The 57,671-nt window shown below is 74.2% G+C and carries 27 protein-coding genes and 2 pseudogenes (2 of these 29 cut by a window edge); 20 read left to right on the forward strand and 9 right to left on the reverse strand.

Annotated elements, in window-relative coordinates; translation table 11 throughout:
- The 8 genes from ACFYMM_RS21805 to ACFYMM_RS21840 form a co-directional block, all read left to right on the forward strand.
- A protein-coding gene (locus ACFYMM_RS21805) for a non-ribosomal peptide synthase/polyketide synthase (RefSeq protein ID WP_388388978.1) crosses the window boundary here: on the forward strand, nt 1-9,534 show its 3' portion. It extends 9,192 nt beyond the left edge of the window; 9,534 of the gene's 18,726 nt are visible here — the last part of the coding sequence; its start codon lies off the left edge, out of view; its stop codon occupies nt 9,532-9,534.
- 13 nt (nt 9,535-9,547) lie between these two features.
- A complete protein-coding gene (locus ACFYMM_RS21810) occupies nt 9,548-29,485 on the forward strand; it encodes a non-ribosomal peptide synthase/polyketide synthase (protein WP_388388980.1) in 19,938 nt (6,645 codons plus the stop codon).
- A gap of 158 nt (nt 29,486-29,643) precedes the next feature.
- A complete protein-coding gene (locus ACFYMM_RS21815; RefSeq protein ID WP_388388982.1) occupies nt 29,644-29,847 on the forward strand; it encodes an MbtH family protein in 204 nt (67 codons plus the stop codon).
- A gap of 177 nt (nt 29,848-30,024) precedes the next feature.
- Nucleotides 30,025-30,537 carry a GNAT family N-acetyltransferase gene (locus tag ACFYMM_RS21820; RefSeq protein ID WP_388388984.1) on the forward strand — a complete coding sequence of 171 codons (513 nt, stop codon included), beginning with the start codon at nt 30,025-30,027 and terminating at the stop codon, nt 30,535-30,537.
- Nucleotides 30,534-31,817, forward strand: coding sequence for an MFS transporter (locus ACFYMM_RS21825; RefSeq protein WP_388388986.1), 1,284 nt, complete (start codon nt 30,534-30,536; stop codon nt 31,815-31,817). The genes ACFYMM_RS21820 and ACFYMM_RS21825 overlap by 4 nt, the downstream gene beginning before the upstream one ends.
- Nucleotides 31,818-31,924: 107 nt before the next feature.
- On the forward strand, nt 31,925-34,396 hold the full coding sequence (locus tag ACFYMM_RS21830) for a SpoIIE family protein phosphatase (protein WP_388388988.1): 2,472 nt from the start codon (nt 31,925-31,927) through the stop codon (nt 34,394-34,396).
- A gap of 106 nt (nt 34,397-34,502) precedes the next feature.
- On the forward strand, nt 34,503-34,778 hold the full coding sequence (locus ACFYMM_RS21835) for a hypothetical protein (RefSeq protein WP_388388990.1): 276 nt from the start codon (nt 34,503-34,505) through the stop codon (nt 34,776-34,778).
- Nucleotides 34,775-36,223 carry a cytochrome bc complex cytochrome b subunit gene (locus ACFYMM_RS21840; protein WP_388388992.1) on the forward strand — a complete coding sequence of 483 codons (1,449 nt, stop codon included), beginning with the start codon at nt 34,775-34,777 and terminating at the stop codon, nt 36,221-36,223. The genes ACFYMM_RS21835 and ACFYMM_RS21840 overlap by 4 nt, the downstream gene beginning before the upstream one ends.
- Before the next feature lie 57 nt (nt 36,224-36,280).
- Here ACFYMM_RS21840 and ACFYMM_RS21845 read toward each other — a convergent pair whose 3' ends face one another.
- Entirely contained in the window at nt 36,281-36,664 is a 384-nt protein-coding gene (locus tag ACFYMM_RS21845; RefSeq protein ID WP_388388994.1) for a cytochrome c oxidase subunit 4, read from the reverse strand.
- Complete coding sequence (ctaD, locus tag ACFYMM_RS21850) at nt 36,661-38,340, reverse strand: cytochrome c oxidase subunit I (RefSeq protein WP_388388996.1); 1,680 nt, start codon at nt 38,338-38,340, stop codon at nt 36,661-36,663. Before ctaD ends, ACFYMM_RS21845 begins: the two co-directional genes overlap by 4 nt.
- Before the next feature lie 115 nt (nt 38,341-38,455).
- Between ctaD and ACFYMM_RS21855 the strand changes: the two genes are divergently transcribed.
- Complete coding sequence (locus ACFYMM_RS21855) at nt 38,456-38,824, forward strand: DUF6479 family protein (RefSeq protein ID WP_388388998.1); 369 nt, start codon at nt 38,456-38,458, stop codon at nt 38,822-38,824.
- Nucleotides 38,825-38,891: 67 nt separating this feature from the next.
- Nucleotides 38,892-39,068, forward strand: coding sequence for a hypothetical protein (locus ACFYMM_RS21860; protein ID WP_388389000.1), 177 nt, complete (start codon nt 38,892-38,894; stop codon nt 39,066-39,068).
- A gap of 677 nt (nt 39,069-39,745) precedes the next feature.
- Here ACFYMM_RS21860 and ACFYMM_RS21865 read toward each other — a convergent pair.
- The 3 genes and pseudogenes from ACFYMM_RS21865 to ACFYMM_RS21875 all read right to left on the reverse strand — a co-directional run.
- Nucleotides 39,746-39,898 (reverse strand): annotated as a pseudogene (locus ACFYMM_RS21865) (glycosyltransferase); the annotation flags it as partial.
- 80 nt (nt 39,899-39,978) lie between these two features.
- Nucleotides 39,979-40,563 (reverse strand): hydrolase, encoded by a 585-nt coding sequence (locus ACFYMM_RS21870; protein ID WP_388389002.1) that lies wholly within the window; start codon nt 40,561-40,563, stop codon nt 39,979-39,981.
- Between the two features lie 191 nt (nt 40,564-40,754).
- Nucleotides 40,755-41,207, reverse strand: coding sequence for a MarR family winged helix-turn-helix transcriptional regulator (locus tag ACFYMM_RS21875; RefSeq protein ID WP_388389004.1), 453 nt, complete (start codon nt 41,205-41,207; stop codon nt 40,755-40,757).
- 182 nt (nt 41,208-41,389) lie between these two features.
- Here ACFYMM_RS21875 and ACFYMM_RS21880 point away from each other — a divergent pair, with 182 nt between their 5' ends.
- From ACFYMM_RS21880 to ACFYMM_RS21905, 6 genes are all read left to right on the forward strand, one after another.
- Nucleotides 41,390-44,440 (forward strand): FAD-binding and (Fe-S)-binding domain-containing protein, encoded by a 3,051-nt coding sequence (locus ACFYMM_RS21880; protein WP_388389006.1) that lies wholly within the window; start codon nt 41,390-41,392, stop codon nt 44,438-44,440.
- Between the two features lie 67 nt (nt 44,441-44,507).
- Entirely contained in the window at nt 44,508-45,518 is a 1,011-nt protein-coding gene (locus ACFYMM_RS21885) for an SDR family oxidoreductase (protein WP_388389008.1), read from the forward strand.
- Between the two features lie 31 nt (nt 45,519-45,549).
- Nucleotides 45,550-46,050, forward strand: coding sequence for a metallophosphoesterase family protein (locus ACFYMM_RS21890; protein WP_388389010.1), 501 nt, complete (start codon nt 45,550-45,552; stop codon nt 46,048-46,050).
- A gap of 75 nt (nt 46,051-46,125) precedes the next feature.
- A complete protein-coding gene (locus ACFYMM_RS21895; RefSeq protein ID WP_388389012.1) occupies nt 46,126-47,049 on the forward strand; it encodes an aminoglycoside phosphotransferase family protein in 924 nt (307 codons plus the stop codon).
- Between the two features lie 168 nt (nt 47,050-47,217).
- On the forward strand, nt 47,218-49,230 hold the full coding sequence (locus ACFYMM_RS21900; protein WP_388389014.1) for a GTP-binding protein: 2,013 nt from the start codon (nt 47,218-47,220) through the stop codon (nt 49,228-49,230).
- A gap of 82 nt (nt 49,231-49,312) precedes the next feature.
- The gene (locus tag ACFYMM_RS21905) at nt 49,313-51,178 is read left to right on the forward strand and encodes a cellulase family glycosylhydrolase (RefSeq protein WP_388389017.1); all 1,866 of its coding nucleotides are present in this window, start codon (nt 49,313-49,315) and stop codon (nt 51,176-51,178) included.
- A gap of 47 nt (nt 51,179-51,225) precedes the next feature.
- Here the strand turns inward: ACFYMM_RS21905 and ACFYMM_RS21910 are convergent, their stop codons facing one another.
- Complete coding sequence (locus ACFYMM_RS21910) at nt 51,226-52,479, reverse strand: YncE family protein (RefSeq protein ID WP_388389019.1); 1,254 nt, start codon at nt 52,477-52,479, stop codon at nt 51,226-51,228.
- Nucleotides 52,480-52,659: 180 nt separating this feature from the next.
- On the opposite strand from ACFYMM_RS21910, the gene ACFYMM_RS21915 reads away from it, so the two are divergent.
- Nucleotides 52,660-53,319, forward strand: coding sequence for a TetR/AcrR family transcriptional regulator (locus ACFYMM_RS21915; RefSeq protein ID WP_388389021.1), 660 nt, complete (start codon nt 52,660-52,662; stop codon nt 53,317-53,319).
- Nucleotides 53,320-53,353: 34 nt separating this feature from the next.
- Here the strand turns inward: ACFYMM_RS21915 and ACFYMM_RS21920 are convergent.
- Both ACFYMM_RS21920 and ACFYMM_RS21925 read right to left on the reverse strand, forming a co-directional pair.
- Nucleotides 53,354-53,966, reverse strand: a pseudogene (locus tag ACFYMM_RS21920) (glycosyltransferase); the annotation flags it as partial.
- 141 nt (nt 53,967-54,107) lie between these two features.
- Nucleotides 54,108-54,470 (reverse strand): nuclear transport factor 2 family protein, encoded by a 363-nt coding sequence (locus tag ACFYMM_RS21925; protein ID WP_388389023.1) that lies wholly within the window; start codon nt 54,468-54,470, stop codon nt 54,108-54,110.
- 214 nt (nt 54,471-54,684) lie between these two features.
- Between ACFYMM_RS21925 and ACFYMM_RS21930 the strand changes: the two genes are divergently transcribed.
- Nucleotides 54,685-55,770, forward strand: coding sequence for an S-(hydroxymethyl)mycothiol dehydrogenase (locus ACFYMM_RS21930; protein WP_388389025.1), 1,086 nt, complete (start codon nt 54,685-54,687; stop codon nt 55,768-55,770).
- A complete protein-coding gene (locus tag ACFYMM_RS21935) occupies nt 55,770-56,399 on the forward strand; it encodes an MBL fold metallo-hydrolase (protein WP_388389027.1) in 630 nt (209 codons plus the stop codon). Before ACFYMM_RS21930 ends, ACFYMM_RS21935 begins: the two co-directional genes overlap by 1 nt.
- A gap of 44 nt (nt 56,400-56,443) precedes the next feature.
- Here the strand turns inward: ACFYMM_RS21935 and ACFYMM_RS21940 are convergent, their stop codons facing one another.
- The gene (locus ACFYMM_RS21940) at nt 56,444-56,971 is read right to left on the reverse strand and encodes a hypothetical protein (RefSeq protein WP_388389029.1); all 528 of its coding nucleotides are present in this window, start codon (nt 56,969-56,971) and stop codon (nt 56,444-56,446) included.
- Nucleotides 56,972-57,121: 150 nt separating this feature from the next.
- On the opposite strand from ACFYMM_RS21940, the gene ACFYMM_RS21945 reads away from it, so the two are divergent.
- Nucleotides 57,122-57,671: the 5' portion of a L,D-transpeptidase gene (locus ACFYMM_RS21945; RefSeq protein ID WP_388389032.1), read on the forward strand. Its footprint extends 146 nt past the window's final position; only the first 550 of its 696 coding nucleotides appear in the window; its start codon is at nt 57,122-57,124; its stop codon lies beyond the right edge, outside the window.

The raw sequence follows: 57,671 nt of genomic DNA on the forward strand, positions 1-57,671 counted from the left end.
TCCGCCGCCGAACTGCGCGAGCACCTCGCGGCCCGGCTGCCCGACTACATGCTGCCCGCCGCGTTCGTCACCGTGCCCGAACTGCCGCTGACGGCCAACGGAAAGGTGGACCGGCGACGGCTGCCGGCCCCCGACTGGTCGGGGGCCGCCACCGGCGCCCACCGCGCCCCGCGCACCGACACCGAACGCGTCCTCGCCGGCATCTGGGCGGATCTGCTCGGCGTGGAACGGGTCGGCGTCGACGACAACTTCTTCATGCTGGGCGGCGACTCGATCCTCAGCATCCAGGTGGTCTCCCGCGCCCGGACCGCCGGGCTCGCGCTGACCCCCCGCGACCTGTTCCGGCACCCCACGGTCGCCGCGCTGGCCGCGGCCACCGGCACCGCTGTCACCGTCGCCGGCACCGGGCCGGTCAGCGGGGACGTCGTCCTCGCCCCCATCCAGCACTGGTTCCTCGAACCCCGGCCGCCGCGCCCGGAGTTCTTCAACCAGTCCGTCGTCGTCCGGGCGCCGGGCGAGGTCGACCCGGACGCCCTGCGCCGCGCCCTGGCGGCGCTGTGGGCGCACCACGACGCCCTGCGGTCCCGGTTCACCGTCGGGGACGACGGCACCTGGCACCAGCACTGCGCCGCCGAAAGCGCCGCCGTACCCGACCTGCTGGAGGTCTGCGACCTCGGCGGCCTGGACGCGGCGGCCGCCGAGGAGGCCGAGGCCCGGCTCACCGAGGCGGCACACGCCGGGTTCCGGCTGGACACCGGGCCGCTGCTGACCGCCCGCCTGTTCACGGCCGGCCGCACCCGGCCCGACCGGCTCCTCCTGGCCGTCCACCACCTGGTGGTCGACGGTGTCTCCTGGCGCGTCCTGCTGGAGGACCTGGAGACCGCCTACCGGCAGGCGGCGGCCGGACAGCCGGTACGGCTGCCGGCCCGCACCACCTCCGTCCAGGAGTGGACCCGCCGGCTGCGCGACCACACCCTCAGCGGCGGCTTCGCGGAGCAGATCACCCACTGGGAGTCGGCCGCCCGGCACTGCGCCGAGCCGCTCCCGGTGGACGCCCACGGCGGCAACACCGCGGCCGACGCCCGTGTGGTGACCGTCCGGCTGGACCGGGAGCGCACCGACGCCCTGCTGCGCGAGGTGCCCGGCGTCTACCGCACCCGTATCGACGACGTGCTGCTCACCGCCCTCGGCCGGGTGCTCGCCGGGTGGACCGGACGGCGTACCGTCGCCGTCGGCCTGGAGGGGCACGGCCGCGAGGACCAGCTGTTCGAGGACGTCGACCTGTCCCGCACGGTCGGCTGGTTCACCTCCCTGTTCCCCCTCGCCCTTCGGGTTCCGGAGGGGGACTGGGGCACCGCGCTGAAGTCCGTGAAGGAGCAACTGCGCGCCGTACCGGACCGGGGCCTCGGCTACGGCGCCCTGCGCCACCTCGCACGGGACCCGCGGCTCGCCGACGCGCGGATGCCCGGCGTCAGCTTCAACTACCTGGGCAGGTTCGACTGGTCGGGCGACCCGGGCGACCCGGGCGACCCGGGCGACCCGGGCGCCCTGGTCGGCGCGGTGCCCGGCGGCCTCGACGGCGCGGAGGCGCCCGGCACCGAGCGCCCGCACCTGCTGGACGTGGTGGCCCGCGTGGAGGACGGCCGCCTGGAGATCAGCTGGCACTACAGCGGCGGACGGCACCGCGAACAGACCGTCGCCGGCCTCGCCGAGGGCATGCTCGGCGCGCTGCGGGACATCGTCGCCCACTGCGCCGAGCCGGACGCCGGCGGCCGCACCCCGTCGGACTTCCCGCTGGCCCGGCTGGACCAGCCCGCCGTGGACCGGGTCGTCGGGGACGGCCGCGCCGTCGAGGACGTCTGCCCGCTGACCCCGATGCAGGCGGGCATGCTCTTCCACAGTCTGCTGGACCCGGACGGCCGCACCTACGTCAACCAGGTGCAGCTGGTGCTGTCCGGCGTCACCGACCCGCAGGCCCTGGCCGAGGCATGGCAGCACACCGCCGACGCCAACCCCGTCCTGCGCACCCGGCTGGTGTGGCGGGAGACCGCCGAACCCCTCCAGGTCGTGCAGCGGCGAGCCGTCGTGCCCGTGGCCCGGCACGACTGGTCGGGGCGGCCCGCCGAGTGGTGCGCGCGCGAACTGGACCGGCTGCTCGCCGAGGACCGGGACGCCGGCGTCGACCTGGACGCGGCGCCGCTGATGCGGCTGATGCTGATCCGGCTGTCACCGACGCGGGTGCGGATGGTGTGGACCTTCCACCACGTCCTGCTCGACGGATGGAGCGCCGCCCAGGTCTTCGACGAGGTGTGCGAGCGCTACGCGGCCCTCGTCGCCGGGCGCCGCCCGGACGTGCCCGAACGCAGCCCCTTCGCCGACTACCTGCGCTGGCTGGCGGCACAGGACACCGGTTCCGCCGAGCGGTACTGGCGTGCGGCGCTGGCCGGGTTCCCGGCGCCCACCGAGCTGCCCCGCGACCGGCGGCCCGTCGAGGCCCACCGCGCCTCCTCGTCCGGGACGGTACGGGTCGACCTCGGCACCGGGCTCACCGCCGGGCTGCGGGAGACTGCCCAGCGGGCGGGCCTGACCCTCAACACCGTCCTGCAGGGCGCCTGGGCGCTGCTGCTGTCCCGCTACGGCGGCGGTGACGACGTGGTGTTCGGTACGACCGTCTCCGGGCGGCCCGCCGCACTGCCGGGCGTGACCTCGATGGTGGGGCTGTTCATCAACACCCTGCCCACCCGGGCGCGGATCGACGGACGGCGCCCCCTGCTGGAGTGGCTGCGTGAGCTGCAGGCCGCCCAGTCGGAGGCCCGCCGCCACGAATTCGTCTCGCTCGCCCAGCTGCAGTCCTGGAGCGAGGTGCCCGGCGGCACCGGCCTGTTCGACAGCATCCTCGTCTTCGAGAACTACCCCTTCGACGAGGGAGCGGTGGCCCGGCACGGCCTGGGCATCGAGCAGGAACGCGACCTGGAACCGACCAACTACCCCCTCAGCGTGGTGGTCGCCCCCGGGGACGCCCTGTCGGTCAACCTTGACTACGACCCGGCCGCCTTCGACGCCGCCACGGTCGAGGGGCTCGGGGAGAGCCTTCGCACGCTGCTGGCGCAGATGGCCACGGATCCGGGGCGCCGCCTGGCCGACCTGTCGCCGACGGACCCGGCCCGGGGCCGCGAACTGCTCGACCGGTTCGGCGGAACGGTGACCGAGGCGCCGTACGGCACCCTGGCCGAGGCGTTCCACCGGCAGGCGTCGGCCACCCCCGACGCCCCGGCGGTCCGGTCCGGAACCGAGCGCCTCACCTACCGGGAACTCGACGAGCGCGCCAACCGGCTGGCCCGGCTGCTCATCGCCGCCGGCGCCGGGCCCGAACGGTTCGTCGCCCTCGCGCTGCCCCGCACCGCCGGCCTGGTCGTGGCGCTCCTGGCGGTCCTCAAGAGCGGTGCGGCCTACCTGCCGGTGGACCCCGGACACCCGGCCGAGCGCATCGCGTTCCTCTTCGACGACGTACGTCCCGACGCCGTCGTCACCGCCACCGAGACCGCCGGCCGGCTCCCGGACGGCCCGTTCACCCGGATCGTGCTGGACGACCCGGGGTGCGCCGAGCGGCTGGCCGCCGTCTCCGGCGCCCCCGTCGGCGACGACGAGCGGCACCGCCCCCTGCTGCCGCAGCACCCCGCCTACGTCATCCACACCTCCGGCTCGACCGGCCGCCCGAAAGGCGTCGTGGTCGCCCACGCGTCGGTGCTGGCCCTGACCGACTGGGCCGCCGCCGAGTTCACCGGCCGGGGGCTGGCGCACGTCGTCGCCTCCACCTCGCTCAACTTCGACGTGTCGGTGTTCGAGATCTTCTCGCCGCTGCTGTCCGGCGGCTGTGTGGAGGTCGTCCGCGACCTGCTGGCCCTGGCCGAGCGCACCGGACCGTGGAGTGCCTCACTGCTCAGCGCGGTGCCCTCCGCCCTGGGCAGGTTGCTGGCGGAGGACGCCGTGCGCGTCGGCGCCGACACGGTCGTCCTGGCCGGCGAGGGCCTGCCGGCCCGGACCGTCCGCCAGGTGCGCACGGCGGTGCCCGGCTGCCGGGTGCTGAACATATACGGCCCCACCGAGGCCACCGTCTACGCCACCGCCTTCACCTGTGATCCCGCGGACCCGGACCGTGACCCGCCGATCGGCCGGCCGGTGGGCGGCGCCCGCGCCTATGTGCTGGACGACCGGATGCGCCCGGTGCCCGTCGGCGCGCCCGGGGAGCTGTTCCTCGCCGGAACCGGTGTGGCCCGCGGCTATCTGCGCCGGCCCGGCCTGACCGCCGCCCGCTTCCTGGCCGACCCCTACGGGCCGCCCGGCGGCCGCATGTACCGCACCGGCGACCTGGTGCGCTGGACGGCCGACGGCGATCTCGTCTACCTCGGCCGCACGGACGACCAGGTGAAGGTGCGCGGCTTCCGTATCGAACTCGGCGAGGTGGAGGCCGCGCTGGCCCGCCATCCGCAGGTGTCGGCGGCAGCGGCCCGGGTGGTGGAACACGACCACCACAAGCGGCTGGTGGGCTACGCGGTGCCCCGCGAGGGCGGGCTGCCCGAACCGGCCGAGCTGCGCGCCTTCCTCGCGCGCACGCTCCCCGACCACCTGGTCCCGGCCTTGGTGGTACCGCTGGAGCGGCTGCCGCTCGGCGCCACCGGCAAACTCGACCGGCGGGCGCTGCCGGAGCCGGTGTGGGCCGCCCCGGCCGCCGGCGGCGGCCACCGTCCGCCCGGCAGCGACGCCGAGAAGACCCTCGCGGCGATCTGGTCCGAGGTGCTCGGCGTGCCCTCGGTCGGCGCGGACGACAACTACTTCGCGCTCGGCGGCGACTCGATCCTGGGCATCCAGATCGTGTCGGCGGCCCGCCGGGCCGGTCTCGCCCTGACGCCCCGGCACCTGTTCACCCACCAGACGCTGTCCGAACTCGCCCTGGCCGCAGAGAAGTTGCCCTCCTCGACGGTCATCGCCGAGCAGGGGCCGGTCATCGGGGACGTACCGCTCACCCCCGTGCAGCACTGGCTTCTCGACACCCTCGACGGTGATCCGGCCCACTTCACCCAGTCCGTCTCCTTCCGGCTCGCGGCGGACACCGACGAGACGCTGCTGCGCGCCGCCCTGGCCGCCGTACTGGAACACCACGACGCGCTGCGGATGCGGTACGAACCCGCCGGGGACGGGGGGTGGCGCCAGTACGGCACCGCGCCCGACGGCGCCCCGCGGCTTCGGGTGCGCGAGCTGCCCGCCGGCGCGTCGCACGACGTCGACGCGGCGCCGGACGAGGCGGTCACCGGCTTCGACCTGGCCGGCGGGCCGCTGCTGCGGGCCGTACTGTGCCGTACCGGCGACGACCCGGGCCCGGTCCTGCTGCTGGCCGCGCACCACCTGGTCGTCGACGCCGTGTCCTGGCGCCTGATCCTGGAGGACCTGGAGCGCGCCTACCGGGCGCTGCGCGACGGGCAGCGGCCCGACCTCGGCACCAAGACCACCTCCTTCCGGGCCTGGGCGCGGCGGCTCGCCGAGCACACCGCGGCCGGCGGCTTCGACGACGAACTCGACCACTGGCGCGGCCTCGGCGACGACACCGCCCTGCCCGTCGACGGCACCGGAGCCAACACCGGCGCCGCCGAGGAGACGCTGACGGTCGGCCTGGACGCCGAGCAGACGCGCCGGCTGCTGCAGGACGTCCCGGAGGCCTACCGCACCCGCGTCAACGACGTCCTGCTGTGCGCGCTCGGCCGGGTGCTGGCCCGCTGGACCGGACGGGACCGGGTGACGGTGGCCCTGGAGGGCCACGGCCGCGAGGAACTGTTCGACGACATCGACCTGGCCCGGACCGTCGGCTGGTTCACCACCATGTACCCCGTCGCCCTGGACGTGCCCCCGGACGCCGGTCTGGGCACCGCGCTGAAGACGGTGAAGGAGAACCTGCGCGCCGTACCGAGGGGCGGACTGGGATACGGGGCCCTGCGCTTCCTGCACCCCACGGCCGGACCCCGGCTGCCGGACCTGCCGGACATCAGTTTCAACTACCTGGGGCGGCAGGACCACGCCGGCCCGCGGGGCGCTCTGCTGCGCGCGCCGTACGGCACGCTCACCGGCGGCATGGACCGTGCGGCGCGCCGGCCCCACCTCCTCGACGTCCTCGGGCAGGTCAGCGACGGGCGGCTGGAGTTCACGTGGTCGTACTCGCGCGAGGTGCACCGGCGCGAGACCGTCGCCCGGCTGGCGGCCGAACTGGCGGCCGAACTGAGGGCGATCGTCCGGCACTGCGCCGAGCCCGGCGCCGGCGGCCGCACCCCGTCCGACTTCCCGCTGGCACCCCTGGACCAGGCGGCCGTCGACCGGCTGGCCGGCACCGGCGAGGACGTGACGGACGTCTACCCGCTCACCCCCACCCAGACCGGCATGGTCGTGCACGGCATGGACGACGCCGCCCACGGCCTGTACGTCGAGCAGATCACGTTCGTGGTGGACGGGGCGCACGACCTCGCGACCCTCGCCGCCGCCTGGCAGCACGTCGTCGACCGCACCCCGGTCCTGCGCACCGCCGTGGCACTGCGCGGCGTGCCCGTACCGCTGCAGGTCGTGCGACGGCACGCGACCCTCCCGGTCACCGAACACGACTGGAGCGCCCTGGCGGCGGAGGCGCGCGACGCGGAACTGGAGCGGCTGCTCGCCGACGAGCGCTCCCGGGGCATCGCCCTGGACCGCGCCCCGCTGCTGCGGCTCGCCCTGGTGCGGCTCGGCCCGGACTCGGCGCGCGTCGTGTGGACCTTCCACCACGTCCTGCTGGACGGATGGAGCGTCTTCCACGTCCTGTCCGACGTGCTGGCCGCCCACGCCGCGCTCGCCCGGGGCGAGGAGCCGCGGCTGCCCGAGCGCCGGCCGTTCGCGGACTACGCCGCCTGGCTCGCCGCCCGCGGCACCGGACCGGCCCGCGAACACTGGCAGGCTGTGCTGGCGGACCTGGCCGCGCCCACCCCGCTGCCCTACGACCACAGGCCCGGCCAGGACGCCACCGCCCGCTCCGGCACCTGGCTGTCGCAGCGGCTCGGCGCGGCCGGCACCGACCGGCTCCAGCGGTTCGCCCGCCGCCACCGCCTCACCCTCAACACGCTGGTGCAGGGCGCCTGGGCGCTGCTGCTGTCGCGCTGGAGCGGCGAGCGGGAGGTGTGCTTCGGCACCACCGTCTCCGGGCGGCCCTCCGACCTGCCCGGCGCCGACACCATCACCGGCCCGTTCATCACCACCCTGCCCGCCCGGGTCACCGTGGACGGCGCGGCGCGCTGCGCCGACTGGCTGCGCGCCCTCCAGGAGGCACGGGCCGAGGACCGACGCCACGACCACATACCCCTGACCGAACTGCACGGACTCAGCCGGCTGCCGTACGGGACGCCGATGTTCGACAGCCTGGTGGTCTTCGAGAACTACCCGGTCGGCGACGCGACGGCCGGCGCGCACGGCCTGCGGATACGGGACCTGGACGCCAGGGAGGCCACCAACTACCCGGTCACCGTCGTCGCCTCGCCCGGAGAACGGCTCAGCGTGGAACTCGGCTACGACACCCGCTGCTTCGACGCGGCCACCGCCGAATCCCTGGCCGGCCGACTGCTGCACACCCTGTCCGCCCTGGCCGACTCGGACGGCACCGCCCGCCTGGACGAGATCGACGTACTGCCGCCCGGGGAGCGGGCACGGCTGCTGCGCGGACCGGCCCGCCCGGCACTCGGCCCGGTGCCCCCCACCACCCTGCCGGACCTCGTCGAGGCCGCCGTGGACCGGTGGCCCACCCGGCCCGCGCTGAGCGCCCCCGGCCTGCTGCTGACCTTCGCCGAGGCCGAGGCGCACGCCAACCGGCTGGCGCACCGCCTCATCGCCCGGGGAGCGGGCCCCGGCGGCCTCGTCGCCCTGCTCCTGCCGCGCTCGGCGGACATGGTGCTGGCCCAGCTGGCGGTGGCGAAGGCCGGCGCGGCGTTCCTGCCGGTCGACCCCAACTACCCGGACGAACGAGTGGCGTTGATGCTGCGGGACGCGGCTCCCGCGCTCACGCTCGACGCCAAGGAGGTCGCCGCCCTGCTGGCCGCGCCGCCGGACGAGGTCCCCGGGCACCGCCCCACCGACGCCGACCGCAGCCGCCCGCTCGACGTGGACGACCCCGCCTACGTCATCTACACCTCGGGCTCCACCGGCACCCCCAAGGGTGTCGTCGTCACCCATCGCGGGCTCGCCGCGTTCTGCGCCGCCGAGGCCGAGCACTACCAGGTCGCCCCGGGGGACCGGGTGCTGGCCTTCGCCACCCCCAGCTTCGACGCCTCCGTACTGGAGCTGTGCATGTCCCTGCCGCACGGCGCCCGCCTGACCGTACCCGTGCCGGGCCCGCTGCTCGGCGCACAACTGGCCGACGTACTGCGCGATGAGCGCGTCACCCACACCCTTCTGCCCCCGGCCGCCCTCGCCACCCTGCCCGCCGGCGCCCCCGGCACGCTGCCGGACCTGAAGACGCTGATCGTCGGGGCCGACGCCTGCGGCGCCGACCTCGTCGCCCGCTGGGCCCCGCACCACCGCATGGTCAACTCCTACGGGCCCACCGAGGCCACCGTCGTCGCCACCTGGTCCGCGCCGCTGCGCTCCGACGGCGCGGCCCCACCCATCGGCCGCCCGCTGCCCGCCACCGGCGCCTACGTCCTCGACGCCCGGCTGCGGCCGGTCCCGGACGGCGTACCGGGCGAACTCTGGCTGAGCGGACCCGCCCTGGCCCGCGGCTACCTGGGCCGCCCTGGCCTGACCGCCGCCCGCTTCACCGCCGACCCCTTCGGGCCGCCCGGCACCCGCATGTACCGCACCGGCGACCTGGTGCGCCGTGACACCCACGGCGAACTGCACTACCTGGGCCGCACCGACCACCAGCTCAAGCTGCGCGGCCACCGCATCGAGGCGGGCGAGGTCGAGGCGACCCTGGTGCGGCACCCGGACGTGCTGGACGCGGTGGTGAGCGTACGGGAGGACGAGCCGGGGCAGCCGCGGCTGGTCGCCCATCTGCTCGCGGCCCCGGGCGCCGAGCCGCCGGCCGGCCCCGCGCTGCGGGCCCTGGCCGCCCGGTCGCTGCCGGGCCACATGGTCCCCTCGGCGTTCGTGGTGCTCGACCGCTTCCCGGTCACCGAGAACGGCAAGACCGACCGGGCCGCGCTGCCCGCGCCCGCCCCGGCCGAGGAGCGGCGGGAGACCGGCCACGTGCCGCCCCGCACGCCCACCGAGGAGGCCCTCGCGGCCATCTGGGAGGAGGTCCTGGAGACCGCCGTGGGCGCCGAGGACGACTACTTCCTGCTGGGCGGCGACTCCATGCGCGCCCTGCTGATCGCCTCCCGCGCGGGCGACGCCTTCGGCGTCCCGCTCACCCCCCGCGACGTCCTGGTCACCCGCACCGTGGCCGCCCTGGCGGAACTGGTGGAGGAACAGGTGCTGAGCGAACTCGAAGACGCCGCGTACGGCGGCCCCGACCACGACGAACGGTGAGGACCCGACGACCATGACGTCTTCGAAGCGTTCGATGCGAGACCGGGCCGAGGCCCTGCCCGGCGACCTCCAGGAGGCGATGCGCCGCCGGCTGGCCGGACGGGCCGGAGCCGCCCGGACCATCCCGCGCGCGGACCGCGACCGCCCGCTGCCCCTGTCGTACGCCCAGCAGCGCCTGTGGTTCCTGGACCGGCTGCGGCCCGGCGACCCCCGCTACAACAGCGCGGTCGCGGTGCGGCTCACCGGGCCGCTGGACCGTGAGGCGCTCCAGCGGGCGCTGGACGCCGTGGTGGCACGCCACGAGTCGCTGCGGACCACGTTCGAGGAGAGCGACGGCCGGCCGGCCCAGACCGTCGCCGAGGCGGGAGCGGTCCCCCTCCCGCTCCGGGACCTCACCGCTCCCGAGACCCTCGATGCCGCCCTGCTCGCCGAGTACTCCCGCCCCTTCGACCTGCGGCGGGGGCCGCTGCTGCGCGCCCTGCTGCTGCGCGAGTCGGACACCGAGCACGTCCTCCTGCTGACCGCGCACCACATCGTCACCGACGGCTGGTCGATGGGCGTGGTCCTGGACGAACTGTGCACCGCCTACGACGCGCTGGCCCGGGGCGCGGCACCGGACCTGCCGCAGGTGGCGACCCAGTACCCCGACTTCGCCGTCTGGCAGCGCGAGCAGCTCTCCGGGCCCCGCCTGGAACGGCATCTCGCCTACTGGAAAGCACAGTTGAGCGGTGCCGTGGCCACGCCGCTGCCGCTGGACCGCGCCCGGCGCGGCGAGGAGTCGGGCCCGGGAGCCGTCCACACCTTCACCGTCCCCGAGCACCTCACCACCCGGCTGCGGGAACTCGCCACCCAGCAGCACACCACCCTGTACACCGCCCTGGTCGCCGCCACCCAGGCGCTGCTGGCCCGCTGGTCCGGCCAGGACGACATCACCGTGGGCTCCCTGACCCCCGGACGGTCCCGCACCGACCTCGAACGGACCGTCGGCTTCTTCGTCAACACGGTGGTGCTGCGCACCCCGGTGGAGGCGTCCGGCTCGTTCCGCGACCTGCTCGGCAGAGCCGCCGAGACCGTCAACGACGCCTTCGCCCACGGCGACACCCCCTTCGAGCGGCTCGTGGAGGCGGCCGGCGTCCGCCGGGAGGCGGGCCGCAACCCGCTGTTCGACGTGATGGTCCTGCTGCACCCGGACCCGCCGGCCGCGACCGCCCCGCACGGACTGGACGTCTCGGCGGTCCCCGTCCCCCGGCAGGCGGCCACCTTCGACCTGAGCGTGGAGTTCGTACCCGACGGCGGCGCCCTGACCGGCCTCCTGGAGTACCGCACCGACCTGTTCGACGACGCCACCGTCCAGCGGATGGCCGGGCAACTGCTGCGCCTCCTGGAGGGCGCCGCCGACGGACCCGACCGGCCGCTCGGCACCCTGCCCCTGCTGTCCCCGCACGAGCTGCGCCAGGTGACGCTGGACTGGAACGGCACCGCGCTCCCCGTCGAGGACACCACCTACCCGGAGATCTTCGAGCGCCGGGCGGCGCGCACCCCGGACGCCCTCGCCCTGGTCGCCGGGGAGGAACGGCTGGACTACGCGACGCTCAACGCCCGCGCCAACCGGCTCGCCCACCACCTCGTCGCCCTCGGCGCCGGCCCCGAACGGCTGGTCGCGCTGCGGTTGCCGCGCACCGCCGACATGATCGTGGCGATCCTCGCCGTGTGGAAGGCGGGCGCCGGCTACCTGCCGCTGGACCCCGCCCTGCCCGAGGAGCGGGTCAAGTACCTGCTGGACGACGCCCGGCCGGCGCTCGTCCTCGACGAGGCCGCCCTGCGGACGGTGCCCGCCGGCGCCCCGGACACCGACCCGTCCGACGCCGACCGCCGCGCACCGCTGCACCCGCAGCACACCGCGTACGTCATCTACACCTCCGGCTCGACCGGCCGCCCCAAGGGCGTCGCCGTCGCACACCGCTCGGCGGTGAACCTGCTGGCCGCCCACCGCGCGGGGTTCGTCGCCGAGGCCGGCGGCGGCCCGCTGCGGGTGGCCCTGACCGCCTCGTTCTCCTTCGACACCTCCCTCGAAGGCGTGCTGCTGATGGCCGACGGCCACCCGCTGCACCTGGTGGACGAGGTGACCCGGATGGACCCGGCGGCCCTCGTCGAGTACGTCGTCGCGCACCGCGTCGACTTCCTCGACCTGACCCCGTCCTACCTCCGGCAACTGCTGCCCGCCGGGCTGCTCACCGACCCGCGGCACCACCCCCGGGTGCTGATGCTCGGCGGCGAGGCCGTCGGACCCGGCCTCTGGCGCGAACTGGCCGCACACCCGGGCGTGGCCGCCTACAACTTCTACGGCCCCACCGAGTGCACGGTCGACGCGCTGGCCTGCCGCATCGAGGGCGGCGAACGCCCCCTGGTGGGACGCCCGCTGCCCAACGTCCGCGCCTACGTCCTCGACGACCGGCTCCAGCCGGTACCGGCCGGCGTCGGCGGCGAACTGTACCTCGCCGGTGAGCAGGTCGCCCGCGGCTACGCCGGGCGCCCGGGCCTGACCGCGGCGCGCTTCCCGGCCGACCCCTTCGGACCGGCCGGCACCCGTATGTACCGCACCGGCGACCTGGCCCGCTGGACCGCCGACGGACGCCTCGACTACCTCGGGCGCGCCGACGACCAGGTCAAGGTGCGCGGCCACCGCGTCGAGCCGGGCGAGATCGAGGCGGCGCTGCTCGACCTGCCGGAGGTCTCCGCCGCCGCGGTCGTCGCCGTACCCGACCCGAACGGCCACCTCCGCCTGGCCGCCTACGTCGTACCCGCCCCCGGCGCCGCCGGACCCGCCCCCCGCGAACTGCGGGCGGCCCTGCGGAACGTGCTGCCCGACCACATGGTTCCGTCGTCCTTCACGGCACTCGCCGCGCTGCCGCTGACCACCAGCGGCAAACTGGACCGCCGTGCCCTGCCCGCACCCGACCAGGAGGGCGAGCGGCAGCGGGAGTTCGTCGCCCCGCGCAACCCCGACGAGGAGACCCTGGCCGGCATCTGGGCCGAGGTGCTCGGCCTCGCGCGAGTGGGCGTCACCGACAACTTCTTCGAGCTGGGCGGCGACTCGATCCTGAGCATCCAGGCCGTCTCCCGGGCCCGCGCGGCCGGCCTGCGGCTCGACTCCCAGGACGTCTTCCGCCACCAGACCGTGGCCGACCTGGCCGCGGCCGCGGGCGGCCGTGCCCGCACCGCCGTACGGACCCCCCGCCGGACCGAGGCCGACGGTCCCGCACCGCTGACCCCCGTGCAGGAGTGGTTCTTCGCCACGCACGGCGCGCTGCGCCACTTCAGCATGTCGATGCTGCTCGACCTGCCGCACGACCTCGACGAGCGGGCACTGGAACGGGCCCTGGAGGCCGTCGTCGCCGGGCACCCGGCGCTGGCCACCCGGTTCACCCGCCTCGCGGGCACCTGGCGCCAGCAGCCCGGTGCGGGGCCGGTCACCGGGCTGATGACCCGCCGGGACCTGCCCGGAGCCGTGGAAGCCGCCGAGGCCGCCCGCGCCGAGGCCGCGGACGCCGCCCGGGCGGCCCTGGACCCGGCCACCGGAGCCCTGCTGCGTGCGGTACTGCTGCTGGGCGACGACAGACCACAGCTGTTCCTGACCGCCCATCACCTCGCCGTGGACAGCGTCTCCTGGCGCGTGCTGCTCACGGACCTCGAACAGGCCTACCGGCAGTCGGCGGCGGGCCAGGAACCCCGGCTGGATCCCGAGGCGACGCCGTTCACCGACTGGGCGCACCAGCTGTCCGCACGCGTGCGGGCCGGTGCCCTCGACGACGACCTGCCGTACTGGACGGCCGAAACCGCCGCACCGCGCACCCCGCTGCCCGTGGACCACCCCGGCACACCCCTCGCCGGGTCCGTGCGCACCGTCCGAAGCCGGCTGGACCGGGCCACCACCGAGGCGCTGCTGCGCAGGGTGCCCGGGGTCTACCGCACCCAGGTCAACGACGTACTGCTCAGCGCGCTGGGCCGGGTGCTGGCCGACTGGGCGGGCGCCGAGCGGGTGACCGTCGCCCTGGAGGGCCACGGCCGCGAGGACCACCTGGTGGAGGACGCCGACCTGGCGCGGACGGTCGGCTGGTTCACCACCCAGTACCCCGTCACCCTCACCCCGGCCGGACCGCCGGGAGCACCGGACTGGGGGGCCACGCTCAAGGCCGTCAAGGAGCGGCTGCGGGCCGTGCCCGGGCGCGGCCTGAGCTACGAGGCGCTGGCCCGACTCGGCTCCCCGGACGCGTCCGGCCGGCCCCTGCGGGACGTGCCGCTTTCCCAGGTCTGCTTCAACTACCACGGACAGTGGGCTGCTTCCCAGGGGCGTGACTTCGCCCCCGCCGGCGAGGTACCGGGCCGGGACACCGCCCCGGACGAGCCGCTGGATCACCTCCTCGACGTGTCGGCCGTGGTGAGCGACGGCGAACTGGAGATCACCTGGCACTACAGCGACCAGGTGCACGAGGCGGACACCGTCCGCGGCCTGGCGGACGGCATGGTCAGCGCCCTGACGTCCATCACCGAGCACTGCGCCCGCCCCGACGCCGGCGGACGCACCCCCTCCGACTTCCCGCTGGCCCGCCTGGACCAGGCCGGCGTGGACCGCCTCGTCGGTGACGGGCGGGACGTGGAGGACCTGCTGCCGCTCACCCCGCTGCAGGAGGGCATGCTCTTCCACCGCCTGGTGGGCGGCCCGGACGACGTCTACGTCGACCAGGCCGCGCTGCTGCTGGAGGGGGTCGGCGACCCCGACGCCCTCGCCGTCGCCTGGCAGCGGGTCACCGACCGCACCCCCGCCCTGCGTACCTCCGTGGTCTGGGAAGGCGTACCCGTTCCGCTCCAGGCGGTGCACCGCGCCGTCCGCGTGCCGGTGACCCGGCTGGACTGGCGCGACGCGGACCCCGGAGAGCGGGCCGAGCGGCTGGCCCGGCTGCGCGCCGACGACCTGGCGCGCGGCCTCGACCTCGGCACCGCGCCCCTGATGCGGCTCACCCTGGTGCGGCTGCCCGACGCGCGCCTGTACCTGCTGTGGACCTCCCACCACCTGATCCTGGACGGCTGGAGTCTCGCCCAGGTACTCACCGACGTGTTCGAGGAGTACGCGGCGCTCACCACCGGCACCGAGAGCGAACCGCCCGTGCGCCGCCCCTTCGGCGACTACGTGCGCTGGCTGGCCGGCCAGGACGGCGGTGCCGCCCGCGAACACTGGAAGGGCGTCCTCGACGGCTTCGCCACGCCCACCCCGCTGCCCGTCGACCGGGTCCGCCGCGAGGCGCACCGGGCCCGCTCCGCCGGCGTGCACACGGCCGGGCTGTCCGAGGAGGTCTCCGCTCGGCTCGCGCGCACCGCCCGGGAGACCGGCCTGACGCTGGGCACCGTGGTCCAGGGCGCCTGGGCCCTCCTGCTGTCCCGCTACAGCGCCGAACCGGACGTGGTGTTCGGAACCACCGTCGCCGGACGCCCCGACGACCTGCCCGGCGTCGAGTCGATGGTCGGGATGTTCATCAACACCCTGCCGACGCGGGTCCGGGTGGACGGCGACCGCACCGCCACCGCCTGGCTCCGTGACCTGCAGCAGGCGCAGGCCGAGGCACGGCGCTTCGCCGCGGTGTCCCTCGCCGAACTGACCGCGCTGAGTGACGTGCCCTCCGGCAGCGCGCTGTTCGACAGCATGGTCGCCTTCGAGAACTACCCCTTCGACGACACCCGCACGGCGGCCTCGGGCGTCCGCCTGGCCGACGTCTCCTCCAGGGACGCCACCAACTACCCGCTGGTGCTGCGCGCCTACCAGGGCGAACGGTTCGGCTTCGACCTCGCCTACGACCCCGGGCTGTTCGACGCCGCCACCGTGCGGGCCCTCGCCGACCGGCTGTGCCTGCTGCTCACCGAGCTGGCCGACGACCCCGGCCGGCCGCTGCGCGCCCTGGCCTGGACGACCGCCGAGGAGCGGCGGCGGATGCTGGCCGACTGGAACGGCACCGCCCAGGGCCGGCCCGCCCAGACCCTGGTGGACCTCTTCGAGGCCCAGGCCGCCCGCACCCCCGGCGCCGAGGCCGTCACCTGCGGCGACGACCGCGTCGACTACGCCACCCTGGACGCGCGGGCGGGCCGCCTCGCCCACCGGCTGGCCGAACTCGGCGCGGCACCCGAGCGGTTCGTGGCCCTCGCGCTGCCCCGCTCCGTCGACCTGGTCGTCGGCGTGCTCGCCGTCCTCAAGACGGGTGCCGCCTACCTGCCCGTCGACCCGGGGCTGCCCGCCGACCGGATCTCGCGGCTGCTGGCGGACGCCGGACCGGTCGCGCTGGTGACGACCACGGAGGCCGCCGCACGGGCCGAGGGCACCGGCGTGCCCGTCCTGGCGCTGGACGACCCGGCCGTCCGCGCGGACCTGGCACACCGCCCGGCCGCCGGCCCGGAGGACCCGGCCCGCCGCCCGCTGCCGGAGAGCCCCGCCTACGCCATCTACACCTCCGGCTCCACCGGCCGCCCCAAGGGGGTGGTGATACCGCACGCCAACGTGGTGCGGCTGTTCACCCGCACCCACGACCGGTTCGGCTTCGACGAACACGACGTGTGGACGCTGTTCCACTCCTACGCCTTCGACTTCTCGGTGTGGGAGCTGTGGGGGCCGCTGCTGTACGGCGGCCGGCTCGTCGTCGTCCCCGAGGACACCGCCCGCTCCCCGGAGGACTTCCTGCGCCTGCTCGCCGACGAACAGGTCACCGTCCTCAACCAGACACCGTCCGCGTTCTACCCGCTGGCCCGCGCCGACGCCGAACACCCCGCCACCGGCGACCGGCTGGCGCTGCGCACGGTGATCTTCGGCGGTGAGGCACTGGACGTGACCCGGCTCGCCGGCTGGTACGACCGGCACCCGGACACCGCCCCGCGCCTGGTGAACATGTACGGCATCACCGAGACGACGGTGCACGTCACCTACGCCCCGCTGGACCGCGCCACCGCCCGTGCCGGCGGCCCGGCCCCCATCGGCACGGGCATACCCGACCTGCGCGTCTACGTCCTCGACGGCCGCCTGACCCCGGTACCGCCGGGCGCCGTCGGCGAGATGTACGTGGCGGGGGAGGGCCTGGCCCGCGGCTACCTCGACCGGCCGGGTCTGACCGCGACCCGCTTCGTGGCCGACCCGTTCGGCGGGCCCGGCACCCGGATGTACCGCACCGGCGACCGGGCCCGGTGGCGGGCCGACGGCACCCTCGAATACCTGGGGCGTGCCGACCAGCAGGTGAAGATCCGCGGCTATCGCATCGAGCCCGGCGAGATCGAGGCCGCCCTGCACACCCATCCCGGCGTGAGCGCCGCCACCGTGGGCGTGTACGAGGACGCCTCCGGCACCCGGCGTCTGGTGGCGCACGTCGTCGGCACCGGCAGCGGCGAGAACGCGGCCCCGCCGCCGGCCGCCGCCGAACTCCGCGCGCACCTGGAGCGGCTGCTGCCCGCCCACATGGTGCCCGCCGCCTACGTGCCGATGACCGCACTGCCGCTCACCGTCAACGGCAAGCTCGACCGGCGCGCGCTGCCCGCGCCCGGCCCGGACGGCTTCGCGGCCGGCCAGGACCGTACCGCGCCCCGCACGCCCGCCGAGCGCGCGGTCGCCGCCGCCTGGACGGATGTGCTCGACACCGACGAAGTGGGCGCCGACGACGACTTCTTCGCGCTCGGCGGCGACTCCATCCTGGCCGTCCGCGTCACCTCCCGGCTCCGCGCGGCCTTCGGGGCGGACGTCTCGCCCCGGCTGCTGTTCACCCACCCGACGCTGTCCGGCCTGGCCGCCGCCCTGGGCGACCCGGGCGGGGAGCCGCACCCGTCCGCCGACGCCATCCCGGCCGCGGACCCGGACACCGCGCCGCCGCTGTCGTACGCCCAGCAGCGCCTGTGGTTCCTCGACCGCTTCGAGCCGGGCAGCACCGAGTACACGACCCTGTCGGTGCTCCGGCTGCGCGGCCCGCTCGACGTGCCCGCCCTGCGCGCGGCCCTGGACGGCCTGGTGGCCCGGCACGAGACGCTGCGCACCACGTTCGCCGAGCAGGACGGCCGCGTCCGGCAGGACGTGCGCCCGCCGCACCCGGTCGAGCTGACCGCGGACGACCTCACGGGACAGCCGCCGGCCGCCCTCGACGCGCTCCTGGAACGCGAGGCCGCCACCCCCTTCGACCTGGGCGCCGGGCCGCTGCTGCGGGCCCGGCTGGCCCGGCTGGCCGACGACGGGCACGTGCTCGTGCTGGCCGTGCACCACATCGCCACCGACGGCTGGTCCATGGGCGTCCTGGGCCGGGACCTGGGCGAGTTGTACACGGCGGCACTCGAGGACCGCCGCCCCCGGCTGCCCGCACTCCCCGTGCGCTACACCGACTACGCCACCTGGCAGCGCGCCCGCACGGACCGCGCCGAGGCGGACCTCGCGTACTGGCGCCGGGCGCTGGACGCGGTGACGCCCCTGGAGCTGCCCACCGACCGGCCGCGGCCGGCCGTACGCACCCGCGACGGCGCCCTGGTGACCTTCCGGCTGCCCGCCGCGCTGACCGAGCGGCTGCGCGAGACCGGACGGCGCGGCGACGCCACCCTCTACATGACCCTGCTGACGGCCTGCCAGGTCCTGCTGGCCCGCTGGGCCGGTCAGGAGGACATCACCGTCGGAACCGTCGGCGCGGGCCGAGAGCGGCCCGAACTGCACGACGTGGTCGGCATGTTCGTCAACACACTGGTGCTGCGCGCCCGGGTGCGCCCGCACCTGTCCTTCCGTGAACTGCTGGCCGAGGTGCGCGCCACCGTCCTGGACGCGTTCGCCCACCAGGAGGTCCCCTTCGAACGGCTGGTGGACGCCCTCCAGCCCGAGCGGGACACCAGTCGTACGCCCCTGTTCCAGGTCATGGTCGCACTGCACAACCTGGGTGCCCAGGCACCCGTGCTGCCCGGCCTGGAGGTGGAGCCGCTGACCCCGCCGGTCCGCAACGCCACCTTCGACCTCGCCTTCGACTTCGTGGAACACGACGGCGGCCTCACCGGCTACCTGGAGTACAACACCGGCCTGTTCGACGCGGACACCGCCGAGCGGCTGGCCGCACGGCTGCGGATCCTGCTGGAGGCGGCGGCCGAGAACCCGGCCGGCGCGGTCGGCACCCTGCCCCTGATGACCGCCGCCGAACAGGAGCAGGCGCTCCGGCAGGCGCGGGGCGGACAGCTGCCGGTGGCGGACACCACCTTCACCGCCCTGTTCGAGGCCCAGGCCGCCCGGTCGCCCCGCGCCACCGCCCTGGTGGCCCGCGACGCCACCCTGGACTTCGCCGAACTGAACACACGGGCCAACCGGCTCGCCCACCACCTGATCGCCCAGGGCGCCGGCCCCGAGCGGGTGGTCGCCGTCCGGCTGCCGCGCACCTCCGACCTGCTGGTGGCGCTGTTCGCGGTGCTCAAGGCGGGGGCCACCCTGCTCTGCCTCGACCCGGAACTGCCCGAGGAGCGCGCCGCCTTCCTCATCGAGGACGCCGCCCCGCACACCGTCCTCACCCCCGAGACGCTGCGCGGGATCCCGTGGGACCGGCCGGCCGACCACAACCCCACCGACGCCGACCGCACCCGGCCGCTGCTCCCGCGGCACACCGCCTACATCGTCTACACCTCCGGCTCCACCGGCCGCCCCAAGGGCGTCGCGGTGGAACACCGGCACCTGGTCAACCTCTGCCACGACCACCGCGAAGGGCTGGTCGCGCCGCACACCGCGGACGGGCACCGGCTGCGGGCCGCGCTCAGCGCGTCGTTCTCCTTCGACACCAGCTGGGAGGGACCCCTGCTGCTCGCCCTCGGCCAGGAGGTCCACCTGATCGACGACGACGTACGCCTGGACCCGCAGGCGTTCTGCGCCCAGGTCGCCGACAGCCGCCTGGACCTGGTGAACGTCACCCCGTCCTTCCTGCGGGAACTCCTGTCCGCCGGGCTGCTCGCGCCCGGCCGCCACCACCCGCGCCTGCTGCTGGCCGGCGGCGAGGCCGTCTCCGCCGCCACCTGGCGGGAGCTGTGCGCGGCCCGGGACCTCGGCGTCAGCGCGTACAACATGTACGGGCCCACCGAGTGCACCGTCGACGCCGTCTACGGCCGCTGCACCGACCGCCCCGACCGTCCGGTCATCGGCCGCCCCGGCCGCAACCTTGCCGCGTACGTCCTCGACGGCGCCCTGCGGCCGGTGCCGCCGGGTGTGCCCGGAGAGCTGTACCTGGCCGGTGCCCAGGTCGCCCGCGGCTACCTGAACCGGCCCGGTCTGACCGCCGCCCGCTTCCTGCCCGACCCCTTCGGGGCGCCGGGGGAGCGGATGTACCGCACGGGCGACCGGGCCCGCCGGGGCGCGGACGGGCTGCTGGAGTTCCTCGGCCGGGTCGACGAGCAGGTCAAGATCCGCGGGTTCCGCATCGAACCCGGCGAGGTGGAGGCCGCCCTCCTCGACCACCCGGACGTCGCCGACGCCGCGGTGGCCGCACGCGAACACGCCGGCCGCCTGATGCTCGTCGCCTACCTGGTGCCGGTTGCCGCGGACCGGGTCCCGGCCGCCGACGAGCTACGGGTGCGGCTGCGGCGCGCGCTGCCCGACCACATGGTGCCCGCCGCCTTCGTCCCGCTGGACCGGATCCCGCGTACCACCAGCGGCAAGACCGACCGGCGCGCGCTGCCCGCACCCCCCGCCCAGCCCGACAGCGCCACCCCGTACGTGGCGCCCCGGCCCGGCACCGAGGAGCGGCTGGCCGCGATCTGGGCCGAGGTCCTGGGCGTCGAACGGGTGGGCGCGCGCGACAATTTCTTCGCGCTCGGCGGCGACTCCATCCTCAGCATCCAGATCGTCTCCCGGGCCCGGCAGACCGGACTCGCCCTCACCACCAAGGACGTCTTCCGGCACCAGACCGTCGCCGAACTGGCCCTGTGCGCCGGCGAGATGACCGGGCGCCCGGCCGCCACCGGCGACACCCCGCCCGGCGAGGCGCCGCTCACCCCGATCCAGCACTGGTACCTCGACGGGCGCGGTCCCGGCGACCGGCTGCGGTTCACCATGACCCAGCGCCTGGAACTCGCCCCCGGCACCGACCCGTCGGCGCTGGCCCTGGCCACCGACGCCCTCGTGCGCCGGCACGCGGCCCTGCGCACCCGGTTCCGCACGACCGGCACCGGCTGGCGGCAGGAGATCCTGGCCGAGGCGCCGGAAGCCGTCTTCACCCGGTACGACACGAGCGGACTCGCCCCCGAGGCGCTGGAGGCGGAGGTGGGGCGGGCCACGGACGAGGCACAGGCCTCCCTCGACCCCACCGAGGGCCGGGTCGCGCGTGTACTGTTCTTCGACCGCGGCCGGCGCGACCCCGGGCAGCTCGTCGTCACCGTCCACCACCTGGCCGTCGACGGCGTCTCCTGGCGCATCCTGCTCGCCGACCTGGAGAGCGGGTACCGCGGCGCGACGGCCGGCCGGCCCGTCCAACTGCCGGACGCGAGTACCTCCCACGGCCACTGGGCCACCCGGCTGGAACAGCACACCCGCTCCGGCGCCCTGGACGCCGACCTCCCCTACTGGACCCGCACCTGCGAGGCCCCGGCCGCCCTGCCCCGGTCAGCGCCCGGCCCCCACACCCACGGCACCGCCGCCACCGTCACCGTGAGCCTGGAGGCGGAGGTGACCGACGCGCTGCTGCGCCAGGTCCCCGAGGTGTACCGCACCCAGGTCAACGACGTCCTCCTCAGCGCTCTGGGCCGCACCCTGGCCCGCTGGTGCGGGCGCGACACCGTGCTGGTCGGCGTGGAGGGCCACGGCCGCGAGGACCTCTTCGACGACGTGGACCTGTCGCGGACGGTGGGCTGGTTCACCGCCGAGTTCCCCCTCGCCCTCAGCGTCGACCCCACCGCCGGCTGGCACGACACCCTCCGCTCGGTCAAGGAGCAGGTGCGCGCCGTGCCCTCGCACGGCCTGAGCTACGGAGCGCTGCGGCACCTGCTGCCCGGCAGCCCGCTGGCCGGCGCCCCCGCCCCGCAGGTCGGCTTCAACTACCACGGCCGGTGGGACGCGGGCAGCACCGGCGCCGACGGCCTCTACCGCGCGGCCCTGCCTCCGGCCGGCCGCGACACCGACCCGGACGAACCCCGCGGCTACCTGCTGGACATCACGGGCGTGATCCAGCAGGGACGCCTGGAACTGGGCTGGACCTACCCCACGGCCGTCTACGACGAGGGCACCGTCCGGCAGCTGGCCGAGGAGATGTGCGAGGCCCTGCGCGACATCGCGGCCCACTGCGCCCGCCCCGGCGCCGGCGGCCGCACCCCGTCCGACTTCCCCCTCGCCCGGCTCACCCAGGACCGGATCGACCGGCTCGTCGGCGACGGACGGCACGTCGAGGACGTACTGCCGCTCTCCCCGCTGCAGTCCGGCATGCTCTTCCACGGGCTCGTCGACTCCGCGGGCGCCTACTTCGACCGGACGGCCGTACGACTGTCCGGGGTGGCCGACCCCCGCGCCTTCGCCGAGGCCTGGCAGCAGGTCGCCGACCGCACACCGGCGCTGCGCACCAGCGTGCACTGGCGGGGCCTGCCGCACCCGGTCCAGGTGGTCCACCGGCGCGCCGAACTGCCCGTGACCCACCTCGACTGGCGCCGGCTGACACCACGGCGGCGGGCGGAGGAGACCCAGCGGCTGCTCGCCGAGGACCGTGCCGTGGAGATGGACCTGACCACCGCGCCGCTCACCCGCCTCACCCTGGCCGCGCTGCCCGGCGACGAGGTGCTGATGCTGTGGTCCACCCACCACATCGCCCTGGACGGCTGGAGCACCGGCCTGCTGCTCACCGAGGTGTGCGAGCGCTACGCCGCCCTGACCGGCGGCCCGGACGCGGCACCGCCGGCCAGGCGGCCGTTCGCGGACTTCCTGCGCTGGCTCGACGGCCAGGACGAGGAGGAGGCCGAGCGGCACTGGGCCGGCACCCTGGCCGGTTTCACCGCGCGCACCCCGCTGCCGTACGACCGGCCGCCGGCCGAGGCGCACCGCGCCCGCTCCGCCATGGCCGTCCACCACGAGCTGGACGAGGACCTCTCCCAGCGGCTGCGGGAGACCGCGGCCCGCGCCGGACTGACCGTCAACACCGTGGTGGAGGGCGCCTGGGCGCTGCTGCTGGCCCAGTACAGCGGCCACCAGGACGTGGTCTTCGGCACCACCGTCTCCGGCCGCCCGGCCGAACTGCCCGGCGTCGACACCATGATCGGCATGTTCATCAACACCGTGCCCGCCCGGGTCCGCATCCCCGCCTCGGGCGTACTGCCCTGGCTGCGGGACCTGCAGGACCGGCAGAGCGACAGCCGCCGCTTCGACCACGTCGCCCTGTCCCGCATCCACGCGCTCAGCGACGTACCGGCCGGTGAGGCCCTGTTCGACAGCATGCTGGTGTTCGAGAACTACCCGGTCGACGAGTCGGCCGCCGCCCGGACCGGCGTACGCGTGGAGGAGGTGCGGGCCGACGACGCCACCACCTTCCCCTGGTGCCTGCGCGCCCATCTGGCCGAACGCCTCGGCTTCGACCTGGCCTACGACCCCGCGCTGTTCGACCGCGCCACCGTGGAACGCGCCGCGGGCCGGCTGGTCGCCATCCTCACCGCCCTCACCGACGGCGCCGAGCGCGGCATCGGGGAACTCGACCTGCTCACCCGGGCCGACCGGGAACTGCTGGAGACGTGGAACACCACCGCCCGCGAGGCGGCCCCCCGCAGTCCCGTCGACCTGTTCGCCGAGCAGGCGCGCCGCACCCCCGACGCCGTCGCCGTGAGCGAAGGCGGCCGTGAACTGACCTACCGGCAGCTCGCCGACTGGTCGGCGCGGCTCGCCGCCGGGCTGCTGGCCGACGGTCTGGCGGCCGAGGACCGGGTGGCGCTCCTCATGGACCGCTCGGTCGAACTCGTCGTCGCCCAGCTCGCCGTCCTCACGGCGGGCGGCGCCTACGTGCCCGTCGACACCCGGGCTCCCGAGGAGCGCCGCCGTCTTCTGCTCACCCAGGCGGGCGCCGCCGTCGCGCTCACCGCCGAGCAGGTCGCCGCCGCACGGACCCGCGACGCCGACCGGGTAGCGGCGCCCGCCGACCCCGAGCGGCTCGCGTACGTGATGTTCACCTCCGGATCCACCGGACGGCCCAAGGCCGTCGCCGTACGGCACCGCGACGTCGCCGCCCTGGCCACCGACAGCCGCTTCGCGGGCGGCGTCTGCGACCGGGTGCTCCTGCACTCGCCGGTGGCCTTCGACGCGGCCACCTTCGAGGTCTGGGCGCCCCTGCTCAACGGCGGCCGCGTGGTCGTCGCTCCCGGCGAGTCCGTGGACGCGGCGCTGCTGCGGCGGTCGGCCGGGGAGGGCGGGCTGACGGCCCTGTGGCTGACCGCCGGACTCTTCCGGCTGCTGGCCCAGGATGCGCCGGACTGCTTCAGCGGCCTGCGCCAGGTGTGGACCGGCGGAGACGTGGTCCCCGCCGCGGCCGTACGCCGGGTGCTGTCCGCCTGCCCCGGCCTCACCGTCGTGGACGGCTACGGCCCCACCGAGACCACGACCTTCGCCACCTCCTTCGCGCTGACCGACGCGGCGACGGTGCCCGACACCGTGCCCGTCGGCCACCCCCTGGACGAGATGCGCGTCCACGTCCTCGACGGCCGGCTGCGACCCGTCCCGCCGGGCTGCGCGGGCGAGCTGTTCGTGGCCGGCGAGGGCGTCGCCCGCGGCTACCTGGGCCGCCCCGGGGAGAGCGCCGCCCGCTTCCTGGCCGACCCCCTCGGCCCGCCCGGCACCCGCATGTACCGCACCGGCGACCTGGCCCGGCGGCACCCGGACGGCACCGTCGAGTTCCTGGGCCGCGCGGACGACCAGGTGAAGATCCGCGGTTTCCGGGTCGAGCCCGGCGAGGCTGAGGCAGCGCTCGCCGCACACCCGGACGTCACCGACGTGGCCGTACTGGCCCGCGAGGACCGGCCGGGCGCCAAGCGGCTGGTGGCCTACGTGGTCGGCCCGGCCGGCGACGACCCCGACGCACTGCGCTCCTTCGCCGCCCGCGCCCTGCCCGAGTACCTCGTCCCCTCCGCCTTCGTCCCGCTCACCGCCCTCCCGCTGAGCGGCAACGGCAAGGTCGACCGGACGGCCCTCCCGGCGCCCGAGTCCCGTCCCGAGGGCGAGCGGGTCGCACCCCGCACCGAGGCCGAACGCCGCACGGCGGAGGTCTTCGCCGAGGTGCTGGGCACGGCACCGCCCGGGGTGGAGGACGACTTCTTCCAGCTGGGCGGCGACTCCATCCTCAGCATCCGGCTCGCCTCCCGCCTGTCCGAGGAGTTCGGCACCGACCTCACACCCCGGGCGGTGTTCACCCACCCCACACCGGCCGCCCTGGCCCGGCTGCTCACCGGACGGGACGGCGCCCCGGGCACCGGACGCCCCGCCGTCGTCCCCGTCGCCCGGGACGCGGCGGTGCCCATGTCCTACGCCCAGCAACGCCTCTGGTTCCTGGAGGAGTTCGCCCCCGGCGGCGCCGAGTACGTCACCGTGCTCGCGCTGCGCCTGCGCGGCACCCTGGACCCCGACGCCCTCGGGACGGCCCTCACCGCCCTGGTGGCCCGGCACGAGTCGCTGCGCACCACCTTCGACAGCGTCGACGGCCACGGCGTCCAGATCGTCCATCCGCCTCACGACGTGGCGCCGCGCCCGTACGACCTGTCCGGACTGTCCGCGAGCGAACGCGAGCCGGCACTGCGCCGACTGCTCGCCGAAGAGCGCACCCGCCCCTTCGACCTGCGTCAGGGACCGCTGCTGCGCGCCGGCCTGGTGCGCCTGGGCGACGACGAGCACGTCCTGACCCTCACCCTGCACCACATCGTCACCGACGGCTGGTCGAGTTCCGTCCTGCTCGGCGACCTGGCACACCTGTACCGCGCCGAACTCGGAGCCCAGGAAGGCGAACTGCCCGCGCTGCCGGTGCAGTACGCCGACTACGCGCACTGGCAGCGCACGGCCGGCGCCGTCGGCTCGGACGGTCAACTCGCCTACTGGAAGCGCCGGCTGGCCGACATCGAGCCGCTGGAGCTGCCCACCGACCGGCCCCGGCCCGCCGTGCGCACCAGCAACGCGTCGGCCACCCGGCTGGTGCTGCCCGCCCCGACCCTCCGTCGTCTGACCCGGCTCGGCAGGGACCGCGGGACCACCCTGTTCACCACGCTCGTCGCAGCGGCGCAGGCCTACCTGGCCCGGCTCTCCGGCGGTTCGGACATCGCCGTCGGCACCGTCACCTCCGGCCGCGACCGGGCCGAGACACAGCATCTGGTCGGGTTCTTCGTCAACACCCTGGTGCTGCGCTCGCGGGTCGAGGCGGAGCGGCCCTTCACCGACTTCCTCTCGGACGTGCGGCAGACGGTGCTGGACGCCTTCGCCCACCAGGACGTGCCGTTCGAACGGGTGGTGGACGAGGTGCAGCCGGTCCGCGACACCAGCCGCAGCCCCCTCTTCCAGGTCATGGTCGTCCTGCAGAACGCGCCGACGGCCGACGTCGACCTGCCGGGCCTCGACGTGACCGACATCGAACCGGAGCTGGAACAGGCGGCGTTCGACCTCACCCTGGAGTTCACCGAGACGGACTCCGGAGCGCTGCACGGACTGCTCACCTACAACACCGACCTGTTCGACGCGGCCACGGCCGAGAAGATGACCGGCCGGCTCGCCACCTTCCTGACCGCCGTCGCCGACCACCCCCACCGCCCCCTCGGCGCCCTGCCGCTGGCCTCGGACGACGAGTCGAGGGCCCTGATCGGCCAGGGGCGGGGCACCTTCCGGCCGGTGCCCGCGGCGACCCTGCCGGAGCTGTTCGAACGGCAGGCGGCCGAGACACCGGACGCGGTGGCGCTGTCGGACGCCGGCGGCCGGGAGCTGTCGTACGCGGAGCTGGACCGGGCGGCCAACCGGCTGGCCCACGCGCTCATCCGCCGTGGCGTCGGCCCCGAGCGGGTGGTCGCCCTGGTCCTGCCCCGCGCCGCCGAGACCGTGGTGGCGCAGCTCGCCGTCGCCAAGGCCGGCGGCGCCTTCCTGCCCGTCGACCCCAACTACCCGGTGCGGCGACGGGAGTTCATGGTGCGGGACGCGGGCGCCCGGCTGGTCCTCGACGACCCGGCCGAGGTGTGGGTCGCGGACGGACCGGAGACGGCGCCCACCGACGCCGACCGCGCCACCGCCCTGACCCCCGCCCACCCCGCCTACGTCATCTACACCTCCGGGTCCACCGGCACCCCCAAGGGCGTCGTGGTCACCCACCGCGGACTCGCCGGCTTCGCCGCGTCCGCCGCCGCCCAGTACGCCGCCGGACCCGGCGACCGGGTACTGCAGTTCGCCTCGCCCAGCTTCGACGCCTCCGTCCTGGAACTGTGCGTCTCCCTGCTCAGTGGGGCCACCCTGGTGACGGGCGAGGAGGGACCACTCGTCGGCGAGCGGCTGGCCGAGGTGCTCGCCGGCCGGCGCATCAGCCACACGCTGATACCCCCGGCGGCCCTGGCCACCGTGGACCCGGCCACCGCGGGTGCCCTGCCCGGCCTGCGCACCCTGATCGTCGGTGCCGAGGCCTGCCCGGCCGACCTGGTCGAGACCTGGGCCCCCGGCCGCCGGATGATCAACTCGTACGGTCCCACCGAGGCGACGGTGGTGGCCACCTGGACCGGCCCGCTCACCCCGGGCACCGGCGCGCCACCCATCGGCCACCCCGCCGGCGCCACCCGCGTGTACGTCCTCGACGCCGCCCTGCGCCCCGTCCCGCCCGGCGTCACCGGCGAGCTGTACGTGGCCGGCCCCGGCCTGGCCCGCGGCTACCTGGGCCGCCCCGGCCTGACCGCCCGCCGGTTCGTCGCCGACCCGTTCGCCGGGCCGGGGGAGCGGATGTACCGGACCGGCGACCTGGTCCGCTGGACCACCGACGGCCAACTGCGCTTCGCCGGACGCGCGGACGACCAGCTCAAGCTGCGCGGCTTCAGGATCGAGCCGGGCGAGATCGAGAGCGCGCTGCGCCGCAGTCCCCTGGTACGCGACGCGGTGGTCGTCGTACGCGCCGACGGACCGGCCGCGGACGGCCCCGCGCGGCTGGTGGCCTACGTCGTCCCCGCCGACGGCGACCACGAGCGGCTCCCCGTCTCGGAACTCCGCCCCCAGCTCGCCGAGTCGCTGCCGCCGCACATGGTCCCGTCGGTGTTCGTGCCGCTGGAGCGGCTGCCGCTCACCCCGAACGGCAAGACCGACCGGCGCGCCCTGCCCGCACCCGGCCCCGCGCAGATCCTCGCCGGACCGCGGGTGGCACCGCGGACCGACACGGAACGCCGTATCGCCCGCATCTGGGCCGACGTGCTGGGCATCGAGGAGGTCGGCGCGGACGACAACTTCTTCGCCCTCGGCGGCGATTCCATCCTGAGCATGCAGGTGGTGTCACGGCTGCGCCGGGACGGCCTGCACCTCGCGACCCGGGACCTGTTCACGCACCAGACCGTCGCCGAACTCGCCGCCGTCGTACGCACCGCACCCCAGCGCACCGACGACGGCCCGGTCACCGGCGAGGTGCCGCTCACCCCCATCCAGGAGTGGTTCCTGACCACCCCGCGCGCCGCCCACCAGCACTTCAACCAGTCCGCCCTGCTGGAACTCGGCGACGCCCCCGACCCGCGGGCGCTGCGCACCGCCGTGGACGCGCTGCTGGAGCACCACGACGCGCTGCGCATGCGCTTCACCCGCGAGGCCGACGGCTGGCACCAGTTCAACCCGCCGCCCGTCGGCAACGACGGTGTCCTCGTCCACCACGACCTGACCGGACTGTCCGGCGACGAGGCCGACGCGGCCATGGAGAAGGCCGCCGACGAACTGCACGCCGGCTTCGACCTGGAACACGGCCCGCTGCTGCGGGCGGCCCTGTTCACCGGTGACCCGGACCGGCCTGCGTTCCTGCTGCTCGTCGCCCACCACCTGGTCGTCGACGCCGTCTCCTGGCGCATCCTGCGGGACGACCTGGAGACCGCCTACCGGCAGGCCGTACAGGCCGAGCCGATCACCCTGGGGGAGCGCGGCACGAGCTTCCGCGAGTGGGCCAGGCGCCTGTCGGCGTACGTCGCCGAAGGCGGCCTGGACCACGAATTGCCCTACTGGGAGGAGGCGGTGACCGCCGCCCCCGCCCCACCCGCAGACGTCCGGGGCCCCGAGGCGGCACGGACCGCGGCGGTGACCGTGGAACTCGGCGAGGAGGACACGACGGCACTGCTGCGCGCCGCCCCGGTCGCCTACCGCACCCGGGTCAACGACGTGCTGCTGGCCGCGCTCGCGCTGGCGCTGGCCCGCTGGAGCGGACACGACCGGGTCCGCCTCGACCTGGAGGGACACGGGCGCGAGGACCTGCTCGACGGCGTCGACCTCACCCGCACCGTCGGCTGGTTCACCACCGTCCACCCGGTCGCCCTCCAGGTGTCCGACCCGGGCGACCTCGGGCCGGACCGCGACTGGCGGTCCCTGGTGAAGTCGGTACGCCGCCAGCTGCGCGCCGTCCCCGGCAACGGACTGGGCTTCGGCGCCCTGCGCACCTTCGGGCCGCCGGAGGTCCGCGAGCGCCTCGGCACGGCCGCGCTCGGGCAGATGGTGTTCAACTACCTCGGCCAGTGGGACGCCCGCCCGGAGAACGCCGGCGACGGCCTGGTGCGCTTCGAGCACGGTTCCTTCGGCCAGGATCACGACCCCCGGGACAGCGGCTCCCACCTGGTGGAAGTGGTGGGCGCCGTACAGGGCGGCCGGCTCGCCTTCACCTGGCACCACCGTCCCGCCGTGCACGACACGGCGACGGTGCGCCGCGTGGCCGAGGAGTTCGCCGAGGCGCTGCGCCACATCGCCCGGCACGCCCGGGGAGGCCGATGACGCCGGCCCGCCCGCACGGACGGGTGCCGCGACGGGCGCCCCCGCACGGCCCGCGGTCGCCCCGCGCGCCGACCACGCGCCCCGAGCGGCTCACCGTTTCCCCCGCGCCGTTTCCGCCGCACCGCTTCCCATCCGACCCTGACGACAAGGAACCTGACATGGACGAGAACACCCGCTACCAGGTGCTGCGCAACGACGAGGAGCAGTACTCGCTGTGGCCGGTCGACATCGAGGTGCCCGCGGGCTGGCAGTCCGTCGGCAAGGAGGGCACCGAGGCCGAGTGCTCCGCCTACGTCGACGAGGTGTGGACCGACATGCGGCCGCGCAGCCTGCGCGAGCGCATGGAGAACACCGGAGCCTGACCGGCCCCCGTGTGCCGGGGGCGCCGGCCGCACACCACACCGGCCGGTGCCCCCGCCCCTCCCCCCACCCGTCGCACCACGTTCCGCGGTCTCGTCGCAGAGATCCGCCGCCCCGGCGCCCCACCGCCCTCGGCCCCACCACCGACCTGCCCCCGCGTCACCTCCGAGGAGCCCGCCATGAGCCCTGTCCTGCACACCGACCACCTGGAGTTCGCGCCCTACCGAGCCGAGGACGAGGACGCCTTCGTCACCCTGCTGCGCGACGCGGAGGTGTGCCGCTGGATGGGCCAGGACCTCGTGCCCGAGCCGGAGCTGCGCGAACTGTTCCGCTCGATCCTGACCGACGTCTACCCGGCACGCCGGTTCGACGTGTGGGGCCTGTGGCTGGACGGGACGTACGTGGGCCACGCGGAGGTGAAGAGGACCGGGAACGTCGACGGCCACGAACTGGTCACCGCGCTCGCCCCGGAGTACTGGGGCAGAGGACTGGGCACCGAGGTGGTCCGCGGTCTCCTGCGTCACGCGGCCGACAACCTGGGACTCGAGGAGGCCTACGGAATGGTGGGCGCGGACAACACAGCCAGCCTGACGATGTGCCGGCGCCTCGGCTTCCGCCATGTGCGCGACGTCGTCTCCGACGACGGGTCGGTGACGAAGATGCTGGTCGTCTCCACCACGGACGCCACATGACGCGGCCGGCCACCGAGGACACCGCCGGCCGGCCGCGGACCGGGCAGCGGCCGGCCCCGAGCCTGTGGCGCAACCACGCCTTCAATCTCCTGTGGACCGGCCAGTGCCTCTCCGACCTGGGCAGTGCCATGGCGGATCTGGCCCTGCCGCTGCTGGTGCTCCAGCTGACCGGGTCCCCGGCCCAGGCAGGTCTCGTCGGCACGGCCGGCCTCGCCCTGACGATGGCCTGCCGGCTGCCGGCCGGCGCCCTCGTCGACCGCTTCGACCGGCGCCGGCTCATGCTCGTGTGCGACGCCGTCCGGGTCGTCGTATTCGCGGGCCTCGGCTGCGCGGTCATGGCGGGCGCGGCCGGACCGGCGGTCATCCTGGCGGTGGTGCTCTGCGGTGCCGCCGCCACGGCCGTCTTCAGCACCGCCGAACACGCCGCCGTCCGCAACCTGGTGCGCGCCGACCAGATCACCACCGCCGTCGCCCGCAACGAAGCGCGGGCGTACGGCACTTCACTGGCCGGTCCGCCCCTGGGCGGCCTGCTGTTCGGGCTCGGCCGGGCGCTGCCGTTCGCCGGCAACGCCCTGAGCTTCCTGCTCTCGCTGGTCGCGGTGCTGTGCATCCGCCGGCCCCTGCAGGAGCCACGCGAGGCAGCGGTCCGGTCCGAGGGCGACGGCCACGGCGAGGGAGGGGGAGGGGGCGGGCTCCAGGGACTGAGGTTCGTGCTGCGCGAACCGTTCCTCAGGGCCCTGCTCGTCATCGCCGCACCGCTCAACATGGCGTTCACCGGCATGATCTTCGCGATGACCCTCTCCCTACGGCGCTCCGGGGTCCCCCCGTACCTGATCGGACTGGCCGGCACGATCTTCGGCCTGGGCGGCTTCCTCGGCGCCCTGGCCGCCCCGGCCCTGCAGCGGTGGCTGCGACTGCCGACGCTGATCGTGCTGATCTGCTGGACCGCCGCCGCCCTGATGGCCGTCAGCACCGCCTTCTCCGGCAGCATCGTCTCCGCGGTTCCGCTGGCCGCCGCGGTCTTCCTCGGCCCCACCGCCAACGCCTCCCTCTTCGGCTACCAGGCGGCCGTCACCCCCGACCGTCTGCAGGGCCGGGTGGTCAGCGTGCTCCTGCTGGCCGCCACGTCGGCGGCCGCCCTGGCACCCGCGCTCGCGGGGTTCCTGCTGGCCCGCTTCGGCGGCGGCACGGGGATGCTGGTCTTCCCGCTGCTGGTGACCGCCGCGGCGGTCGCGGCCACGTGCAGCCGCGGCATCAGGTCCATGGCCGACCGGCCCTGAGACACCGGGCACGCGCACCGCACGGCGGCACGGGCGCCGCACCGCACGCCCCCCTCAAGGGGCCGGAACTGTCACAGGGGCTGCGCGGTTGCCCCATAAGCGCTGTAATGGCCAACGTGGTCGGTGAGGGCGCTGCGGTGCGCAGAACGAGAACGGAGCGTGCCGAAGACGCCCTCGCGGCGCTCACCGCCGAGCCCGGCGCCCCCGACCTCCCCCGCCGCGTCCTCGAACTCGCGCTGGTCTTCGCCGGTGCGGCCTTCGCCGGCGTGTACACCCCCGGCGACGACCCCACCCAGCTGTGTCTGGCCGAGTCGGCGGGTGTGTCCCGCACCCAGTACGGTCTGCGGGACAGCTACCCGACGGCCGGCGGCTCCCCGCCCGCGCGGGCCCACCACACCGGACGGCCGGTCTGGCTCGGCCCCGACGACCTGGCCGACTGCCCGGAGTCCCGGCGCACGCCCTGGCCCGACTTCTCCGTCGCGGCCCTGCCCCTCGGCACGGACGGCGGCGGCTGCCTGCTCGCCGTCACCGAACACCCCGGCGGCTTCGACGGCGACGACCGCGCCTGCCTGGAACTGGTCGCCCGGGCCGTCGCCGTACCCGCCCGGCCGGCGGACGCGGCCGACAGCGGCGAACTGCCCCCTGACGCCTTCACCCTGGCCATGGACAGCGGGCGCCTCGAGGTCGGCGAGCACATCCTGGAACTGTTCGACATGGACCGGGGGGAGTTCGACGGGCGTGTGGAGACACTGCTCGGCCGCACCGTCCCCGAGGACCTGCCCGCGCTGATGTCCGTCGTCGAGGCCGACCACATGTCCATCGGCGACCGCGAACTCGAATTCCGCGTCCTGCGGCCCTCCGGCCCGCCCACCTGGCTCCGGCTGCGCGGCCGGCTGCTGCCCGGCGGCGAGGGCCGGCCGGCCCGGCTCGCGGGCACCGTCGCCGACGCCTCCGCCCTGCGCTCCGGCGTCACCGACGTGGCCCGTGTCCAGCGCCTGGCCGCCGCGCTCGCCACCGCGGGCACCGTCAGGGACGTCGGCCAGGCCGTCGTCGCCGCCCTCCGGGTGCCGCTGAGGGCCGACCGGCTCGCCCTCGCGGAACTGGAGAACGACCGGCTCGTGGTCACTGTCCTCGACCCGCCGCGGCCCGAGGCCTGGCCCGAGCTGTGGCGTGCCGAGTGGCGCACCGAATGGCCCGACGCGCCGGTGCGCGCGATGCCCACCCTGGCGGCCGTGCTGCGCGAGGGCCGCGCCCGGATCTGGCCCGCCGGCGCCGACCTGGAACCCGCCCTCGCCGAGGTCGGCCCCGGCGGCCTGGCCGTACTGCCGCTGCCCGCCGGGGGCCGGATGGCCGGCGCCTGCCTGATCGGCTGGGACAGCCCGCACCACTTCGCCCCCGACGAACGCGCCCTGCTCACCGCCTCCGCCGGCCTGGCCGGGCAGGCCCTGATGCGTGCCCACGCCTTCGACGCCGAACACGAACTCGTCGGCATGCTCCAGCGCACCCTGCTGCCCCGCCGGCTGCCCCGGCTGCCCGGAGCGGTCGCCGTCGCCCGCTACCTGCCGACCACCGCGGGCCTGGAGGTCGGCGGCGACTGGTACGACGTGATCCCGCTGGCCGACAACCACGTGGCCCTGGTCATCGGCGACGTCCAGGGGCACAACGCGGGTGCCGCCACCCTGATGGGCCAGATGCGCACCGCCGTGCGCGCCTACGCGGCCGAGGGCCACCCGCCGGACGTGGTCGTCGCGCACGCCAACCGGCTGCTCGGGGAGATGGAGACCGACCTCTTCGCCACCTGCTGCTACGTCGACGTCGACATGGAGGAGGGCACCGCCTGGTGCGTGCGCGCGGGACACCCGCCGCCGGTGCTGCGGCACCCGGACGGCTCCACCGAGATCGTGACGGCGGAGGGCGGCCCGCCGCTCGGCGTGGTCGGCCAGGCCGACTTCCCCATGACACCCCTCCGTCTTCGGCCCGGCACCGTGATCGCGCTCACCACCGACGGCCTGGTGGAGTCCGCGGAGATCGACCTCGACGCGGGGCTGGACCGGCTCGCCCGCGCGCTGTCCGCCGCCGACCCCGGCCACCTCGGCCTGGTCGCCGACGCCCTGCTCGGCGGCGCCCTGCTCGACGGCGCCCACCGCGGCGACGACGTCGCCCTGCTGCTGATGCGCTACGACGGCATGGCCGTACGACCCCGGCGCGAGAGCTGGACGGTGTGGCGGGTCCCGGAGGCCGCCCGGCACGCCCGCCGGTTCAGCCGCCGCACCCTGCGCGGCTGGCACGTGCCCGCCGACGCCCTGGACACGGCCCTGCTGGTCGTCTCCGAGCTGGTCACCAACGCCCTGGTGCACACCGGCGGCCCGGTCCGGCTCGACCTCACCCTCCTCGACCACCGGCTGCGCGTCGCCGTCGCCGACGCCTCGCCGCGCACCCCGGTCCAGCCCCCCGACATCGGCTGGGAGGCCACCGGGGGCCGCGGGATCCTCCTCGTGGAGGCGGTGTCGGCGGCCTGGGGGACGGTGCCGGCCGGCGGCGGCAAGCAGGTGTGGGCCGACATCGTGCTGGGAGACTGACGGCCCCGACGACCCGCACGGCACCGACCCGCCACTCGGGTACGGGTCGCGGTCCGCCCCGGCAGGTCGGCCGGGCCGTGCCGCCGGGCGTGCCTAGGGTCTTGCCGTGTCACACACCTTCGAAGAACTGGTGGCGAAGCAACGCGCGGCCGACGCGGCGCACGCGCAGGCCGAGGAACTGCGGGACGCGTACGGCCCCCCGGCCGAGCAGCGGTGGACCGGCCGGCAGTCCGGGACCTACGAGACGGCCCTGCGCGCCTGGCGCGACCTGGACCGGGACGCGCGGACCGCGATGAGCGAGTACGCCCGGGACACCGGCCGGCCCCGGGCGGACGTGGAGGCCGAGGTGGCGCGGGCGGTCGCGGCACCGGAGGACACATGAGCCGGACCGGCCGCCGCGCCGAGCGCCTCGCCGACGCGGCGGACGCCCGGCTGCCGGTCGTCGAGGGCGGGGCGCTGCTGCGCAAGGCCTTCCCCGACCACTGGTCGTTCCTGCTGGGCGAGATCGCGCTCTACAGCCTCCTGGTGCTGGTGGCCACCGGGGTGTGGCTGACACTGTTCTTCCAGCCGGAAATGCGCGAGGTCGTCTACCACGGCGGCTACCCGCCGCTGCGCGGGGTGCTCATGTCGGCGGCGTTCGACTCCACCCTGCACATCAGCTTCGACGTGCGCGGCGGGCTGCTGATGCGGCAGGCCCACCACTGGGCCGCGCTGGTCTTCGTCGGCGCGATCGGTGTGCACATGCTGCGGATCTTCTTCACCGGCGCCTTCCGCCGGCCCCGCGAGCTGAACTGGGCCGTCGGCCTCACCCTGTTCGTCCTCGCGCTCGCCGAGGGCTTCGCCGGCTACTCCCTGCCCGACGACCTGCTCTCCGGCACCGGGCTGCGCATCGCGCAGGGCATCATGACCTCGCTGCCGGTGGTGGGGACGTACGTCGCCTTCTTCGTCTTCGGCGGCCAGTACCCCGGCCACGACATCGTCACCCGGCTCTACCCGGCGCACATCCTGCTGCTGCCCGGCGCGCTCCTCGCCCTGGTCGGCGTGCACCTGGTGCTGGTCTTCCATCTCAAGCACACCCAGTGGCGAGGCCCGGGGCGCACCCCGTCGAACGCCGTCGGCAAGCCGCTGTACCCGCAGTTCACCGCGTCCTCCATGGGTCTGTCCCTGGCCGTCGCCGGGGTGCTCGTCGTGCTGGCCGGCCTGGTCCAGGTCAACCCGGTCTGGAAGTACGGCCCCTACCGCCCGGACCAGGCCTCGACCGGCTCCCAGCCCGACTGGTACGTCGGCTTCCTGGAGGGCGCGCTGCGACTGGTGCCGCCGTGGGAGACGACCCTGGCCGGCCACACGCTGATGTGGAACGTCCTGCTCCCCGCGGTCGTCCTGCCCGGCCTGCTGTTCACGGTGCTGTACGCCTACCCCTTCGTGGAGCAGCGCCTGACGGAGGAGTGGCACCGCGAGCACCACCTGTGCGACCGTCCGCGCGAGCGCCCCGTCCGCACCGGTCTGGGCGTCGCCGGGACCGTGTTCTACGGGGTCCTGCTGCTGGCGGGCGGCAACGACGTCGCCGCCCAGACCTTCCGGATCTCCGTCAACGCCCTCACCTGGGTGCTGCGCGTCGCCCTCGTGGTGGCCCCGGTCCTCGCCTTCCTCGTCACCCGCTGGCTGTGCCTGGCCCTGACCGCCGCCGAACGCGAACGCCTCGACGAGGGCGTCCCGACCGGCGAGATCCGCCAGAGCCTGACCGGCGGCTACGACAGCCCCCACGAGCCCCCCGACGACTTCCGCCCCGGCGCCCCCCGCAGACCGATCCCCCCGGCAACCCGATGAGGGCCGCGTACCGGGACGTCCGGCCGGCCGGACGCCACCGCGCAGCCCCGGGACGGTTCAGCGGAGCGCGTACTGGAACGCCATGCCGAAGACTCCGCGGGCCAGTACACCGAGCCCGATGAGGAACAGCCACAGGCCGTACACCACGCCGGTCGCCGTCACCGCGAAGCCGAGGGCCGTGACGATCGGATGCAGGCTCTCGTCCGGGAAGAACGCCACCGGGCCGGCCCCGTCCGCCACCTCCGCGTCGGTGCGGTCCTGCGGGCGCGCTCCCCGGCGCCGGTACTGCACCAGGCAGTAGAACGCGACCAGGGCCGCCATCCCGCACGCGATGACCAGCGCCGCCGTGCCCGCGGGCTCCCGTGACCACGCGCCGTACAGCGCGGCCGATCCGCCGAAGAACAGCGCCACCCCGCCGAACATGAATGCCTCCGCCTTCACCGCAGCCCCTCCCGCTCCGACTGCCGCACGACGTCCGGGTGGTGCAGGTCGAAGGCGGGCGACTCCGACCTGATGCGGGGCAGTGCCACGAAGTTGTGCCGGGGCGGCGGGCACGAGGTCGCCCATTCCAGGCCCCGCCCGTAGCCCCACGGGTCGTCCTCGGTGACCCGCTCGCCCCTGACGGCCGTACGCCACACGTTGTAGAGGAACGGCAGGGTCGACGCGCCCAGCAGGAACGCGCCCGCCGAGGACAGGGTGTTGAGGAGGGTGAAGCCGTCGGCCGGCAGATAGTCCGCGTACCGGCGCGGCATCCCCGCCTCGCCGAGCCAGTGCTGCACCAGGAACGTCAGCTGGAAGCCCGGGAACAGCAGCCAGAAGTGCACCTTGCCCAGCCGCTCGTCCAGCATCTTCCCGGTGAACTTCGGCCACCAGAAGTAGAATCCGGCGAACATCGCGAACACCACCGTCCCGAACAGCACGTAGTGCAGGTGCGCCACGATGAAGTAGGTGTCGGTGAGGTGGAAGTCCAGCGGCGGCGAGGCGATCAGCACCCCGCTCAGCCCGCCCAGCAGGAACGACAGCAGGAACCCCAGCGACCACAGCATCGGTGTCTCGAAGGACACCGAGCCGTGCGTCATCGTCCCGATCCAGGCGAAGAACTTGATGCCGGTGGGCACCGCGATCAGGAACGACATCACCGAGAAGAAGGGCAGCAGCACCGCCCCCGTCGCGAACATGTGGTGCGCCCACACCACAGCCGACAGCATCGTGATGGAGGTCGTCGCCCCGATCATCGGCAGGTAGCCGAAGAGCGGTTTGCGGGAGAACACCGGCACGATCTCGGAGATGATCCCGAAGAACGGCAGGGCGACGATGTAGACCTCCGGATGCCCGAAGAACCAGAACAGGTGCTGCCAGAGCAGCGCGCCCCCGTTCGCCGCGTCGAACACGTGCGCCCCGAACTTCCGGTCCGCCTCCAGCGCCAGCAGCGTCGCCGTGAGCACCGGGAACGCCGGCAGGATCAGGATCGAGGTGAACAGCACGTTCCAGGTGAACATCGGCATCCGGAACATCGTCATGCCCGGTGCGCGCAGGGACGTGATGGTGGCGATGAAGTTCACCGCGGTCAGCGTCGTCGACACACCCGACACCACCAGCCCCATGGCCCACAGGTCACCGCCGGCCCCGGGCGAGAAGTAGGCGCTGTTCAGCGGCGCGTACGCGAACCAGCCGAACGCCGCCGCCCCGCCGGGCACCAGGAAGCCCGACACCACGATCAGGCCGCCGAACAGGTACATCCAGTAGGACAGCGCGTTCAGGCGCGGCAGGGCCAGGTCCGGAGCGCCGATCTGCAGCGGCATGACGGCGTTCGCGAACCCGGCGAACATCGGTGTCGCGAACAGCAGCATCATGATCGTGCCGTGGATGGTGAACAGCTGGTCGTAGCCGTGCCTGTTCACGAACTGCAGCCCCGGACGGGCGAGTTCGGCGCGCATCCCGAGCGCCAGCAGCCCGGCGAGCAGGAAGAAGCAGAACGCCGTCACCATGTACAGCCGGCCGATCACCTTGTGGTCGGTGGTGGAGACCCAGCGCAGCAGGGTCCGCCCCGGCCGGGGCGCGGGCGCCGTGTACCGCTGGAGGACGGCACTGTCGTCCCTCTCGACCGAGTCCGGCATTTCCGATAGTTCCGTCATCGTGGGGCGACGCTACGCCCGGCATCCGGTGCCCGGCCCGCGCCACGCCTGTGCGCCAGGTGTCGTATCCCCCGCGCGGATGGGTACCCGGCGCCCCATGAACACTGCCACGTACGTCGCCGCCGGAGCCGCAACCGCCCTCGGATACGTCGCCGTGCTCGTCGCGGGCCTCGCCATCACCGCCGGCCTGGTGTGGGCCGTCCGGTTCGGCATGCGGGTACGCCCGACCGAGCACGCCCACGCCGGACCGGGCGAGCATCCCACGCTCCCGCCGGACGGCCCGGTCCGCGAGACCAGCGAGATGCGGGAACCCGACGAGATTCCCGTGGCGGCCGACGAGAGCGAACGGCTCACCCCGCACCAGCTCAACCCCGTCGGCACCCGGCGCGCCCGTGACCAGCGGCGCCCGCGCTGGTCGCCGGGTTCGAGCGGGTCGTTCGGCGGGGGCGGCGGTGGCCGCACCTGAGACACCGGCCGTACGTGAGGCATCGGGCCGCACATGAGGCACCGAAGAGGACGAGAGGCTGAGAGCCGTGACCGCGCACACCAGTGACAAACCCGTCGCCCCGCGCCCCGAAACGGGCTGGTCGAAGGCCCAGCGGCGGCGCGGCAGGGGTGTACGGACCTGCCTGCCCGCCATCGTGGAGCGTGGCGGCCGGCCGGAGGCACTGCCCGGCCCGGACGGCAACATCGTCCGCGGCGAGGACTGAGCGACCCCGGCCGTACGCTCGCCGTACACACGGACCTCGCCCACCAGCCGCTGAGCGCCCGGCCCGCACGCAGCCGCTGGTGGAGGAGGCCGCGGGCGACGGGATCGACGGCGGCGCACGGGCGTCCTCGGCCGGCGCCGCCGTCACGCCTTCCGTGGCGTGTTCCGTCGCGTCGTCCTCCCCAGGGCCAGGGCCTGGGCCGCCGCCCGCCGTGCCGTGCGCACCAGCCGGTCCAGGAGTCCGGGCGGCGCCGACCGGGTCACCTGGACGGCACCGCCCGGCCGGGGCACGCGCAGGAACAGCGGCAGCCTCGGGAAGCGGGGGCGTGCCGGCCCCGGGGACCAGGCACACCTCGCTCCGCCGGACCGCACCCCTCATGTCGCTCAGCGGCACCTCGGCCTCCAGCAGCGAGCGGGTGCCCTCGGCCGGGGGCAGCGTGGAGGCCAGCCGCAGCGGGCGGCCCGAGGCGGTGTCGGTCAGCCGCACCAGGACGTCGGTGCGGTCGGCGACGTACAGGGGCAGGGCGAGGCTCAGCCGGTGGGCGTCGGAGACCGCGGTGTCCTCCGGGGCGAGGGCGCCCGGACCCAGGGACCTGCTCGCCCGGTCGGCATCCAGGGAGAAGTCGTCGTGCTGCTTCGTCCGGTACGGCAGCACCACGCGCCCGGCGAGGACCCCGGCCGGGCCGGGTCGGCGTCGGTGGAGCCGTCGTCGACGAAGACCACCTCGAACTCGTCCGGGGGCAGCGACTGTCGCAGCAGCGAGGCGACCAGGTCCTCGATGTACGGTCCGGGGTCGTACACGGGGACGACGACGCTGACCTCGACCGGCATCCGGTGATGCCGACCCCGCCCCTGGCGGGGGTGAACGGCGGGTGGCCGCCCGCCCCGCACCGGGGCCGGACCCGGGTGGGTCAGGCGTGGGTCTTGGCCAGCAGGTCGAGGATCTCCTCGGTGGTGCCGCTCTCGCCGAGCCGCGGGAAGATCCGCTCGACGCTGCCGCGGTGCGCCTCGGCGTCGCTGTCGGACATCGCGTCGGTGGCGAGGGTGACGTGGTAGCCGTGGGCGTAGGCGTCACGCGCGGTCGACTCGACGCCGATGCTGGTGGCCACGCCGGTCAGCACGATCTGGGTGATGCCGCGCCGGCGCAGCTGGACGTCGAGGTCGGTGCCGTGGAAGGCGCTCCAGTTGTGCTTGGTGACGCGGATGTCGCCGGGGTGGCCGGAGAGTTCGTCGACGGTGACGTCCCAGCCCTCGGGGAAGGCGAGACCGCGGGCCCGGCGCTCGGTGCGGCCGGGGACGGCGTCCGCCCAGTCGGCGGCGAACGAGACCCGGACCAGGACGACGGGCAGGTCGCGGGCCCGGAAGGCGTCGGCCAGCCCGGCGGTGCGGGCCACCACGTCCGGGGCGGCGTGCGGCGTCAGGGGCATGCTCACGATGCCGTTCTGGAGGTCGACGGCGACGAGCGCGGTGCGCGGGTCGAGGGTGCTGACGGTCATGTGTGGATCAGGCCTTTCGGGTGTGTTCCGGGGAGTGCCGGGCGACGGTCGGAGCCGGGTGAACGGCTGTGGAGGACGGTCGCCGGCAGCAGGGCGTGACCGGCGAGCGTGAACAGCGCCGGCAGGTGAAGGTGGGTGGCGGCCCGGCCGCCGGTCCGGTCCGTCCGGCGCGGGCCGGGGCCGCCTCGGTGTCAGGGCCGCGACAGCCGTTCCATCAGCCCCAGGGCGCTGAGGACCGTCTGCCGCTCCTCCTCGGTGAAGCGGTCCTCGAAGGCGCGGGCCAGCCACTCCTCGCGGGCCTGCCGGTTGCCCTCGACCCGGGCCCGGCCGGAGTCGGTGAGGGTGACCAGCTGGCGGCGGCCGTCGTCGGGGTCCGGGGCGCGGCGGATCAGGCCGTGCTGGTCGAGCGCGGCCAGGGTGGTGGCCATCGACTGCGGCCTGACCCCCTCGGCGGCGGCCAGGGCGCTGGCGGTGGCGGCGCCGTGCTTGCCGACCAGGGTGAGCGCGGACTCCTGCGAGGGGGTGAGGACACCCTCGGCTCCCTCGTCGTCCCGCGCGACCTCGCGGATACGGCGCCGCAGCCGGCTGAACACCACGCGCAGGTCGCGCGCGGCGCGGGCGGCGGAGTCGGAGATGTGATCCATGGCCTCAGACTAGGACTGTCAGGTGAGGCTGTCCAGTTTCAGCTGTTCAGTTTGCCTGTTGATTTTATCGGCAGATCATTTCTGCTCTCGACTCGTCCGGGGTGACGTTGCGCCGGCCGATCCCGGGGTACTCGCCCGTCCTGGCCCAGTCAACGCCTCGGTGACCTCGAAGGACGCGAAAGATGACCGATTTGGACGTGACCGGTCTTCAGGCAGCCCTGCGCGAGGAAGTGGACGGCGAAGTCCGCTTCGACGCGGGCAGCCGCGGCGCCTACGTCACGGACGGCTCCAACTACCGCCAGGTGCCCCTCGGCGTCGTCGTGCCCCGCACGGTCGAGGCGGGCGCCCGGGCGGTCGCCGTCTGCTCACGTCTGCGCGCACCCGTGCTGTCCCGGGGCGGCGGCACGAGCCTGGCCGGACAGACGACCAACACGGCCGTGGTGATCGACTGGACCAAGTACTGCGACGCGCTGCTCTCCGTCGACCCCGACGACCGCACCTGTGTGGTGGAGCCCGGAATCGTCCTCGACGAACTCAACCGCGAACTCGCCGGTCACCACCTGCAGTTCGGGCCCAAGCCGTCCACGCACAGCCACTGCGCCCTCGGCGGCATGATCGGCAACAACTCCTGCGGCGCCTCCGCCCAGGCCTACGGCAAGACCGTCGACAACGTGCGCCGCCTGGAGATCCTCACCTACGACGGCGTCCGCGCCTGGGTCGGCCCGACCCCGCCCGAGGAACGCGCCAGGATCGCCGCCGGCGGCGGACGGCTCGCCGACCTGTACGCCGGTATGGACCGCATCGCGAGCGAGTACCTGGCCGACATCCGCCGCGGCTTCCCGAAGATCCCGCGCCGCGTCTCCGGCTACAACCTCGACTCCCTGCTGCCCGAGAACGGCTTCGACGTGGCCCGCGCGCTGGTCGGCAGCGAGGGCACCCTGGTGACCGTCCTGCGCGCCGAACTCGACCTGGTACCGGTGCCCTCGCACGAGGCACTGCTGGTCCTCGGCTACGACGACATCTGCCACGCCGCCGACGAGGTGCCGGAGCTGCTGCGGCACTGCTCGCCCACCCAACTGGAGGCGCTCGACGGCCGGATGGCCCAGCTGATGCGCGAGGAACACGCCTATCTCGACTCGCTGCACGCCCTGCCCGAGGGCGACAGCTGGCTGCTCGTGCAGTTCGCCGGGCACAGCCAGGAGGAGGTCGACGAACAGGCCCACGCCCTGCTGCGCTCGCTCGGCCGGGACGAGAAGGACCCCCGGGTCGCCTTCTCCGACGACCCCCAGCGCGAACAGCGCATGCTCAGGGCCCGCGAGGCCGGGCTCGGGGTCACCGCCCGGCCACCGGACGACCGGGAGACCTGGGAGGGCTGGGAGGACTCCGCCGTACCGCCCGAGCGGCTCGGTGACTACCTGCGCGACCTCAAGCGGCTGTTCGACGAGTTCGACTACGACCACCCGTCCGTGTACGGCCACTTCGGCCAGGGCTGTGTGCACACCCGCATCCCCTTCGGGCTGCGCACCGCCGAGGGCGTCGCCACCTTCCGCAGCTTCCTGGAACGCGCCGCCGACCTGGTGGCCTCCTACGGCGGCTCGCTCTCCGGTGAGCACGGCGACGGACAGTCCCGCGGCGAACTGCTCACCCGCATGTTCGGCGAACGGCTGGTGCACGCCTTCGGCGAGCTGAAGACGCTGTTCGACCCGGGCAACCGGATGAACCCGGGCAAGGTCGTCGACCCCAACCCGGTCGACGGACAGCTGCGGCTCGGCTCGACCTGGCGCCCCAGGTCGGGCGGCACCTACTTCGGTTACCCCGAGGACGACCACTCCTTCACCCGGGCGGTGCTGCGCTGCGTCGGCATCGGCAACTGCCGTGGCCACCAGGGTGACGTGATGTGTCCCTCGTACCGGGCCACCAGGGAGGAGGAGCACTCCACGCGCGGCCGGGCCCGACTGCTGTTCGAGATGCTCGACGGGCACCCCGACTCCACGGTCACCGACGGCTGGCGCTCCACCGAGGTCCGTGACGCCCTCGACCTGTGCCTGGCCTGCAAGGGCTGCAAGTCCGACTGTCCGACCGGCGTGGACATGGCCACGTACAAGGCGGAGTTCCTCGCCCACCACTACGAGGGCCGTCCCCGCCCCGCCGCCCACTACTCGATGGGCTGGCTCCCCGTGTGGGCCCGGCTGGCGCAGGCCGCCCCGGGCCTGGCCAACACCGCGCTGCGGGCGCCCGGGCTGTCCGGCGTGGGCAAGCGGCTGGCCGGCGTCGACGGGGCCCGCCAGGCACCGCTGTTCGCGCCCCAGTCCTTCCTCGGCTGGTGGCGGGAGCACGGCGGCGACGCCCCCGACCCCGCCGACGCGCGCACCGTCCTGCTGTGGCCCGACACCTTCAGCACCTACTTCCACCCGTCGGTGGCCATCTCCGCCGTCCGCCTCCTCCAGGACGCCGGCTTCCGGGTCGCCGTACCCGACGCCCCCGTGTGCTGCGGCCTGACCTGGATCTCCACCGGCCAGCTCGCCATCGCCAAACGGGTGCTGAGCCGTACCCTGCGCACCCTGCGGCCCTACCTGGAGGCGGGCACCCCCGTCATCGGCCTCGAACCCTCCTGCACCGCCGTCTTCCGCTCCGACGCGCCCGAGCTGATGCCCGACGACCAGGACGTGCGACGGATGGCGGGACAGGTCCGCACCTTCGCCGAACACCTCGTCCACCACGCCCCCGACGGCTGGCGGCCACCCGCCCCGGCCCGGCGGGCGGTCGTCCAGACCCACTGTCACCAGCACGCAGTCCTCGGCTTCGACGCCGACCGCGAACTCATGCGCCGCGCCCACCTGGACGCCGACGTCCTCGACGAGGGCTGCTGCGGACTGGCCGGCAACTTCGGCTTCGAACGCGGTCACCACGAGGTGTCCATGGCGGTGGGCGAGCTGGGCGTCCTGCCCTCCGTACGGGCCGCCGCCCCCGGCAGCCTGGTCCTCGCCGACGGCTTCAGCTGCCGCACCCAGATCGAACAGGGCGACACCGGCCGCCGCGCCCTGCACCTGGCCGAGGCCCTGGCCCTCGCGCTCGACGGGAACCTGCCCAGCGACTTCCCCGAACGCCTGGCCACCCGCCCGCCCGAGCCGTCCCGCACCGCCCGCTGGACCGCCACCGCCGCCGCCTCGGCCGCCGCCCTCACCGCGGCGGCCGGCGCGGGCGCCGCCCTGCGGCCCGGGCGGCGCGCCTGACGCCCCTCGCAGCTCCACACCCCCCGTACAACAGCTCTCGTACCGTCGCGCCGAAGGGAAACCGACCATGGCCCCCACTGTCGTCATCACCGGAGCCAGCGCCGGAATCGGCCGTGCCACCGCCCGCCTCTACGCCCGGCGCGGCGCCGACGTGGTGCTGGTGGCGCGCGGCCGGGGCGGCCTGGAGGCGGCGGCCGACGAGGTCGCGGCCCTCGGCGGACGCCCGCTGGTCCAGGTCGCCGACACCTCCGACCCGGACCAGGTGGAGGCCGCCGCGGACGCCGCCGAGAAGGCCTTCGGGCCGATCGACGTATGGATCAACTGCGCCTTCGCCACCGTCTTCGCGCCGTTCGACGAGATCACCCCCGAGGAGTTCCGCAGGGTGACCGAGGTGTCGTACCTCGGCTTCGTCAACGGCACCCGCACCGCCCTCAGGCGCATGCTGCCGCGCGACGCGGGCACCATCGTGCAGGTCGGCTCCGCGCTGGGGGAGCGGTCCATCCCCCTGCAGTCGGGGTACTGCGGGGCCAAGCACGCCGTGAACGGCTTCACCTCCTCCCTGCGCGTCGAACTGCTGCACAGGGGCAGCAACGTGCACGTCACCGTCGCCCAGATGCCCGCGGTCAACACGCCCCAGTTCGACTGGGTGCTCTCCCGGCTGTCCAAGCACCCCATGCCCGTACCGCCGATCTACCAGCCGGAAGTCGCCGCGCGGGGCGTGCTGTACGCCGCCGACCACCCGCGCCGCAAGCAGTTCTACGTCGGCGCCACCACCGTGGCCACCATCTGGGCCAACCGTCTCGCACCGGGCCTGCTCGACCGCTATCTGGCGCGCACCGGCTTCGACTCCCAGCAGACCGACCAGCAGCCCCCGACCGGCGACAACAACCTCTTCGAGCCGGTCGACCGGTACCGCGCCGACGACCACGGCGCGCACGGTGCCTTCGACGACACCGCCCACTCCCGTTCCTGGCAGGAGAGCCTGGCCCGGCACCCCGCCGCCGGCGCCGCGACCGCCGTCGGCGCGGGGCTCGCGGCCGTCGGCGCGCTGCGCGCGGTCCGCCGCATGGCGGCGTGAACCGGCCCGCCCGGTGTCCTACGCTATCCGGGTGCGTCTGCTGCTGATGTCCGACACCCACGTGCCCCTGCGGGCCAAGAGGCTGCCGGACCAGCTGCTCGCCGAACTCCCGCACGCGGACGTGGTGATCCACGCCGGCGACTGGGTGGACACCGCCACCCTCGACCTGCTGGAGAGCCGCAGCCGCCGTCTGATCGGCGTGTACGGCAACAACGACGGTCCCGCGCTGCGCGCCAGGCTCCCCGAGGTGGCCCACGCCGACCTCGGCGGCCTGCGCTTCGCAGTCGTGCACGAGACCGGCCCCGCCACCGGCCGCGAGCGGCGCTGCGCCGCCCGCTTCCCGGACCTCGACGTCCTGGTCTTCGGCCACAGCCACATCCCGTGGGACACCACCGCGCCCACCGGACTGCGCCTGATCAACCCGGGTTCCCCGACCGACCGCCGTCGCCAGCCCCACTGCACCTATCTGACGGCGACCGTCGCCGACGGCACGCTCACCGACCTGACCCTGCACCGGCTCCCGCCGAGATAGGGCCCCGGAAAGCCGCCGCACCGAGAAGCCGCCGCACCGAAAAGCCTTGGACACCCGTGCGCCCGACCCGGTGTCATGAACGGCGTGCTGATCGACGCCGCTCTCGTACGACGCCTGCTGACCGCCCAGTTCCCGCACTGGGCCGGTCTGCCCCTCGCCCCCGTCCCCCGCTCCGGCATGGACAACGCCACCTTCCGGCTCGGCACCGGCCTCCTGGTCCGGCTGCCCCGCTACGCCTACTGGGCCGGCCAGGTCGAGCGCGAGCAGCGCTGGCTGCCCCTGCTGGCCCCGCACCTGCCGCTGCCCGTCCCCGAGCCGGTGGCGCAGGGCGAGCCCGGTGAGGGCTACCCGTACCCGTGGTCGGTCTACCGCTGGCTGGAGGGCGACACGGCGAGCACCGAGGCCCTCACCGACCCCGCCGGTGCCGCGCTGGACCTGGCGGGCTTCCTCACCGCGCTCCGGTCCGTCGACGCCACCGGCGGTCCCGGCCCCCGGCAGAGCAACGCCTTCCGGGGCGTTCCGCTCGGCGACGCGAGCGACTCCATCGCCTCGGAGGCACGCGTCCGGCCCAAGATCGAAGCCCTGAAGAAGGCGGCCCTCGTCGACGCCGGCCTGCTCACGGAGGTCTGGGAGGCGGCCCTGGCGGCACCGCCCTGGCACCGGGACCCGGTGTGGATCCACGGCGACCTCGCGGCGGCCAACCTCCTGATGAGGAACGGCCGCATCGGCGCCGTCATCGACTTCGGCACGCTGGCGGTGGCCGACCCCGCCGTGGACCTCTTCCCCGCCTGGACGTTCCTGCCCGCCGAGGCCCGGGAGGTGTTCCGGGAGGCGGTGGAGATGGACGAGGCGACCTGGGCGCGCGGGCGTGGCTGGGCCCTGGCGGGATCGCTTCCGGTGCCGGACGACCCGTACTTCCGGGACCATCCGGCGAGGACGACGGCGGCACTGGGCCATCTCGAACAGATCCTCGCCGACCACCGGCGCGCGACGGGCTGAGCGGGCGGCCCCCTCGCCGGCCGTTAATCCGTTGGTACGGCGGCGCCGTTTCTGCTGCACTGAACCGTCGGTTCCCCCGGAAGTCCACAGTCCAAGGAGTGATGATGCGCGCACCGTTCATGTCCCCCCAGGAAGGAACGCCCCCTCTCATCAAGGACATGACGCTTCGTGCACCTGCTCAACCTGGGAATCCTCGCGCACGTCGACGCGGGTAAGACAAGCCTGACCGAACGGCTGCTGCACACGGCCGGGGTGACCGACGAGATCGGCAGCGTCGACGCGGGCAGCACCCGCACCGACACCCTCGCCCTGGAGCGGCAGCGCGGCATCACCATCAAGTCCGCCGTCGTCTCGTTCCCGCTCGACGGCGTGACCGTCAACCTCATCGACACGCCCGGCCACCCGGACTTCATCGCCGAGGTGGAACGCGTGCTCGGCGTGCTGGACGGCGCCGTCCTGGTCGTATCGGCCGTGGAAGGCGTCCAGGCGCAGACCCGGGTGCTGATGCGGACGCTGCGGCGGCTGCGCATCCCGACCCTGGTCTTCGTCAACAAGATCGACCGGCGCGGCGCCCGTGACCAGGACGTCCTGCGGTCGATGGCCCGGCGGCTCACCGCGGCGCTCGTCCCGATGGGCGCGCCGGCCGGACTCGGCACCCGCGCGGCCCGCTTCGTCCCCGGCCTGGGCCCGAGCGCGCTCGACCCGCTCACCGCGAACGACGACGACCTGCTGTCCGCGTACGTCGAGGACACCGTCCGCGACGACCGCCTGCACACGGCCCTCGCGGACCAGACCCGCCGCGCCCTGGTCCACCCGGTCTACTTCGGCTCCGCCATCACCGGCGCCGGAGTGCCCGAACTGATCACCGGCATCGAACGGTTGCTGCCCACCGCCGGCGGCGACCCGCACGGCCCGCTCGCCGGGACCGTGTTCAAGGTCGAACGCGGCCCGGCGGGGGAGAAGGTCGCCTACGCCCGCGTCTTCTCCGGCACCCTGCGCACCCGGGACCGCGTCCGGTTCGGCGACAGGGGCCAGGAGGGCAAGGTCACCGCCCTGAGCGTCTTCGACCACGGCACCGACGTCCGTGAGGACAGCACCGGCGCGGGCCGGATCGCCCGGGTGTGGGGACTGGGCGGCATCCGGATCGGCGACGCGCTCGGGGCGCCCCGCTCCGACGGCGCGGCAGAGCCGCCGCGGGGGAGAGTCCCGCGGACGTCGTACCAGCACCACTTCGCCCCGCCCACCCTGGAGACCGTCGTCGTCCCCGGTCCCGGCACGGACCGGCGGTCCCTGCACCTCGCGCTCACCCAGCTGGCCGAGCAGGACCCGCTCATCGGCGTCCGGCACGACGAGCGGCGCCGGGAGACCTCGGTCTCCCTCTACGGCGAGGTGCAGAAGGAGGTCGTCCAGGCCACCCTCGCCGACGAGTACGGCCTCGACGTCACCTTCCGCGAGACGACGACCCTGTGCGTCGAACGGCCCGAAGGCAGCGGCGCGGCCGTGGAGTTCAACAAGAAGGACGCCAATCCCTTCCTCGCCACCGTCGGTCTGCGCGTCGACCCCGCCCCGGTCGGCTCGGGCGTGGACTTCCACCTGGAGGTGGAGCTGGGATCGATGCCGTACGCCTTCTTCAAGGCCGTGGAGGACACCGTGCGCGAGACCCTCGGCCAGGGGCTGCACGGCTGGCAGGTCGTGGACTGCGCGGTCACCATGACCCACTCCGGGTACTCACCCCGGCAGAGCCATGCCCACCAGGGCTTCGACAAGAGCATGTCCAGCACCGGCGCCGACTTCCGGGGCCTGACCCCGCTGGTCCTGATCGAGGCGCTGCGCCGGGCGCGCACCCGGGTGTACGAGCCCATGCACCACTTCCGTGTCGAGGCCCCGGCCGACGCCCTGGGCGCGCTGCTGCCGGTGCTCGCCCGGCTGGAGGCGGTGCCGCGGACCACCACCGCGCAGGGCCCGCTCTGCGTCCTGGAGGGTGCCGTGCCCGCCGCCCGGGTGCACGAACTGGAGCAGCGGCTGCCGGGGCTGACCCGGGGGGAGGGCGAGCTGGAGACCGCCTTCGACCACTACGCGCCGGTCGTCCGCGCCACGGTCCCCGATCGGCCGCGCACCGACCACAACCCGCTCGACCGCAAGGAGTACCTGCTGAAGGTGACGCGTAGGACGGGCGGTTGAGGGCATCGGGTCGACCGAGAAAGAACTTACTCCTGAGTCAGGAGTGTTGACTGTGTCCAGAAATCACCGGACTGTAGTGAACATGCCGAATATCCGGGCTCGTGTGATCGACTGCCTCGTTGTTCTGGTTGTCCTCTGCGGATTCCTGACGGTGGCGGGCGCCCCGGCCGCCACCGCCGCCACCCCTTCCGACTCCCTCTGGTTCGACGGCACCCCCCTCACCGTGCAGAACGGCCGCTTCACCGACGGCCAGGGACGTGAGGTCGTCCTGCGCGGCTACAACGTCTCCGGCGAGACCAAGCTGGAGGAGAACGGCGGCCTGCCGTTCGCCTCGGTGGCCGACGCGCAGAAGTCCGCCACGGCGGTGCGCGCGCTCGGCGGCGGCAACGCCGTCCGCTTCCTGCTCTCCTGGGCGCACGCCGAACCCGTGCGCGGCCAGGTCGACACGGCCTACCTGGCCGCCGTCACCGACCAGATGCGCGCCTTCCTCGACGCCGGCATCCGGGTCTACCCCGACTTCCACCAGGACCTCTACTCCCGCTACCTGTTCAATTCGGGCAGCTGGTACACCGGCGACGGCGCTCCCAAGTGGGCGGTCGACGCCGGGGGCTACCCCAAGGAGTCGTGCGGGATCTGCCTCCTGTGGGGACAGAACATCACCCAGAACGCGGCCGTGACCAAGGCGGACTCCGACTTCTGGCACAACGCCTACGGCCTCCAGGACGCCTTCCTCGCCACGGCCCAGTCGACCATGTCCTACCTCGTCCAGCACCTGAGCGGCACGGAGTTCGCGGGCGTGGCCGGCTTCGACCCGTACAACGAGCCGTACGCGGGCAGCTACGACTCCGGGCAGACCAGCCGCACCTGGGAGCGCGATCTGCTGTGGCCCTTCTACCAGAGGTTCCGCGCCCGGATGGACGCGGCCGGCTGGCAGGGCAAGCCCGCCCTCGTGGAGCCGAACCTGTTCTGGAACGCCAACATCGACTCCCAGAAGCAGGAGGGCGGCCTGCTGGACGCGGGCACGCTGGGCTCGCGCTACGTCTTCAACACGCACTTCTACGACCAGAAGGCCATCTCCGGCATCCTGATGTGGGGCAAGGCGGCCGACGGCCAGTACGCGAGCGACTTCGGCACGGTCCGTGACCGCGCCTCGGCGGCCGGAACCACGGCCTTGGTCAGCGAGTTCGGCCACCCCCTGTCGGGCAATGTGTCGGACAAGGCGCCCACCGTCCTCAAGGCGATGTACCAGGCACTCGACTCCCGTGTCCCCGGGGCGAGTTGGTGGACGAAACCGGCGTCCTCGGGCCCGGTGCTGTCCGGCTCCCAGTGGCAGTGGGACATCTACAACGGCCGCCACCACGAGCTGATGAACGACAACCCCGGCAAGGTCGTCACGGCCGGTGACGGCTGGAACGACGAGGACCTCTCCGCCGTCCGCCTCGACGACTCGGGGACGGTGACACTGCGCCAGGACGCCCGTCTGCTCGACCGGGTCTACCCGAGCGCGACCGCCGGCAGCACCCTCGCCTTCACCTACGAGGACCGCTCCCGGGACGGTTCGACCACCCTGACCTGGAACCCGGTTCCGAGTTCGCTGCCGAACGTGGCGAGGCTGGTCGGCTCCGGCCAGTACGGGGTGCTGGTGTGGCGCTCGGGCGACGGTACGGCGCCGACCGAACTGCACCTGCCGGCGTCCTTCCCCGCCTCCGCCACCACGGTGGTCTCCGACCTGGGGACGGTCACGGCGCCCCCGGCGTACACCGCCTCGACCCCGGTCGGGGTGGCTCCGGAACCGGGCGGCACCGGTAGCCGGCGGCTGCTGCTCACCGACACGGACTCCGGCGTCCTGCACTACGCGCTGGTGACCAACGGGGCGAGCGCGCCCTCGGCGGACCTGCTGGGCGCGGCGAAGGCCGAACTGGCCGCGTGGGCGGCCGCGCGGTTCTGAACCGCGGACGGCCTCCGGGGCGCCACGCGCCCCGGAGGCCACGGCCGTCAGCTTCCGCTGGGGCCGGTCCAGTCGGCCTGCACATGACCGAGCCGGACCCGCTGCGGGTGCTTTCCGACCGGCACGGACGTCACCTTCTGGCCGGTGCCGAAGTCGATGGCGGTGATCTGGTCGGCACCGCTCTCGGAGATGACGCAGTCCTTTCCGTCACCGCTCACGGTGGCCCAGTACGGCGTCGACGCCGCGACCAGGGGACCCTCCTGGAGGGTGGCCCGGTCCACGACGGTGGCGTAGTTGTCCATGGTCCCGGCGACGCACAGCTTGGTGCCGTCGGGGCTCATGGAGATGCCGTGGTGACGCGAGTCCAGCAGCCAGGTGGTGCGGTCCGTGCTGGTCGCCGGGTTCACCGGCAGCGTCTTCACCCGGGTGATCTTGTCGGCGGCGACGTCGTACTCCAGGAAGCCGTTGAAGAACGACACCTGGAAGTACAGCTTGGACCAGTCGGGGGTGAAGGCGGCGGGCCGGACCGCGTCGGAGAAGTTCTTGAGGCCGATCGCGTCCAGCCGGTCGCGCATGTCGATGGTCCTGACCTGCTTGAAGGTGGTCGCGTCGACGACGGTGATGTGCCGGTCGCCCTTGGTCCAGTCCAGGGAGGGATCGTCGAGCGAGGTGGTGACCTCGCCGATCGACATGTTCCAGATGTACTTCCCGCCGTTGGTGAAGAAGTTCTCGTGCGGCTTGTCGCCGGTGCCGAACTCGCCCACCTCCTTACCGGTGTCGATGTCCAGCACCTGCACCTTGTCGGCGGTCGAGGCCGAGACCGCGACCCGGGTGCCGTCCGGGGAGACCGCCATGTGGTCGGCACGGTAACCGGCAACCGGGAAACGCCAGTTGACCTTGTCCGTGGCCAGGTCGATGGAGACGACGTCCGCGAAACTCGGGCGGGAGACCACCACGGACCTGCCGTCCGGTGTGGAGTACATGTCGTCGACGTACTGGTCGTGGCCCTGGCCGACCTCGTTGTTGATGGCCGTGTAGTAGATCCACTTGATCGGGTCGGCCTTGATCTCCGCGATCCGCGCGTCCTTGTCGGGGACGATGTTGATCTGGCCGACCTTGGCGAAGTCGCCGGACGACTTCAGGACGGTGGCGGTGCCGTCCCAGTTGTTGCCGACGAACAGCACCTCGCGCAGACCGGCGGCTCCGGAGCCGGCGGCGGATGCGGCGGTGGCCGGGCCGGCGACGGTCAGGACGAGGGCGGCGGCTACGGAGCAAAGGTGCCTGGTTCTGGAGGCAGGCATGGCTGCTCTCTCCTCTGGATGGGTGGGGGTGCGTGCGGGCGCGCCGGCCATGACGGGCGGGAGAATCTGAACACGGCCGCATTCACAGTGAACTTACTGAAAAGTAAGGAAGGAGAGGGCTTCTCCACAAGATGCGTACACGACAAAATTGGCCATCGGTGGGACGAGGGAGGGGGAACCGTGGCGGGCAGGCTCAAGGCGCCGAAGGGCCGCTACGGCGGGCGGTCGGCCGAGGATCGGCAGGCCGAGCGGCGCCGTCGCTTCCTGGCCGCCGCGCTCCAGCTCTTCGGTGACACCCCCGGCTTCCGGGGCACCACGGTCGCCGCGCTCAGCCAGACCGCGGGCCTGTCGACCCGCCAGTTCTACGAGGAGTTCCGCACCCTGGAGGACGTGCTGACCGCGCTCCACCTGGAGGTCAACGCGTGGGCGGAGCAGGCGGTACGGGAGGCCCTGGCCGGCGCCGGGACACTGCCGCTGGCCGAGCGGGTCACCGTCCTCTTCCGCGCCTACGCCACGAACGTCACCTCCGACCCGCGCCGTATCCGCCTCACCTTCGTCGAGATCATCGGCGTCAGCCCCCGCCTCGAGGAGCAGCGCCTGGCCCGCCGCGCCCGCTGGGTCGACCTCATCTGCACCGAGGCGAACGCCGCCGTGTCCCGGGGCGAGGCGGCACCCCACGACTACCGTCTGGCCGCGACGGCCTTCATCGGCAGCGTCAACGGTCTGCTGCACGACTGGAGCACGGGCTGGGTGGACGCGACGCTGGACGAGGTGGTCGACGAACTGGTGCGGTTGCTGCTGGGGATCCTCCGGCCGCACGGGTGGACGCCGACGGCCTGACACACGGCGGAAGGCCCACGCCGTGCGGCCGGTCCTACCCGCACATCCCGGCCACCGCCGTCAGGACCGGCCGCACGCCGTCCTCCGCCCGGATCCGCTCGCCCAGCGCCCGGGCCCGCTCGCCGTGGGACCGGTCGCCGGTGGCCCGGCCGAGGGCCGCCGACAGCGCACCGGTGGTCAGACCGCGCAGCGGGAGCGCGGCGGGCGCCACCCCGAGGGCGACCAGGCGGGCGGACCAGAAGCCCTCGTCGAACTGGACGGGTACCGGTACGCAGGGCACCCCGGCCCGCAGGGCCGCCGCGGTGGTGCCGGCGCCGGCGTGGTGGACCACGGCGGCCATGTGCGGGGAAGAGGACGGAGTGCGGCACCTCGCCGATGGTCAGCATGTCGTCCCCGTCGGCCGAGAGTCCGGCCCAGCCCCGCTGGATCACCCCGCGCAGCCCGGCCCGGCGCAGGGCCGTCACGATCCGCGCGCTCAGCCGGCCGGCGTCGGGCACGGTGGCACCTCCCGACCCGACGAAGACCGGCGGCGGACCAGCGTCGATGAAGTCCCGCAGCTCGTCCGGGAGTCGGGTGCCGCCGTCGTACGGCCACCAGCAGCCGCACACTCCCAGTTCCGGCCGCCAGTCCCGGGGCGGACCGACGACGAACGCCGCACCCTGGCCGACCTGCTGCGCAAGCTGGTGCTGGCGGCCGAGGACGCGCCGCGGGAGCCCGCCGGGCCCCGGCCCGGACCGGGACGGTCCAGGCCGGCCGGGGGATGACCGGGACCCGGGCGGACTTCGGGCCTACTCGTCCCACGCCTGGATGATCAGCTGCTCGGCGATCTTCCCGTCGCGCAGCGTGATCATCGACTCGGCGAGCACCCGGACGCCGTCCGCGTACTCGCAGGACTCGCTGTAGGCGGCGCGGTCGCCCTGCACCACGCACTGGTCCAGCTTGTGCGTCATGTCGCGGCCGTAGATGTCGTCCAGCATCTGGCTGATCTGGTCCCGCCCGTGCAGCACCTTGGGGTGGCTGGGCTGGGTGTCGCGGTCCACTATGCGGATCTCGGCGTCGTCCGCGTACAGCGACAGCAGGGTGTTCGAATTTCCCTCGATGCCCCGGCGGAGGGTCTCGGTGTCGAAGGCGGAGCCGGTCGCGCTGGCCATGATGACCTCCTTCACGGGCCCGCGCCTGACGGGGAGGGGCCGCGCGGGCCTCTCCTTCGAGACTCCTCCGCCACGGCGGCCCCGGCAAGCGCAGGCGGCCCGCGTCGCCCGACCGCCGCCGGGAAGATCGTCGGCCGTCCCGTCCTCCATGCCGTTACCGATCAGTTGCGCGTAGGGTCGGACGGCAGGCACATCGAAGGAGAGGGGCCAGGCCATGGCGCAGGAAGTACGCGGCGTGATCGCACCGGGCAAGGGCGAGCCCGTGCGGGTGGAGACGATCGTGGTGCCGGATCCCGGGCCGGGCGAAGCCGTCGTACGTGTCCAGGCCTGCGGGGTGTGTCACACCGATCTGCACTACAGGCAGGGCGGTATCAACGACGAGTTCCCCTTCCTGCTCGGGCATGAGGCGGCGGGGGTGGTGGAATCGGTCGGCGAGGGTGTCACCGATGTGGCACCCGGTGACTTCGTTATCCTCAACTGGCGTGCGGTGTGCGGGAGTTGCCGGGCGTGTCTGCGGGGGAGGCCGTGGTACTGCTTCAACACGCACAATGCCCGGCAGAAGATGTCCCTGACCGACGGCACCGAGCTGTCCCCGGCCCTCGGGATCGGCGCGTTCGCGGAGAAGACGCTGGTGGCGGCCGGGCAGTGCACCAAGGTCGACCCGTCGGTGTCACCGGCGGTGGCCGGGTTGCTCGGGTGCGGGGTGATGGCGGGCCTCGGGGCGGCGATCAACACCGGCGGCGTGGGACGCGGTGACACGGTCGCCGTGATCGGCTGCGGCGGCGTCGGTGACGCGGCCGTCGCCGGGTCGAACCTGGCCGGCGCGGCGAAGATCATCGCGGTGGACATCGACGACCGGAAGCTGGAGAAGGCACGCACCCTGGGCGCCACGCACACGGTCAACTCCACGAAGAGCGACCCGGTCGAAGCCATCCGCGAGCTGACCGGCGGGTTCGGCGCGGACGTGGTGATCGAGGCGGTCGGCCGCCCGGAGACGTACCAGCAGGCCTTCTACGCCCGCGACCTGGCCGGCACGGTCGTCCTGGTCGGGGTGCCCACCCCCGAGATGAAGCTGGAACTGCCCCTGCTGGACGTCTTCGGCCGGGGCGGCGCCCTGAAGTCCTCGTGGTACGGCGACTGTCTGCCCTCCCGGGACTTCCCCATGCTGATCGACCTGCATCTGCAGGGCCGGCTGGACCTGGACGCGTTCGTCAGCGAGACCATCCGACTCGACGAGGTGGAGCAGGCGTTCGAGCGTATGCACCACGGCGACGTGCTGCGCTCGGTGGTGGTGCTGTGATGGCCGCGCGCATCGAACGCCTCGTCACCTCCGGGCAGTTCACCCTCGACGGCGGCACCTGGGACGTCGACAACAACGTGTGGATCGTCGGTGACGACCACGAGGCGATCGTCGTCGACGCCGCCCATGACGCCGAGGCGATCGCCCGGGCCGTCGGCGACCGCCGCCTGACCGCGATCGTGTGCACCCACGCCCACAACGACCACATCGACGCCGCCCCCGCGCTCGCCGACCTGACCGGTGCCACCATCTGGCTGCACCCCGACGACCTGCCGCTGTGGAAGCTGACCCACCCGAACCGCGAGCCCGACGCGCACCTCGCCGACGGACAGGTCATCGAGGCGGCCGGCGCCGACCTGACCGTGCTGCACACCCCGGGCCACGCACCCGGCGCCGTGTGCCTGTACGACCCCGGACTCGGGACCGTCTTCACCGGCGACACCCTCTTCCAGGGCGGCCCCGGCGCCACCGGCCGCTCCTACTCCCACTTCCCGACGATCATCGACTCCATCCGCAACCGTCTGCTCACCCTCCCGCCCGGGACGAAGGTCCTCACCGGCCACGGCGACCCGACCACCATCGGCGCCGAGGCGCCCCACCTGGAGGAGTGGATCGCCCGGGGTCACTGAGGTGCCGCAGGCCGGCGGCCGGTCCCCGACCGGCCACCGGTGCCTCACGCCTCGGGCAGCGCCCAGCGCGCCGAGTGACCGGGCGGCAGCGCCAGATCCTCCCGTACGGCCGCGTAGTAGCCCTCACGGCCGGCGCGCTGCCGCTCCAGCAGTTCCTGCCACGCCCCGGGGTCCTGGCGTTCCTCCCGCAGGAACCGTTCCATCGTCATCACCGTCACGACCCAGGTCCGGGCCTCCTCCACCACCGCCGGGCTGCCCAGCAGGATCAGCGCCTCCCCGGACGGGTCCCGGGCGACGGCGGCCTCGGCCAGCAGAGGCTCCGCCTCCTCGGGCGACAGGGGATGCGGATGCGGGTCGTTGCCGTAGTGGGCGGCCAGCCGGTACGTCAGCGTCACCGATGCCTTCAGCGTCCGCGCGTAGTCGGCGTACACCGCGAACCGCCGCTCCTCCCAGCGCGTCGCGCGCTCCCGCCGGAACCGGACCTGATCACCCCTGACCACCGCCAGATACGAACCGAGGGCGCCGATCACGACACCGATGAGGGCGGGGAGTTGCTGAATGAACGCGGACATGTGCGCACGCTACCCGCGGCGGCGCGGGGTGCCGAACTTCACCGTTTCGTCACAGCCTGGCCACCTCTACAACCGCGCTGCCCGCCCACAGGTCTAGCACTGCGCGAACACGGGAATCGCGGTGGGAGAAGAGAAGGGGAGGGGCACGACATGGGGAACATACGCAGACGCGGTGTCGTCGCGCTCGGCATCACCGGCCTGGTGACGCCGCTCACCCTCGCGCTGACGACGGCACCGGCCCAGGCCGCGAGCTGTACGACGCAGGCGGGGCCGTACCAGAAGCAGGTGGAGAAGTTCCTCGGCCGCCCGGTCGACGGCAGGCAGTCCAGCGCCGACTGCAGGGCCATCCAGGCCTTCCAGAACAAGCACGGCATCACGCCCGCGATCGGCTACGCCGGTTCCGTCACCTGGGGCGTGATGGACCTGATGAACAAGCAGAAGGCCGTGGGGAGCAACCCCGACCGGGACGGCAAGTGCCCGGTGAACAAGGGCCGTATCGCCTGTGTGAACCTCACGCTCCAGCTCAGCTGGGTCCAGGACGGCAACCGGCTGGTCTACGGGCCGGTACCGGTGCGCACCGGCCGCAAGGGCTTCGTGACCCGCACCGGGCTGAAGAAGATCTACTGGCGGGACCTCCACCACGTCTCGACCGTCTACAACGTGCCGATGCCCTACAGCCAGTTCTTCGACGGCGGCCAGG

This window comes from Streptomyces sp. NPDC006739, assembly GCF_042869815.1.
Classification (GTDB): domain Bacteria; phylum Actinomycetota; class Actinomycetes; order Streptomycetales; family Streptomycetaceae; genus Streptomyces.

What these genes read in the sequence shown, in the direction of transcription:
- ACFYMM_RS21810 (WP_388388980.1), top strand. Translation starts at nt 9,548, where the DNA reads ATGACGTCTTCGAAGCGTTCGATGCGAGACCGGGCCGAGGCCCTGCCC.
- ACFYMM_RS21815 (WP_388388982.1), top strand. Translation starts at nt 29,644, where the DNA reads ATGGACGAGAACACCCGCTACCAGGTGCTGCGCAACGACGAGGAGCAG.
- ACFYMM_RS21820 (WP_388388984.1), top strand. Translation starts at nt 30,025, where the DNA reads ATGAGCCCTGTCCTGCACACCGACCACCTGGAGTTCGCGCCCTACCGA.
- ACFYMM_RS21825 (WP_388388986.1), top strand. Translation starts at nt 30,534, where the DNA reads ATGACGCGGCCGGCCACCGAGGACACCGCCGGCCGGCCGCGGACCGGG.
- ACFYMM_RS21830 (WP_388388988.1), top strand. Translation starts at nt 31,925, where the DNA reads ATGGCCAACGTGGTCGGTGAGGGCGCTGCGGTGCGCAGAACGAGAACG.
- ACFYMM_RS21840 (WP_388388992.1), top strand. Translation starts at nt 34,775, where the DNA reads ATGAGCCGGACCGGCCGCCGCGCCGAGCGCCTCGCCGACGCGGCGGAC.
- ctaD (WP_388388996.1), bottom strand. Translation starts at nt 38,340, where the DNA reads ATGCCGGACTCGGTCGAGAGGGACGACAGTGCCGTCCTCCAGCGGTAC.
- ACFYMM_RS21855 (WP_388388998.1), top strand. Translation starts at nt 38,456, where the DNA reads ATGAACACTGCCACGTACGTCGCCGCCGGAGCCGCAACCGCCCTCGGA.
- ACFYMM_RS21870 (WP_388389002.1), bottom strand. Translation starts at nt 40,563, where the DNA reads ATGACCGTCAGCACCCTCGACCCGCGCACCGCGCTCGTCGCCGTCGAC.
- ACFYMM_RS21875 (WP_388389004.1), bottom strand. Translation starts at nt 41,207, where the DNA reads ATGGATCACATCTCCGACTCCGCCGCCCGCGCCGCGCGCGACCTGCGC.
- ACFYMM_RS21880 (WP_388389006.1), top strand. Translation starts at nt 41,390, where the DNA reads ATGACCGATTTGGACGTGACCGGTCTTCAGGCAGCCCTGCGCGAGGAA.
- ACFYMM_RS21885 (WP_388389008.1), top strand. Translation starts at nt 44,508, where the DNA reads ATGGCCCCCACTGTCGTCATCACCGGAGCCAGCGCCGGAATCGGCCGT.
- ACFYMM_RS21895 (WP_388389012.1), top strand. Translation starts at nt 46,126, where the DNA reads ATGAACGGCGTGCTGATCGACGCCGCTCTCGTACGACGCCTGCTGACC.
- ACFYMM_RS21905 (WP_388389017.1), top strand. Translation starts at nt 49,313, where the DNA reads ATGCCGAATATCCGGGCTCGTGTGATCGACTGCCTCGTTGTTCTGGTT.
- ACFYMM_RS21910 (WP_388389019.1), bottom strand. Translation starts at nt 52,479, where the DNA reads ATGCCTGCCTCCAGAACCAGGCACCTTTGCTCCGTAGCCGCCGCCCTC.
- ACFYMM_RS21925 (WP_388389023.1), bottom strand. Translation starts at nt 54,470, where the DNA reads ATGGCCAGCGCGACCGGCTCCGCCTTCGACACCGAGACCCTCCGCCGG.
- ACFYMM_RS21930 (WP_388389025.1), top strand. Translation starts at nt 54,685, where the DNA reads ATGGCGCAGGAAGTACGCGGCGTGATCGCACCGGGCAAGGGCGAGCCC.
- ACFYMM_RS21935 (WP_388389027.1), top strand. Translation starts at nt 55,770, where the DNA reads ATGGCCGCGCGCATCGAACGCCTCGTCACCTCCGGGCAGTTCACCCTC.
- ACFYMM_RS21940 (WP_388389029.1), bottom strand. Translation starts at nt 56,971, where the DNA reads ATGTCCGCGTTCATTCAGCAACTCCCCGCCCTCATCGGTGTCGTGATC.